Origin of the sequence: Streptomyces sp. NPDC059166 (assembly GCF_042755185.1) — a bacterium.
Lineage (GTDB): Bacteria > Actinomycetota > Actinomycetes > Streptomycetales > Streptomycetaceae > Streptomyces.
Genome location: NZ_JBHZCI010000050.1, coordinates 1 through 49,817 on the forward strand (window position 1 = coordinate 1; position 49,817 = coordinate 49,817).

Below are 49,817 nucleotides of genomic sequence, written 5' to 3' on the forward strand. Positions count from 1 at the left end.
CTCCCCAGCATCCGGGCCGCCTCTCTGTCCGCGCCGATTCCCCGTCCGGGCTCCATCCGCGCCGCTTCTCCGTCCGGGCTGTGCTCCGTCTGCGCCGCCCTTCCGTCCACCTGATCCGCGCAGAACACCGCGTACCGGCAGTAACGGCTGACCGGCGGGCCCGCCGGGGCACCTGCACGCCCTGCTGGTACCTCACGGCCCGGTCCGCCCTTCGACCTGCACACCACGGCGCCCGGATGCGCGGCCACCCGCCAGGGAGGACGCTGGAGAGCGTGCAGGACCAAGCGGCCTCGGTCGCCGCCACAGGGCCGGGCACGGAGCTGCTGGACAGCGCCGTGACCCACGTCCTGCGCGAGACCGGGGCGTCGACGGCGATGCTGTACCTGAAGCCGGAGGACGACGTCCTGCAGCTGGCGGTCCTCGCCGGCGTACCCGGCCAGCTGGCCGCGCCGTGGGTCCGGGTACCGCTGACCGCACCGATCCCGGTCTCCGACGCCGTACGCCTGCGGTGCCTGATATGGCTGGGCAGCCAGGAGGAGCTGGCGCGACGCTATCCGCGCCCCGCTCTGATCCTCCCCTACCAGTTCGCGCTCGCGGCCGCGCCCATCCGGGCGGGAGGCTCGGACCTGGGAGGGCTCGTCCTCCTGTGGCCAGGCTCGCACTCCACCGAGCTGTCCTCCGGGGAACGCGCCTCCATGGTGGGGGCGTGCCACGGCATAGGCATGCTGCTGCAACAGGCGGAGGGCAGCGGATTCCGCATCATGCCCGGGCCCCAGCCCCGCGTGGTGTTCCCTCCCGCCCCGCCGCCCCCGGATCCGGCGGAGGCAGCCGAGGCCGTCAGGTTCGTCGAGCGGCTTCCCGGCGGCAGTTGCGCGCTCGCCCTCGACGGAAGCGTCACCTACATCAGTCCCGCGGCTCTCGACCTGCTGGGGACGACAGCCGGTGAAGTGCTCGGCACGCTGCCCTGGGTCTCGCTCCCCTGGCTGAACGACCCCTCGGTCGAGGACCACTACCGGGCCGCGGTCATCGGCCGCCAGCAGACGTCCTTCACCGTGGAACGGCCTCATGACCGCTGGCTGGCCTTCCACCTCTTCCCCGACGCCACAGGCATCAGCGTCCGGATACAGCCCACCTCACGGCCCGCCTCCATCGACGCCCCGCCGCCGCAGCTGCTCCCGGCCTCGGACGTCCCCGGCCGGACGACCGCCCTCTATCACCTGATGCACCTCGCGGCGACCCTCACCGAGGCCGTGGGGACCCAGGACGTGATCGGCCTCGCCGCCGACCAGCTGATGCCGGCCTTCCGCGTCCACACGCTGATCGTGATGATGTCGGTCGAGGGGCGGCTCAGGATCGACGGCCGCAGGGGCAGCCACCCACATTTGATGGACCGCTTCGACGGCGAACCCCTGACGTCCGCCACGCCCGCCGCGCACGTGCTGACGACGGGCGTCCCCGACTTCTACCCCACCTTCAGGGACCTGGAGCGCGCCTATCCCTCGATGGGGCTGCGCGAGGCCGTGTCCGCCTGCGCCTTCCTCCCTCTGGTCGTCTCCGGGCACGCGGTCGGGTCGCTGGTCCTGGCCTACGACCGGCCGCACGACTTCGAGGCCGAGGAACGCGCACTGCTGACCTCGATCGCGGGTCTGCTGGCCCAGGCGCTGGACCGTGCCAGGCTGTACGACACCAAGGAGCGGCTGGCGCACAGCCTGCAGGCCCACCTGCTCCCGCAGACCCTGCCCTCGATCGCCGGCCTGGACGTGGCGGCCCGCTACCTTCCGTCCACGCGCGGCATGGGCATAGGCGGTGACTTCTACGACCTGATCCGGCTCGACGACAGCACGGCCGCCGCGGCGATCGGCGACGTACAGGGGCACAACGAGAACGCAGCGGCGCTCATGGGGCAGGTCCGCACCGCCGTGCACGCCTCGGCGGGCGCGCCGCCCGACGAGGTCCTGGCCCGCACCAACCGCCTGCTCACCGATCTCGACCCCGACCTGTTCACCAGCTGTCTCTACATCCACCTCGATCTCACCGGGCACACGGCGCTCATGGCCACCGCGGGCCACCCGCCGCCCCTGCTACGCCAGCCGGACGGGCAGACGGAGGTCCTGGACCTCCCGCCCGGCCTCCTGCTCGGCATCGACCCCGCGTCCCGCTATCCCACCAAGAGCGTCCCGCTGCCCCCCGGCTCGGCCCTCGCCCTGTTCACCGACGGACTGGTGGAAGCACCGGGGGTGGCCTTCGACGACGCGACCGCCGAGCTGGCCGCGCACTTCGCCCTGGCCCTGGAGCAGGACATGGAGTCGGTGGCCGACGCACTGGTGCGATACGCGAAGCAGGCCACCCCCGGCACCGACGACATCGCGCTGCTGCTCCTCAACGCGCTGCCGCCGACCCGCTGACGACGGCCCCGCAGAGCCCCGGGGCACCCAGGGTGCCCACTGCGCGCGGGGCTCCGCGGGCTGCGCACTTCGCACGCGTGGCTCTGCGGGCGGCGGCTCATCCCCCGTAGAGGTCGCCCAGACTGATGCCGGTGGTGGAGGCCGAGCCGCCGAGCCTGACCTCGTGGTCGAGGCCGACGAACTTCCCGCCCGACTGCCAGAGCGCCGGCTTCAGCACCGCGTACTTCGCCTCGTCCCACGTGGCCCAGTCGTAACCCAGCAGCCCGCCGGTGTCACCGGAGTTGGGGTTGAGGCACCAGAAGGTGTGGTGGATGCCGTTCTCCACCATCAGATCGCGCAGCGCCTTCATCCACTTCTCGTTCGGGCCGCCGTCGAGGTGGCCGCCCCATTCGCCGACGAACAGCGGCGCTGTGCCGTCCTTGTGGAGGTAGAGCCAGTTGGGGTCCCAGACGTCGCGTTCCAGCGTCGTACGGTCCCACTCGCCCTGGAACCAGGGCTGCTGGTAGACCAGTGGCCCGTAGTCGTGCGGTGAGTAGACCAGTTGGTCCTGCTGTGCTCCGAGGTCGACCGGGTGGTCCTTCGCCCCTCGCAGGTTCCCGCCCCACCACATGCCGTGGTAGTCGGACGCGGAGGTGGAGGACCAGTTCGCGCCGTCCTTGGGGTAGATCTCGATGCCCTCGCACATGACGAGGACGTCAGGGTTGATGGCGAGGATGCGCCTGCCGGCGGTCTGGCAGGTGTACTTGAAGTTGTCCTGGTCGGTGGAGTCGTCCCACTTGGCGCGAGGGCTGTCCGACTGCTTGCCGTGGGGTTCGTTCTTGACGTCCATCGCGACGAGGGTGTCGTTCGTCTTGTAGCGGGCGGTCACCCACTCCCAGGCGGAGTAGAACTGCTCCGGGGTGATCGCCCCCTTCCACCACACCGGGTAGACATGGCCGGAGTTGTCGGCCTCCGCGCTGTGGACGTCGAGCATCACCTTGATGCCGTACTTCTCGGCCACTCCGAGGAAGGCGTCGAAGACCCCCAGTGTCGTCTTCCCCTGGAGCTCGGGGTTCGCCCAGGTGTTGACGGCGCTGGACGGGGCCGCCTGACCGTTCTTCCACTCCAGCAGCAACTGGGTGGAGATCGGGACGCGGATGATGTTGATGCCGCGCTCCGCCATCTGCCGGGTGAGCGTGTCCAGGTTCGCGGACCACAGACCGTGGAAGACACGCTCGGTCGCGTTGAAGCCGAACCAGTTGACACCCGTGAGCCACACCCGGTTGCCCTGCGCGTCGACGATCCGGTTGCCTTCGGTGTGCAGCCAGTCGGTGCCCGCGGCGGAGGATCCGGTTCCCGCGGAGGACACCGTCTGCCCCGCCTCGGCGGGACCCGAGAGCGCCACCAGCAGGGCGGTCGCCGTGGCCGCCGCCGCCACCGCCCTGCCCAGCCGTCTTCTCGTCCTTGACTTCATCCGTTGTCGCCTTTCGTGGGGGTGAGGCGGGACGCACAAATGGGAGCGCTCCCATTCCGATGCCCACATGAAGCCAGGAAGACCGAAGCACTGTCAATGGACATGACAAGCTTCATTTCCTGAACGCACACCGACCGCGCCGGCCGCCCACGGCGTACGGCCGGCCACAGGGGGTTCCCGGGCGCATCCCGGCTCCGCCCTCGCAAGCGCTTCGACGGCAGAGCCGCGCCCGAGCGCCACCGCCGCCCCGGAGGGTGCAGCCCATCACGCCCTGCACGCTCACTATTCCCGCAGTTGAGTCACTTATTTGAGCGATCAGCGCGAAATCTTGCGCAGCACCGTGGACTTCTTTACTCGGGTGCTCCTAGCCTGTGGGGCGTCCGCAGAGCCCATCGAGCCGCAAGGACCACCCACACGTGACCCCACCACCGCCTGGACCACGCCTCCTCAGACGCTCCCTCTCCGCCTCCCTCGCCCTCGCGCTGACCGCCGCGGGCACCGCCGCCGCGTTCGTGCTGGCGGGCGCCCCCACCGCGCAGGCCGCGGCGGTCCCCGCGCCGTCACCCGTCGGGATATCCGGCCGGGGTGCCACCGTCCCGTTCAAGGAACAGGAGGCCGAGTACGCATCGACCAACGGCACGCTGATCGGCCCGAACCGCCTCTACGGCACCCTGCCCTCGGAGGCTTCGGGCCGGCAGGCGGTCACTCTCGACGCCGCCGGCGAGTACGTCGAGTTCACACTCACCGCCCCCGCGAACGCCATGACCTTCCGCTACTCGCTGCCGGACAACGCGGCCGGGACGGGCCGGGACGCCTCTCTCGACCTGCGGGTCAACGGATCCTCGCTCAAGAGCATCCCGGTGACCTCGAAGTACGGCTGGTACTACGGGGGTTACCCCTTCAACAACAACCCGGGGGACACCAACCCCCACCACTTCTACGACGAGACGCGGACCATGTTCGGGTCCACCCTGGCCGCCGGGACCAAGGTCCGGCTCCAGGTGACCTCCACGGCAGCATCTCCCTCGTTCACCATCGACCTGGCGGACTTCGAGCAGGTCGGGGCCCCGGTCGGCAGGCCGTCCGGGGCACTGGACGTGGTGAGCGACTTCGGTGCCGACCCGACCGGCGCCGCGGACTCCACGGCGAAGATCCAGGCCGCCGTGGACGCCGGCCGCAGCCAGGGCAAGGAGGTCTACATCCCGCAGGGCACCTTCAAGGTGCAGGACCACATCGTCGTCGACAAGGTGACCCTGCGCGGCGCGGGACCCTGGTACAGCGTCCTGACCGGACGCCATCCCACCGACCGGAGCAAGGCGGTCGGTGTCTACGGGAAGTACGCGGCGCAGGGCGGCAGCAGCAACGTCACCCTCAAGGACTTCGCGATCATCGGCGACATCCGGGAGCGCGTGGACAACGACCAGGTGAACGCCATCGGCGGGGCGATGTCCAACTCCCTCGTCGACAACGTCTGGATGCAGCACACCAAGTGCGGTGCCTGGATGGACGGTCCGATGGACAACTTCACCATCAGGAACAGCCGCATCCTGGACCAGACCGCCGACGGTGTGAACTTCCACTACGGCGTCACGAACTCCACGGTCACCAACACCTTCGTGCGCAACACCGGTGACGACGGCCTGGCCATGTGGGCGGAGAACGTCCCGAACGTGAAGAACAAGTTCACCTTCAACACGGTCGTCCTGCCGATCCTCGCCAACAACATCGTCACGTACGGCGGCAAGGACATCACCATCTCCGACAACGTCATGTCGGACACCATCACCAACGGCGGCGGCCTGCACATCGCGAACCGCTACCCCGGGGTCAACTCCGGCCAGGGCACAGCCGTCTCGGGTACTCACACCGCTGCGCGCAACACCCTCATCAGGACCGGGAACAACGACTTCAACTGGCGCTTCGGCGTGGGAGCCATCTGGTTCAGCGGACTCAACGAGCCCATCAACAACGCCACCATCAACATCACCGACAGCGAGATCCTGGACAGCTCCTACGCCGCCATCCATCTGATCGAGGGCGCGAGCAACGGGCTCCACTTCGACAACATCAAGATCGACGGCGCGGGGACGTACGCCCTCCAGATCCAGGCGCCGGGGACGGCGTCCTTCAACCGGGTCGTCGCCACCCACATCGCCCAGCCCAACCCGATCCACAACTGTGTCGGCAGCGGTTTCCAGATCACCCAGGGCACCGGGAACTCCGGCTGGTACGCGAACCCGCCGGCCTGCACAGGTGTCTGGCCCGACCCGGTGTGGACCAACGGCGGTGTTCCGGGCGGCGGTTCCACCGGTACGCCCGACCCGACGGACCCGCCGGACCCGACCGATCCGCCGCAGGAGACAGGCAACCTCGCGCAGGGCCGCCCGATCACCGAGACCTCTCACGCCGACGTCTACGGGGCGGGGAACGCGGTCGACGGCAACGCCAACTCCTACTGGGAGAGCCGCAACAACGCCTTCCCGCAGTCCGTCACCGTTGACCTCGGTGCCGCGAAGGCCGTGAAGAGACTGGTCCTGAAGCTGCCCCCGTCCGCGGCCTGGGCCACCCGGAGCCAGACGATCGGCGTCACCGGGAGCACCGACAACAACACCTTCGGCACCCTGAAGGCACCGGCGGGTTACACCTTCAACCCGTCGAGCGGAAACACCGCCACGGTGACACTCACCGGGACTCCCGTCCGGTACCTGCGCCTCACCTTCACCGCCAACACGGGCTGGCCCGCCGGCCAGTTGTCCGAACTGGAGGCCTACACCAGCTGACCGACGCCCACGAGGACGGGCCCGGCCTCACGGCCGGGCCCGTCCTTGTGCGGGGTGCGATCAGGGCTTGAGCGAGAAGGACTCGGCGGCCGGGGCCACCTCCGCCGGGCGGACCACCTTGAGGCCACCGGGGCTCTTGGCGTCCGGCTTCATCACCACGGTCTGCCGGGTGGAGGGCGCGGCCGGGTCGGTGAAGTCGTGCGAGATGCCGAAGTCGGCGCCGAAGTCCTTGACGGTCAGCAGGGCCTTGTCGACGCCCTCACGGGTGAGGTCCTTCGAGTCGCACGCCTTCTTCAGTGTCTCTCCGAAGACGGCCGCCGCGTTGTATCCGGCGATGACCCCGTTGTCGAGGGCGTCCTTCGGGTACTCGGCCTTGTAGGCCGCCGCGAGCTTCGAGGGTCCTTCCGCCGCGTCGCCGATGGGCAGGGTGGAGGCTCCGATGTAGTAGTCCTTCTGAAGTGCCGCGCCCGCCTGGGTCGCGAGCAGTTGCGGCGCGTACGCCGAGTTGTTGCCGACGACCGGGACGTCGAATCCGGTGGCCGCGGCGACACCGACCAGCGAGGCGGCCTGACGCGGACCGGCGCTGATGACGACGGCCTTCACCCCGGCCTGCTTCAGGGCGGACACCTGGGCCGTCATGTCGTTGTCGGTCGGCTTGATCTTCTGCTCGACGACGGTGAGGCCGGCTTCCTGGGCGGCGTGCTTCGAGCCGGCCAGGGCGTTCTCGCCGTAGTCGCCCTCGAAGTAGACGTGACCGATCTTGTCGCCCTTGGCGATGCGCTTCTCGTCGAGCAGGAAGTCGATCAGGTTGATCGTCTCGACGTCGTACGTGGCGCCGATGACGCGGACGTACTTGGAGCCGAGCAGGTTCGCCGACCATGCCTGGGGCAGGACGATGCCCTTGTCCTTGCCGTCGATGCGGGACTCGACGGCGGAGACGAACGGGGACCCGATGAACTGGGTGAAGCCGAGGACGTCCGGCTCCAGTTCGGTGTAGGCGCCGATGGCCTTCTGCGGGTCGTACGCGTGGTCGCGGACGGTGAGTTCGATCTGGCGGTCGCAGATTCCGCCTGCCTTGTTCGTCTCCTTCACCCAGAGTTGCTGAGCCTGGGTGACACTCTTGCCCAGCGAGGCGTAGACACCGGTCATGTCGGTGAGGGCGCCGAGGGTGATCTTCGAGTCGGTCACACCCTGCCCGCTCTTGACACCGTTCTGGTCGGCGGCGCCGTCGTCCGACGACTTCGCCTTCTCGCTGCATCCCGCGAGGGTGAGGGTGAGAGCCGCCACGACGGCTCCGACAACACGTAGCTTCATTTCTTCTTCTCCCCTGGATTCTTCAGACGCGCAATGCCGCCGGGCAGGAACAGGACGACCGCGACGACCGCGGCGCCGTACAGATAGCGGGACGCCTCCCCGGGTGCGATGCCGCCGGTACCGGGGGCGGACACCAGGGGAAGGGAGTCGCTGTAGTGGGTGAGCACCTGAGGGAGCAGCGACACGAACGCGGCGCCGATGACGGCTCCCGCGACGCTGCCCAGCCCGCCGATGACGATCATGGCGAGGTATTCGAGGGACAGGATCATGCCGAAGTACTCGGGCACGGTCCGCTGGAAGACCAGCGCGAGCAGGACGCCCGCGAGGCCCGCGTACATGGAGGACAGGACGAACACGCCGGCCCGGTACCTGGCCACCGGTACGCCCATCACGCCGGCCGCGATCCGGTGGTCCCGGATGGCGTTGAGGGCGCGGCCCGGCCTGCCCCGCAGCACCCCCCGGGCGAACAGGGCGCTGACCAGGAGGGCTGCCAGCGCGAGGTACCAGAGCTTCTCCGACGACTGGAAGGGAACCGCGGCGACGACCACCTCGGTGTCGTCGAAGGTGAAGCCGAACAGCGAGAGCGGAGGCACCGGGCGGCCGTTGAAACCGCCCGTGAGTGATTCCGCGTTGAACAGCACGTGCTGGCCTATGAAGATCAGCGCGAGGGTGGCGATCCCGAGATAGGCGCCGCTCAGCCGTCCGGCGATGGGACTGAAGAGGCCGCCGGCGGCGCCCGCGAGGAGCACGGCCAGCAGGGCCGCGAGCCAGGTGGGGAGGCCGAGACCGCTGATGGCGTGCCCGTTCTCCGTGCTGCTCTCTCCCGCGAGGACGCAGTAGCCGTACGCGCCCACGGCGAGGAAGAAGGCGTGGCCCATGGAGAGCTGGCCGGTCGAGCCGGTGAGCAGGTTGAGTCCGATCGCCCCGATCGCGGCCGCCATCGCGAAGAGACCGGCCTGGAGCCAGAAGCGGTCCAGGTAGAACGGGAGGAGGAGCAGCAGCACGGAGCCGGCGAGCCAGAGGTAGGGAGCGGGGCTGCGCAGCCGTCCGGCGAACGGTGTCCCGCTGGCGGGCACGGCTGTGGTGGCGGCGGGCGCGGTGGCGTCCTTGGTGGCTTCAGACACGGGACAGCTCCTTCGTACCGAAGAGCCCCGCCGGCCGGATGAGCAGGACGACCACCATCACCAGGTACGGGGCGAGGTCGCCGATGCCGCGTCCGAGGAAGGAGAGGTCGCTCTGGTAGCCCGTGGCGAGTGATTCGGTGACGCCGACGAGGAGGCCTCCGACGAGGGCCCCCGTGGTCGAGTCGAGGCCGCCGAGGATCGCGGCGGGGAACGCCTTGAGGGCGGCGAGTGAGGTGGCCCGTTCGAGGCCGGGGGTGGGGAAGACGGTGAGGAACAGCGCCGCGACGGCGGCGAGTGCTCCGGCAACCGCCCAGGCGGACAGGGAGACCCGGCCGAGGCGGATGCCCATCAGGGCGGCCGTCTGCGGGTTCTCGGCCGCCGCCCGCATGGAGACGCCCCACGAGGTGAAGCGGAAGGCGAGCAGGAAGGCGGTGATGAGCAGCCCGGCGACGAGGAACGCGGCGATGCGCGTCTCGGCGAGGGTGACGCCCCCGATGGTGACGACGTCGTCGCCCCACGGGTCGCCGAGCGACATCACGTCGGTGCCCATGCGGCGGACGAGTTCGGTGGTGAGGAGGATGTCGACGCCGATGGTGACGATCGCCAGGACGCTCTGGTCGCTGCCCCGGTAGCGGCGCATCACGAAGAACTCGACCGCCGAGCCGACGACCGCCGCTCCGGCGATGCCGACGCCGAGGGCGGGCCAGAATCCGATGTCGTCGTGGAGGACCGCGGTGACGTATCCGCCTGCCAGCAGGAGCGAGGCATGGGCGAAGTTGACGACCTCGGTCGCCTTGAAGATGACGACGAAGCCCAGGGCGATCAGGGCGTAGACCGAGCCGATGGACAGGCCGCCGAGGAGGAGTTCGATGAAGGTGGTCATTCCTGTGCTCCCAGGTAGGCCTGCACGACGGCCGGGTCGTTCTGCACCTCGGCGGGCGTGCCTCCCGCGATCCTGCGTCCGAAGTCGAGTACGGTCACGGCGTCCGCGAGCCGCATCACCACCCCCATGTCGTGTTCGACCATGACGATCGAGATGCCGAGGCTGTCCCGTACGCCGGCGACGACCGCGGCGGTGCGCCGGCGTTCGTCGGCGGTCATGCCCGCGATGGGCTCGTCCAGGAGGAGGACCTCGGGCTCCATGCACAGGGCGCGGCCGAGCTCGACGAGCTTCTGCTTGCCGTACGGCAGCGCGCCCGCGGGGAAGTCGAGTTCCTTGTCGAGCCCGATGAACTCGGCTATCTCACGCACCCGTTCGAGGTGCCGGTGTGCTTCACGGGTGGCCGAGGGCAGCCTCAGTCCGGCGGCCACGAAGCCGGCCCGGGTGAGCCGGTGCCTGCCGAGCATGAGGCTTTCGGCGACGGTCGCGTGCGGCGGCAGGGCCAGGTTCTGGAAGGTGCGGGCCACCCCCAGGTCGGCGATCCGGTGCGGGGCGAGACCGGTGAGCTCGGTGGAGCCGAGGTGGACGCTGCCCGACGTGGCCCGGTAGACGCCGGAGAGCACGTTGAACGTGGTCGACTTGCCGGCACCGTTCGGGCCGATGACGGCGTGGACGCTGCCCGGTTCGACGGTGAAGGAGACCGCGTCGAGGGCGGTGAGTCCGGCGAAACGCACCGTCACCTCACGTACGGTGAGGGGCGCCGGGGTGGTCGTCGTCACGCGGACCACCTGCTCAGGGTGCGGGTGACGCCTTCCGCGTCCGCGGCGTCGGCCGCGGCCGTCTCGTCGACGACGCCGAGGTAGCGGCGGCGCACCTCGTCGGAGGCGGCGAGTTCGTCGGCGGGGCCGTCGAGGGCGACCTCGCCGACGTCGAGGACGTACGCCGTGGAGGCCAGCCGCAGGGCGATGGCCGCGTTCTGCTCGACGAGCATGACGGAGGTGCCGCCCGCGTTGATCTCCTGGATCGTCTCGGCGATCCTCGCCGCCATCAGCGGGGCGAGCCCGAGTGAGGGTTCGTCCAGCAGCAGCAGCCGCGGTCCGGCCATCAGGGCGCGGCCCATGGCCAGCATCTGCTGTTCGCCGCCGGACAGCAGTCCGGCCCGCTGGTGTGCGCGCTGGGCGAGCACCGGGAACAGTTCGTGTACGCGCCGCAGGGCGTCGGCCGCTGCCCTGCGCCCGCCGCGAGCCCCGAGGGCCCCCGCCCGCAGATTGTCCGCCACCGTCATCCGGGCGAACACCTGCCGCCCTTCCGGCACCTGGATCACTCCTGCCGCCACCACCTGGGCGGGGCGCAGCCCGTCCAGGGGGACGCCGTCGAAGCGGATGGTGCCCGTGCCCGTCCCGCGGTGGAAGCCGAGGGTCCGCGATACGGCCCGCAGCAGCGTGGTCTTACCGGCGCCGTTGCCACCGAGAACGGCGGTGATCGCGCCGGCCGGCACGTCGACGGAGACGTCGCGCAGTGCCCGTACCGGGCCGTAGCCCACGGACAGTTCGCGGATCTCGAGCGTTGCCATGCGTCCTCCTCCTTCCGACTGGTCGTTGTGGTGCCACAGACCAGCAGCGGGGCGCGGGACGCGTCCACGGCACGGGGCCCACTCGCTGCGGGTGACCAGTGTTCGCAGGGCCCGGTTGTGCGCGCGCACAGAGGAGGGGCCGGCGCCGGGGCGGCCGGGGCGGCCGGTGGCATTGTCACCAGCCATGAGCGGCTCGGCTCCGGGACGGAGCGAACACACGCGGCGGCGCCGTGACGAGCGGGGCACTGCCCTGCTCGACGCCCTGCTGGAGGACCGGCCGGAGCCGGATCTCGTGGCGCGCGCGGCCGGCTGTCTGGGCGTGCCGGAGCGGGGGCGTTACGCGGTGGCGGTCCTGCGGGAGGGCGGGGGTGATCAGGTCGGCGCCGTCATGGAGGCGGAGGGCCTGCGGTGCTTCCGCCGTGCCCGGGCGGACCGGGAGGTCGTCGTCGCCACCCTGGGTGACCGGGATCCCGCGGTGTTCTGCGCGCTGCTCGCGCGGTGCTGCCGTGGACCCGGCGGGGTCGGCCCGGTCGCCGACGGGCTGGCCCGGCTGGGGGCGGCGCGCGGGCTGGCCGAGGTCGCGCTGCTGACCTGCCTGCCCGGTGCGACGGAGATCGTGCGGTTGGAGGACCGGCTTCCGGCGGCTCTCGTGGTGAGTCAGCCGGAGCTGTCGGCCCGGCTGGTCGCGGACGTCTTCGGCCCGCTGCTGGCCCTGGATCCGGCCGACCGCGGTCTGCTGGTTCGGACGCTCGAGACGTGGCTGGAGTGCGGAGGGTCCGCGGGCCGGGCTGCCGGGAGCCTGTACTGCCACCGCAATACGGTGCTCAACAGGCTGCGACGGCTGGAGAGGCTGACCTCGCGATCGCTCACCCGGCCGCGCGAACTGGTCGAGATGATGCTGGCCCTGGACGCGCTCAGACTGACGGCGCCGCAGGCCTGAACCGGCCGTGGAGGGCTCCCGGTCCGGCGCGGCCGAGGGGGCCGTGAGGGGCCGGGCCGCGTCTCCGGAGCGGCGTCGTTCGGCCGGAGGCCGGGCCGGGCGGCGTCCGGTGCGTGCGATCGCGAGGCGGAGGATCGCCCTCGTACTGGGCGCACGAGGGCGATTCCGGCAACGCGGCGAGCGTGCGTACCAGGCATCGCCCGGCAGACGGCACTCCGAGGGCACGGCCTGGTTCCGCGCCCCTCACGGCGAGGTGTCAGGACAGGAAATCGCGGGCGATCGCCTGGGCCGTGCGTTCCAGCAGGGGTCCCGCCTGCGCCATGCAGACGGCGGGGTCGGACTCCAGGTCCGTCAGCGCGTAGGCCCGGCGGATGCCCGCCTTGCCCAGGGCCTCGGCGGGCAGGGCGAGCCGTCCGCACACGGCGACGACCTCCACGCCCTCGGCGCGTGCCGCCGCGGCGACCCCTGCCGGGGCCTTGCCGTGCAGGGTCTGCTCGTCGAGCGAGCCCTCGCCGGTGACGACGAGGGTGGCCCGGGCGAGCGCCGGGGCGAAGCCCAGCACGTCGAGCATGACCTCGATGCCGGGGCGGAACCGCGCGCCCAGGGCGACCAGGGCCCCGTAGCCGATGCCTCCCGCGGCACCCGCTCCCGGGAGCTCGGCGGTCTCGGGTCCGAGGAGCGACGCGTAGTGGACGAGCGCCGCGTCCAGGACCGCGATGTCCTCCTCGGTGGCGCCCTTCTGCCGGCCGTACACCTCGGGGGCGCCCTTCGGGCCGGTCAGCGGGTTGTCCACGTCGCTGGCCAGGATCAGGTCGATGCCCGTGAGCCTGGGGTCGAGCCCCGACAGGTCGGCCTCGGCCAGCCCGGCGAGTGCCGCGCCGCCCGGGCCGACGGGCTTGCCGTCACCGTCGAGGAAGCGGGCGCCCAGGGCGGCGAGCATGCCCGCGCCGCCGTCCGTCGTGGCGCTGCCGCCCACGCCGAACACGATCGTCCTGGCACCGGCGTCGAGCGCCGCGGCCAGCAGCTCTCCGGAGCCGTAGGTGGTGGCCGTCAGCGGGGCGAACTCCCCCGCCGGCAGGTGCTGGAGGCCCGAGGCCTCGGCCATCTCCACCACCGCGGTGGTGTCACGCACCGCGTACGCGGCGGTGACCGGCGTCCCGAGGGGACCCGTCACCCGCGCCTCGCGGCGCTCGAACCCGGCGGCCACCGCCGCCGCGACCGTGCCGTCGCCGCCGTCCGCGACGGGCAGGGTCTCGACCCGCAGCCCGGGGACGACATGCCGGAGTCCGGCTGTCACCCGCTCAGCGACCTGCACGGCCGTGAGCGAGCCCTTGAACTTGTCCGCCGCCACGAGCACGTGGGGGGTCTCCATCACTGCTCCGTCCGTCACCTTGCATCCCTTTGCTTTCGAACAGGCAGTCGCGCCGCCCCGACCCTATCCGGAGCACCCCTGATCTGCCCATGGGTGTCCGAAACCGTCTGTCCTCACCCCACGGGGCCGTCGTCGGCGGGCCGCACCCCGAGGAGCCGCGAAGGCCTGCCCCGTGTGCCGCGCTCCTGCCGGTGGGCCGGGGGCAGCCCTTACGCTGCCTCCGTGACCACAGCTGACTACGCGACGTACATCGCAGGACTCCCCCGGGTGCTCGTGGGGGCGGCCACGCTCTTCAGGGACGAGCGCGGGCGGGTGCTGCTCGTCGAGCCGAACTACCGCGCGGGCTGGGCGTTGCCCGGCGGTTAGGCAAAGCATCCACGGATGTCTCAGCCCGCCAGCTCGGCAGCTACCTTTCTGCTGGAGAGTCGTTAGCCACATGGTCATCTCGTTGTCTCAAGAGGAGCCATGGACTACTTCTTCACGTCACGCGTCACCGCACGGCGCCACTACGAAGCACCTTCCGGGGTAATCCTGGACGGGACGCAGTACACAAGGCGGAGCAAGGCCCTCAAGGACGGAACCCCCTTCTTCCTCGGCTCTGACATGCGGCCGCTGGAGCCCCACTGCTCGTTCTTCTACGAGCTCGCCAAGACCCTTGAGGCCAAGTCGCTACGTGACTACACGTACGACTTCCTCGACCTGGACGACTTCCTCTCAAGCCTCGATCCCCCGACCGACCTGCTGTCTGCCACCGAGGACGACCTGATCGCCTACCGCGATCACTGCATCGAGTACCGCGACGAGCCGATGGCGCCGGCCACGTGGAAGCGCCGCAGGGCCACGATCAACAGGTTCTACGACTGGGCGGTCGATGAGGCGAGGCTTCTGGACCGGCGCCCGTACTACCGCAAGAAGAACGGCCGCGACATCCTCAACTGGGGAACGACCAGCGAGCTCGACGTACGTCACCTGACGTTCGAGCAGTGGTGGTTTCTGGACCGGGTCGGCCTGCGTGGGCTGCTGCCCGACGGCAAGGCGGATCCCACCTTCCGCTCCGGCCATGCTCTGCGGGACAGCTGCGGCGGGAATCTCTCCATCACGACGGGCCTGCGGCTGCGGGAGTTCAGCACGTTGCTCGACATCGAAGTCGGCGCCCCTCGTCGGGACGGTTCGACCAAGGAAGTCGAACTGCAGGCGATCGCGAAGTTCGGCCTGCCCAGAACCACCGAGATCCAGGACGCCACGCTGTGTGAACTGGACTGGTACCGAAGGACCGAGCGTGCAGGTTCCCTTCGCAAGGCCGCGAAGAACCTGTACCGGCAGCGCGATGAGTTGTTCGTCGTCGACGACGTCGACATGCGCACGATGAAGGTCAGCGGCATCAAGGACGGCCGGCGACGCACCTACAGGATCAAGGCGATGAAGGCGCCGCTGCGGCGGATCACAGTCGTTGAGGGCGACCAGGGGCTGGAGTCGATGGCACTCTTCGTCGGGCGCAATGGGCGGATGATCAGCAGCCAGCGCTGGGAGCAGATCTTCGCCGACGCGCACGCGAGAGCGGTGCGGATCGCGGCCGAGCACAACCTGCCGTTGGAGATGCCGGGGCAGGTCCGGATTCATGACCTTCGCCATACTTTCGCCGTATACATGCTGGAGCAGTTGACCGATTTGGTCCGCGCCCAGGACGAGGAGCAGCAACGCCTCACCGGCCGTGCGCCCGCCTATGCGGCGGACCACGTGTCCCGCAACCCGTTCCTGACCGTCATGCGGCTCCTCGGGCATCGCCGTCCCGAATCGACCATGCGATACCTGACCTACAAGAGAAAGACGAACCTGCTCGTCGCCCGGGCAGTGAAGGACTGGAACGATCAGGACCGCACCTACGCAGACCTGGCCGCTCGCCAGGCCGGAGGGTGGGCCGTCTGATGCCGCGCCGAGGAGAACGCCGATCCCGGTCCGCGACACTACCGCCGCGCCTGCCCGCTCCACGCACCGTCGACCACGTCGGAGTGCGGGAGCTGACTCAGGTGAAGCGTGGCCGCACCACGACCAGCCGAATCGATCCGGGAGAGTACACATGCCGGGCGTTGGTCTCTCAACTCGCCGACGTGTGGATCGAATACCACCACAAAGCAGCGCTGAAGAACAGTGACAGGTACCTGGGAGCGATTCGCTCGTTCGCGAAGTTCCTCGGCCCTTATCTGACCGCTCTGGGCCTGAACCCCGCGGACGCACGCCTCGACACCGACCACATCGACCTCGCCGAAGCCATCTACGCGTGGGAGAACGACCTCCTCACGCAGTTCCCGGAGAACTCGTCGCAACCTTGGCAACTGTCACGCTCGATGCTCGCGTTGGTTCACCACTGGGCTGAGCGCGATGCACGCGTGCCGGAGAAGCTGCGTAGGCGCGCGGGGGCGCCGCCGACCCTGCGCAAGGCCACCGGGGAACCGCTGGACGAGTTCTCCAATTCCGAACGTCTCGCGCTCAAAGGCGCTGCCCAGGACGATCTGAGAACTCTTGAGAAGCGTCTTACCCGGGGAAACGAGCTCTTGGAGGCCGGAAGAGATCCGCGCGAGTTCGGATGGAGGGAACTGCCGAATCTGGTCTGGGCCGCCCGACACCGTCTGCTGACCATGGATGAACTCCGTGTTCACCTCCCTGCACATGCCAAGCACTGGCCCCAGGAGCTACGGGAAGCACGGCCGACCGACAGTGGTGCGCTTGGCGGCTTCTACGGCCTCTTACGGGGAGTGCATGCCTTGCTCTTTCCGCAGGAGCTGGATCTGCACCCGTTTCGGGTCCTGCTGTTGCTGGCCATGCTCGACTGCACCACCGAGGAACTGCACGCGCTACGGGTTCCAGACCTTGAATTCAGCGATCAGGGCGTCCGTATCGTCCAGACCAAGAACCGCGCGGATCGCGTTCGGGCCGACTACCACGTAGTCGATCAGTTGGAGAAGGGCGAGGTACCTGGGGAGCTCGCCTACGAGGGCCGAGGCGCTTGGGACGTTCCTGGTCTGCTGCGACGCCTCATGGCGGCCACCGCGCTGACGCGCGAGGTGTTCGGCGGCGAGCCATGGCTGTTCACCGCGGTCGAATATGACAAGAACCGCAGCACCATGGATGCTCGGTTCGCTCGCTTCGTCGATCCGGGTCGCCGCTTCACGCACTGGATCGCCTCGCACGTCGACGCGGCCGGAGAGCCTGTCCTGGCCATCTCCGAACCGCACGCGGCACCCCGGCTGCGCAAGACCGCGAAGACCACGCGCGTCGTCGCCCTGGGAGGCACCTTGTCCGACATGGCGGGGGATGATCACAGCATCCAGGTGTTCCAGGGCCACTACGCCCACGGCACCACCGCGCGGGTCCTGGCCGGAGCGGCGATGAACCGCGCCCAGACGCTCGTGTTCGACCGACTCGCCGCCAAGCCGGTTCTGGTCGACCCCGATGTGCAGTCCCGCCTCGGCGAACCGGAGGTCGCCCAGGCCCTGGGGGTGAGCCCTGAACTGGGTGCCGCCCTGAGCGCCGGTGAGCTCGACATGGGCGTCACCAACTGCAAGAACCCGCACGACTCACCGCACAGCACCCCCGGCAAGCTCTGCCATGTCGCCCCGGCCATGTGCATGATCTGCACCAACGCCGTGGTGTTCGTCTCACAACTGCCGCAGCAGCTGCTGCTCTCCGACCACATCGAGCGGATGCGACTGACACAGCCGCCGAGGGTCTGGGATGCAGTATGGGGACGCCAGGCCAAGGCGCTGGCCGAAGTGTTCGAGGAATGCGCTGAGCACCTTCCCGCCGCGCGCCGGGCCATCGAAGACCAGGACATCCGTCTGAATCTGTCGTTGGGCATGCGAACGGAGTACGACCGATGACCGTCCTCGCCGCAACGGACAGGCCGGTATCCCGGACCTTCGCCGACGACGAACCCGTATACAGCAATATGCCTGGGCAACTCCCCGACGTCCGCGGTCCGGTCTTCGGGCGCATCGACGAGTGGCCCTGCGACTGCCTCAGACGGCCGGCGAACAAGAGCCCAGCACAGTGGAAATGCGTGTTCCCGCTCGACCCGGTCTGGAACTTGCGCGCACGAGAAGTCGCGTTCAGCATGCTCAACCCCAACCACCAGGCCCTGAGGAGCGCGGGCATCTTCCTCCCCAGGAAGAAATGGGCCCCCGCCACGGTCATCAAGGTCTGCTTCAGCATGTCTCAGCTCGGTACCTGGGCGCTTCACGAAGGGATGCCGGACAACCTGCACTTCTGGTCGGTTGAGGACTGGCAGGGCTACATCGACCACTGCGCATCAAGCACGAAACCGGAGTCGGTACGGAGTGCGGTGGGAGCCGTCCGCCACTTGGTCCGCTTCTCCTCCATCCTGACGGGCACCGACTCTCTGGAAGACCCCTGGCCAGGACAGACAGACAGCGACGTCGCCAAGGTCGCCACCCGTGACGAGCTGGCCACGCCCTCGATCCCGCCGGAAGTCTGGTGGCCGCTCCTCCGGGCTGCATGGTCCTATATCGACCGATTCTCCGCGAGCATCCTGGACCAACGCGATCGCGAAGCAGAGCGGGCCGCAACAGCGCCGACGGAACCAGCCACCCTCAGCGCTGAAGGCATCAACCGCCAGCTGGAGTTGTGGCTGACCAACCCGGCCAATCTGGTACCCGTCAGCGACCGCGACGCCAGGTTCAACCCGAAGGGAACCCCCATCTGGAGCTCCTTGAGCCGAGCGGTGACAACAGGGGCCAGCTCCACGGCCTTCGCGACCAAGAACAACAGGCAAGGCATGGAACGTCGGCAGAAGGTCCTGCGGATGATCGAGGAGACAGGCCGGATCCGGCCTGTCCGTCCCGCCGAGGCCAAGCAGTTCGAGTCGGCCTACGCCGACTACGGGACCCGCCGTCGCTCGTCCGAGGCTATGGACGCCATGCTCCAGGATTGGCTCGGCGATCCAGCGAACCTCATCCCCGTCCATGCCGAAACGAGCCGGCTGGCTCCCGGGGAGCCGGTGTGGTCCGCACTGGAGGGCCTGCTTTACGACACCTCGGAACGGGTGGATGTCTTCGGCACCGGAAGCAAACAAGGTCGGCGCCGACGCGATCTGGTGCTGCAAGCCGCAGTCGGAGAGCGCCGGATCGTCTACTGGGACAAGCAACTGGCCAGAGACCTGCGGATGCTTCGGGCATCCTGCTACATCTTCGTTGCAGCGCTGAGTGCGATGCGGGACAGCGAGATCCAGGAAATCCAGCGCGGCGCGCTCACCCAGCACTACGGGTCTCCGGCGATCAGCTCCCGCAAATCGAAGGGGGATTCCTCCAGGCCGCAGGCCAACTGGTGGGTCATCGAACCGGTCGCACAGGCCCTGGCGGTGGCCGAGCGATTGTCCTGGCACGAGACCCATGTCTTCGCCACGATGACACCGCCGAGCGAGGGCGGATCTGCCGGACGAGGACGAGCGGGTATTTCCGCCGCCGACGACATCGACTTCTTCATCGAGACGGTGAACGCCACCAGGCACCTCACTGGCGTGGAGGAGATCCCTCCCGGGCGGGTACGTCCGCACATGTTCCGAAAGACCATGTCGATCATCGCCAGCCAGCAACCGGACGGCGAGATCGCCCTGGGGATCCAGCTCAAGCACGCCGCGCGCAGGGCACTGGCCAATCGTCTCACCGGCGCCTACGGCAAACCCGATGCCAAGTGGGCGAAGGAGTTCGACACCGATCTGCAGACCGCGGCAGCGCAAAAGCTGGTGCGGCTGCTCCAAGCCCGCCGGTCCGGCGCCACCATCGCGGTCGGACCAGGTGCAACCCGCTTCCACGCCGGGCTCGACAAGGTCAACGCCGCAATCGAAGCGAACCCGACGCTGCGGGCCCACATCGCAGACGAGCGGCTGGAGATCACCCTCCTGCGGGACGAGTTCGCGAACCTCCACCTGGGCACGGTCAACCACTGCCTGTGGAACGCGCCCACGGCAGAGTGCCAGAACCAACTCCCACCTGCTCAGCGCGGCCAGGGCCCACTGCTGGGTGCCTGCCAACCGTCCCGATGCCGCAATTCAGTCCTCACCTTGTCGCACGAGCGGATCTGGCGCATGGAGGAGGCCGACCTGGTGGAGCTTTTGAAGAAGAAGCTCTCCAAGCCGCTACGAGAACAGGCCCAGACGCGGCTCGCCGAAGTCCGCTCTGCCACCTCGCAGATCGACAAGCTGAAGGAGAACATCTGATGCCTGTGTCCGCAGTCACCACCGCGAAACTCAGGGAAGCCATGACCCGGCTGCTGGCCGGAGCGCCCCTGTACAGCGACGGCGCGCTCACCAAGGAGAATCTGGCCCGCGAGGCCCAGGTCAGCCACGCCACCGTCCACCGAGCCGAGGACATCCTCGCCGAGTGGAACGCCCGCATCCCGCAACCAGTCCTCCGTACGCCCGGCGAGGTCCAGCGCGACGAATCCATCGCCGAGCTGAAGGGAAAACTCAGAAAAGCCAGCCAGAAGGTCACCGAGCTGCAGAGCAAGCTCGACGCCCTGGCCACGGTGACGGCCAACCTCTACCACGAGAACATCGAGCTGAAGAAGAAGCAGAACACTCGGCAGCAGGGTCGCCTCGCCGCCCTCACCAGCGAGATCGATTCTCACCGTTGACCCCTCGCGCCTGGCATTCCAGCTGACCAGTCGCCCCCGGGGCGGGGACGGGGTTGAGATTTACTGGTAGGCGATCGTATACAACTGTCGTCAGCTCCCCGCGGAGCGCAGTCCGGGAGCATCAGTGATCTCGGCCGGCAGCGGGGCGCCCCTTGGGACCAGAGCCAGCACATGCTCGGATCTGGAATTAAGCAATCGCCCGCACGTCGATGGCTCCCGTAAGGTATGCGGGTTGTCGTGGTGAAGAGGCGGTTCGGGACGTGGCACCCAGGGCAGTAACGCGGGAGCAGTTGGCGAGTGCGGCGCGGGTCGCGCTGGGCGGCGGACGGCGGCTGGAGGCGGTCGAGCGGATCGCGGGCGGCAGCAAGAAGGGCGTGTACCGCCTGGTGATGGACGATGCGACAACGGCGGTCGCCTACCTGTGGGACGACGCCGAGAACTACTGGCCGGCGGCCGAGGGCGACGACGACCTCACCGACCCGTTCTCGCCCGGTCTCGGGCTCGATCTGTTCGAGGCTGCGCACGCGCGGCTGTACGCACTCGGTGTCCTCGTTCCGGCGATCCGTCTCGTCGATCGCGACGGCGCTCACTGCCCAGCCGACCTTGCCATCGTCGAGGACCTCACGGGCGAAAGCCTGGAGGAGTTGCTCGCCCGCGACCGGCACGCGGCTGCTCCGGTCATGGCCCGGCTCGCGGAATCGCTGGAGGCGATGCGAAGCCACCGGGCACCGGCGTACGGGAAGGTGGCCGTGGTCGACGGAGGAGGAACGTCGCGCGGTACGTCGTGCGAGGGGGTAGTCCTCGACCGTGCGCTGCGGGACCTCGCCGAGGCAGCCTCGCGCGAGCCACGGATCGCGAGCGCCCGCGACCGACTGGAAGAGCGGCTGCTGGGCCTGGCGGCGGCGGTGCGGCCGCGCGCGGAGTACGCGGCCGTGCACGGTGAACTGGGACCCGACCACGTGCTGGTGGACGCGGACGGGAATCCCGTGGCGATCGACATCGAGGGATTGATGTACTTCGATGTCGAGTGGGAGCACGTGTTCCTGCAGATCCGCCTGCACGATGCCTACCGGCCGCTGGCGGTGGCCGGATTGGACGAGGACCGGCTCGCGCTCTACATGCTGGCACAGCGGCTCTCGCTGACGGCGGGACCGCTGCGGTTGCTCGACGGGGACTTCCCCGACCGGGCCTTCATGGCAGGCATTGCCGAGTACAACCTGAAGCAGGCGCTGGAACTGGTCCACGCCTGATTTTCCGGGTGTCTCAATGCTGGGACTTTGACGCTCTGCGGCGCTGAGACACCCAGGCTCCCCTGCAGTGGCTGTGCCTTGTTCCTTGAAGCGCCGCGATGAGACATCTGAGGCATTGAGACATGCGAACTGTTCATAACGGCGGCACGGTCGAGTCGGACGACGGGGAGAGCCCGCGGCAGGGCGCCCGCAGGGAGACCCTGGAGGAGATCGGGCTGGACCTCGCGCCGGGCAGGCTGCTCGCCGTCGACTGGGCGCGAGGGGCGGGGCGTCCGCCGATCGTCGCCTACCTGTACGACGGCGGGGTGCTGACCGGGGAGGCGTTCGACGCGATCCGGCTCCAGGAGGAGGAACTCGTCTCCTGGCGCCTGGTGGAACGCGAGGACCTTCCTGCACACCTGCTGGGCAGCCTGGGGCTCCGTGTGGCAGCGGCGTTGGAGGTGCTGGACTCCGGGGCGGGCCCGGCCGAACTCGAGGACGGGGTGCCGGTCTCCGGCTGAGGTGAGGCGCCGGGGCCGGACGCCTGGGCAAATCCCCTCGCGTCGGCCCGGGGCCTTTCGTAGGCTCGGGCCATGACTCTCGTCGCGATCCTCAGCGGAGCCGGAATCTCCACCGATTCCGGCATTCCCGACTATCGCGGCCCGCAGGGCCTGTGGCGTCAGGACCCGGAGGCGGAGAAGCTCGTCACGTACGACTTCTACATGGCCGATCCGGAGATCCGGCGACGCTCCTGGCAGATGCGGCGCACCAGCGCGGCCTGGAACGCCGAACCGAACAAGGCGCATCACGCGGTGGCCGCCCTGGAGCGTTCCGGTGTTCCCGTCCGGGTGATCACCCAGAACGTCGACGGTCTGCACCAAGCGGCCGGACTGCCCGCCCGGAAGGTCCTCGAACTGCACGGCACCGCACGGCGGGTGGTCTGCACCCGGTGCCATGCCAGGTCGTCGATGGAGGACGCGCTGGCACGGGTCGACGCCGGTGACGCGGACCCGTCGTGCACCGCCTGCGGCGGGATCCTGAAGTCGGCGACGGTGATGTTCGGCGAGCGGCTGGACCCGGAGGTACTCGCCCAGGCGATGTCGATCGCCAAGGCGAGCGAGGTGTTCGTCGCCGTGGGAACGACGCTCCAGGTGCAGCCGGCGGCCTCGCTCGCGGGGATCGCCGTGGAGCACGGAGCCCGCCTGATCGTGGTGAACGCCGAGCCGACGCCGTACGACGAACTCGCGGAGGAGACCGTCCGCGAGCCGATCGGGACGGCGCTTCCCGCGCTGCTCGAACGGCTCGCGGCGGAGCACGGCGGCGCCTAGGGATCTCCGGCGCCCCCGCTCACCGTGGCGGTGCCGTCAGTGCTGGATCAGGCCGCCGGTCGGCACGGGATCGACGTGCCCGGTCGGCGGCCGTGTCCGCGCCAGGGCGAGGCCGATGTCGACGAGGGAGGACCTGCGGAGCCCCACGACGTCGTCCATCGGCGTCCAGACCACGGCATCGGTCTCTCCGTTCGGCTCCGGCCGGAGCCGGCCGCCCGTGATCCTGGCCCGGTAGAAGACTCCGACGTTCTGGTGCTCGGGGCCGCCGGGTACGGTGCGCTCGGCCGAGGGGACCACCCGGGAGTCCACGCCGAGCAGTTCCTCGACCACCGCTTCGTAGCCGGTCTCCTCGGTGATCTCCCTGGTCACCGCGTGGAAGGGGTCCTCGGCGTGCTCCACCTTCCCGCCCGGCAGCGACCACAGCGGCTCCCCCGCGGCGGGTACGGCGCGCACCAGGAGGACCCGTCCGTCCCGGACGCAGACGGCGTAGGCCGCCAGCCGGAAGCTCATCCCGCGCCTCTCCCCCTCGCCCGTCAGGGCCCGCTCGTGGCCTCAGCCCTCCAGGCCCGGCCTGACGCGCCGGGAGGGGCTGAAAGCGTACAGGGCCGGGCTCTCCGGCGGGTCCGGGACACCGGGGCCGTCCGGCGGCGCCCGGGCGCCGCCGGCCCCTGAAGGCGCTCCCCCGGAGCTGTGGCCGGTCTTCGCCGGACTCCGGCCGGGAGGGCCGCCGCAGATCCCGTGGGGTAGTGTTGAGGGCTGCGAAGGGGAGTAGCCCTGCAAACCGGTCGTCGACACACTGGAACCCCCGGGTTCCCGGTGGCCGGGCCCGAGGATCGTCACGGGCGGGCGAGACCTTCGGTCAGGTATGACACGCCCGCACCCCCGCGGGCGCTGCGGTCATGCCGGGCCGAGTGGTCCTCCGGACAGCCCGAGCGGCTCTTCGCGGAACGCCCGGGCCCGGCCCACACAGAAAGCCACCCGGAATGCATCTCGACCCCCTGGCGATCCTCACCGCCTTCGGGCTGATCTTCCTCGCGGAGCTCCCCGACAAGACGATGTTCGCCTCACTGGCCATGGGCACGCGCATGCGGCCCCTCTACGTCTGGTTCGGCACGTCCTCCGCGTTCATCGTGCACGTCGCCATCGCGGTCGGGGCGGGCGGGCTGCTGGGCCTGCTGCCCGGCTGGATCGTCAAGCTGGTCTCGGCCGCCCTCTTCGCCTTCGGCGCGTTCATGCTGCTGCGTGGAGGCGGCGGGGACGAGGACGAGGACCAGGAGGTCAAGACGGTCACCGGCTTCTGGCCGGTCTACTCAACCGCCTTCATGGCGGTCTTCATCAGCGAGTGGGGCGACCTCACCCAGATCACCACCGCGAACCTCGCCGCGAGCAACGGCACCTGGTCGACGGCGATCGGGTCCGCGGCGGCACTGATGTCGGTCTCCGCACTGGCCTTGCTGGCCGGGCGGTTCATCGCCAAGCGTGTCCCGCTCAAGACGGTGCAGCGCGTCGGCGGACTCTGCATGCTGGCCCTGGCGATCTGGTCGGTCATCGAGATCTTCACCGGCTGAGCCGGGTTCGGGGCCCGAGGGCCCGTCCGGACCGGCCCGGTCCGGCGGTGAGGGCCTCCGGCCCACCCGCTCCACGGGCCGGGGCGGCTCCCTGCGCACTGCGCCGTGGCGGTGGGATCGTGCCCGCCGTACGGCGGGCGCACCGCCGTGGCCGGACCGGGCGCCGGGCACGGGGACGGTGCCTCCACGGCGGGCCCCACGGTCAGAACAGGGCGGGCGTCCCGTTCCCCGCCCCCTTCTCGAACTCGAGCAGCCGCTGCTTGCGGTCCAGCCCGCCGCCGTACCCCGTCAGACCCCCGGAGGCTCCGACCACGCGGTGGCAGGGGACGATGATCCCCACCGGGTTCCTCCCGTTGGCCAGACCCACCGCCCGGGAGGCGCCCGGTCTGCCCAGGCGGTCGGCCAGTTCGCCGTAGGACCGGGTCTCCCCGTACGGGATCCGTACGAGCTCCGCCCAGACGGCACGCTGGAATTCGGTGCCGCGAAGGCTCATCGGCAGGTCGAACTCCGTCAGCTCCCCCGCGAAGTACGCGGCGAGCTGGCGGACGGTCTCACCGAACGGCCGCGGATCCGGATCGCCGAAGGTCTCCTCGGGCGGGCGGTGCCTCTGGCCGGTCATGTACAGGCCGGACAGCACACCGTCGGTCGCCACGAGGGTGAGCGCCCCGTACGGGCTGTCGACGACCGTGTGCCGTCTGGTTGTCGTGTCTGTGCTGGTCATGGTGCGTTCCTCAGGCGGGGAGATGGTTGATGGGGTGGCCGTCCACGGTCCACAGGTACTGCACGGCGTACGCGCGCCAGGGGCGCCATCCGGCCGCGCGCGCGGTCAGCGCGGCCGGGGTCGCGGGGAGCCCGAGCCGTTCTGCGGCCCGTCGGATCCCCAGATCGGTCGGCAGGAAGGCGTCCGGGTCGCCGAGGGCGCGCATGGCGATGACCTCGACCGTCCAGGGCCCGAAGCCGGGCAGCTCGGTGAGCTGCGCGCGTGCCCTGTCCCAGTCGGTGCCCTCGTCCAGGCGCAGCGAGCCGTTCGCGAGGGCGGTCACCAGGGTGGTCAGCGTGGCACGCCTGCTCCGCGGCAGGGCGAGCGCCTCCGGATCCAGTCCCGCCAGTGCGGCGGGCGTCGGGAAGAGATGGGTCAGCCCGCCCTCGGGGTCCTCGACCGGCAGCCCGTGCGCGCGGACCAGGCGCGCCGCGTGGGTGCGGGCGGCCGCCGTGGACACCTGCTGCCCGAGTACCGCGCGCACGGCGAACTCGGCCGCGTCGACGGTGCGCGGCACCCGCCGGCCGGGCGCGGAGTCGACCAGCGCCGCCAGCTGGGGATCGGAGCGGAGCTCCCCGTCCACGGCGACCGGGTCGGCGTCCAGGTCGAGGAGTCTGCGGCAGCGGCTGATGGCCTGGGTGAGATCCCGGGGGTCGGTGAGGGAGAGCCTGCAGTCGATGTGGCCGGCGCCCGGGGAGAGCGCCACGATGCCGTGGCCGTGCGGGAGGGTGAGCGTGCGGCGATAGGCGCCCTCGCGCCATTCCTCGACCCCCGGGACGGCGGTCGCGGCGAGGTGCCCGAAGAGGTTGCCGGGGGTGAGCGGGGCCCGGTACGGAAGCCGAAGCGCGATGACTCCCGGGGTGACGGGGGCCCGGCTCCCGCGAGCGGCCCGGGTCCGCAGCTCGCCCGGGGCGAGGGCGAAGACCTCCCGCACGGTGTCGTTGAAGGTCCGGACGGACGAGAACCCGGCCGCGAACGCGATCTCGGCCATGGGAAGCCCGGTCGTCTCGATGAGCACCCTGGCGGTCTGGGCGCGCTGGGATCTGGCCAGCGCGAGCGGCCCCGCACCGAGTTCCGCGAGGAGCTGGCGTTCGATCTGCCGGGCCGAGTAGCCGAGCCGGGCGGCCAGCCCGGTCACGCCCTCCCGGTCGACCACCCCGTCCTGGATGAGGCGCATCGCCCGGGCGACGGAGTCGGCCCGGGCGTTCCACTCCGGGGAGCCGGGAGTCGTGTCCGGGCGGCACCGCTTGCACGCCCTGAAGCCGGCCTGCTGACAGGCGGCGGCACTCGGGTAGAAGGTCATGTTGCCGGCCTTCGGCGCCACCACGGGGCAGCTGGGCCTGCAGTAGATCCCGGTGGTCAGGACCGCCGTGAAGAACCAGCCGTCGAAGCGGGCGTCCTTCGACCGGACGGCCCGGACACAGCGGGCGGTATCGGTGTGCATGGTTCAAGCATCACCCGGCGGGGTCCTCGAGGCTGGCGGAAATCCGACATCCACCTCGCGGGCGACGACTCCGTGACGGACACCTGCGGGCCCTCCCCGAACACGCGCCGACGCCGCCCGAGCTCAGGGGCGCGACAGGTGTACCCAGCCATACATCGTTCATATTGGTGAACATCAATCACGTACACATGTATTGACGCGACCACGACACGGGCCTACGGTCCAAGAAAGCGCTTGCCCCCCACGTGATCCTGTACCACTCGTACCTTCTGTTCACACACCCGAACAGGGAGTCGAGTCTTCGCACACAGCACACAGCAGCTCGTTCCACGACGGGACACCCCCGTCGCACCCGGCCCGCCGGCCAGGTCCGCCCCTACCGGACCGCTCCGGCGACGCAGGGAGTTCTCCCGGATCCGCCGCTCCGGCCCCCCACTGGTCACCTTCCCCCCAACCTGGAGACGAACGATGCAGAAGAAGAAGCCCGTCATCGCCTGCGTCGGCCTGCTGGCCGGCTCACTCGTAGCGCTGTCCGGCGCGATGGCGCAGGCGACCTCCGCGCCCGAGGCCGTGAACACGGGCACCCGGACGGTCGGCTCCGCCGCCGCTGTCGCCGCGGACGCCCTGTACGTGGCCCCGGACGGCAGCGCCGACGCGGCGGGGACCGAGTCCGACCCCACGACCCTGGCCGCGGCGATCGGCAAGGTCGCCTCCGGCGGGACGATCTACCTGCGCGGCGGCACGTACGCCTACTCCGAGACGGTCACCATCCCCCCGGGCAACGACGGTTCCGCGAGCGCCCGTACGACACTGGCCGCCTACCCCGGGGAGACCCCGGTCCTGAACTTCTCCGCCATGAGCGAGGACCCCGCCAACCGCGGGCTCGCCGTGAACGGCGCGTACTGGCACATCGACGGTGTCGTCGTCGAGCACGCCGGTGACAACGGGATCTTCGTCGGCGGCAGCAACAACGTCATCGAGCACGTCGTGACGCGCTTCAACCACGACTCGGGCCTCCAGATCTCGCGCATCGCCTCCGACACCCCCGACGACGAGTGGCCGGCGAACAACCTGATCCTCAGCTCGGAGTCCCACGACAACGCCGACTCGGACGGCGAGGACGCCGACGGCTTCGCCTCGAAGCTCACCTCGGGCCCCGGCAACGTGTTCCGGTACACGGTGTCCCACAACAACATCGACGACGGCTGGGACCTCTACACCAAGACGGAGACCGGTCCCATCGGCCCGGTGACCATCGAGGACTCCCTCTCCTACAGCAACGGCACCCTCTCCGACGGGACCGTGAACGAGGACGGCGACCGCAACGGCTTCAAGCTCGGCGGCGACGACATCGAGGTGGACCACATCGTCCGGCGCAACATCGCCTACGACAACGGCCACCACGGGTTCACCTACAACAGCAACCCGGGCTCGATGACGGTGTCGGACAACGTCGGCATCGACAACGCCGAGCGCAACTTCAGCTTCGACAAGGGCACTTCGGTGTTCCGCAACAACGTCTCCTGCCGCAAGGACGACGGCTCGAACGACAAGACCGTGGGTGACGCCGACAGTTCGAACCAGTTCTGGACCGGATCCAACGGTTCGGACTGCTCCGCCTACAGCGGCGCGATGGACTGGTCCTTCGCCGAGGACGGCCACCTCGTGGTGACCTTCGGAGGCAAGGAAGTGACCCCGTAGTCCCGCTCTCCCACCGCCGCCCGTCGGCATGCGGCACCACGACCCGCTGACGGACGACGGCACGAGGTCAAGTCAAGGCGAAGCACATCCGGCCGAGGCCGGCGGGTCCCCCTACGCCCCGCCGGCCTCGGCGCGTAGGAGCTGAGGCCGGGGCCCGTGCCACCGGCCCGGGGTTCACCGCCTCAGGTAGTGGCGGCGCAGGTCCCGGGTCACCGTGCTCCAGAAGTGGGGACCGTCCACATCGTCGGGGAATGCCTCGACGAAGGCATCGACCTCGTCGAGAGCCGCCGTCAGCGCCGTCTCACGCGCCCCGGGGTCCAGGCGGTCGAGGAGCTCCAGCTCCCGGACGACGGCGGCGAGGAGGGAGACGGCGGCCCCCGCATGGCCGTCGGACGGGAAGTCTCCGGAGGACGCCATACCCGAAGCGCTGTCCCAGCCACCGGGGTTGTACACCGCGATCTCGCCGGTGGACATCTCCATCATCTGCTGGTCGAGCCCGTACGAGGCGATGCAGACGCACTCCTCGGGGATCTCCTCGTCCTCGTCGTAACAGCCGGTGAAGATCTCGGCGGGCTCGGCCACCCAGCCGACGCCCTTGCCCTTGAACCTGGCTTGAGGGATGTCGATGGCAGGGAAGAACGTCGCGGTCTCACCGGTGCAGCTCTCCACCCAGGCGAGGGACGGCGTGCGAAGCCGGGTGACGACGGCAGAGGGATCCTTCAGGATCGAGAGGGGCATGAGGACTCCGCTTCGGCTCGGTGCGGTGAGGACTCCGTGCGGTCGGAGATCATATCGGTGGGACGACAGACCGCTCCTCGCGGGCTCGTGGCTCGCACCGCGCCGGGTGGACGTCCCGCGGCCGCACGGTCGTCGCCGCGGGCTCTGCCGTCGGGCTCCGGCCGTCCCCTGGACCACCCGGTGACCGCCGCGTGTGAGGATTCCGTCACCTTCACGCAATGAAACATGCCGGAAACGTCGCGGCGCCCTCCACGAAACGAGCGCCCGCCACCCTCTTCGGGCCGGACCCCACGCCGCCCCGAGGAGGGACTCTCTCTTGACCCCCGCGACCCTGGCCTCGGCAGGCCTCGACACGGGCGACACCGCCTGGCTCCTGGCGGCGACGGCCCTCGTCCTGCTGATGACCCCGGGACTGGCGCTCTTCTACGGCGGAATGGTCCGCACGAAGAGCGTGCTCAACATGCTGATGATGAGCTTCGTCTCGATCGCACTGGTCACCGTGGTGTGGCTGGTCGCGGGGTACTCGCTCGCCTTCGGCGACGACACCTTCGCCGGACTCCTCGGCGGCCCGGACCACCTGGGCATGGTGGGGATCGGTCCCGCCGAACTCACCGGCAGCGTACCGACCTTGCTGTTCAGCACCTTCCAGCTCACCTTCGCGATCCTCACGGCCGCGCTGGTCAGCGGGGCGATCGCCGACCGCATGAAGTTCGCGGCTTGGCTCGCGTTCGTACCGGTGTGGACCCTGCTCGTATACGTTCCGGTCGCCCACTGGGTGTGGGGTCCCGGCGGCTGGATCACTGATTCGCTCGGCGCCCTGGACTTCGCCGGCGGTCTGGTCGTGGAGATCACCTGCGGGGCCTCGGGTCTCGCCCTGGCGCTGGTCGTCGGACCGCGCATCGGCTTCAGGAAGGACGCCATGCGGCCGCACAACCTGCCGATGGTGGTGCTCGGCGCGGGACTTCTCTGGTTCGGCTGGCTCGGCTTCAACGGCGGATCGGCGCTCGGGGCCAACGGCCTGGCCGCCGCCTCGGTCCTGAACACCCTGGTCGCGGGATGCACCGGCCTGCTCGGCTGGCTGTTCGTCGAGCAGAAGCGGGACGGCCACCCGACGACCTTCGGCGCGGCCTCCGGCGCGGTCGCGGGGCTGGTGGCGATCACCCCGGCGTGCGGGACCGTGGGCGTCCTCGGTGCCGCCGCCGTCGGACTCGTCGCCGGTGTGGTCTGTTCGTACGCGGTGGCCTGGAAGTTCCGGTTCGACTACGACGACTCCCTCGACGTCGTCGGCGTGCACTTCGTGGGCGGGGTCGTCGGCACCCTGCTCGTGGGGCTGTTCGCCACGGCCTCGATGACCGGCGGCGCGGAGGGCCTTCTCTACGGCGGTGGGGCGGGCCAGCTCGCCCGGCAGGCCGTGGCCGTGGTGGCGGTCGCCGCGTACACCTTCCTCATGACCTACGCGATCGGCAAGGGGATCGACCGGCTCATGGGCCTTCGGGCCTCCGAGGACGAGGAGCTCACGGGACTCGACCAGACGGTGCACGCCGAGAGCGCCTACGATCACGGCGGCCTCGGTCATGCGGCCTCGCAGACCCCGGGCCGGCCCGAACGCCGTACCCAGGACAGGAGTCCAGCTCGATGATGCTCATCACCGCGGTCGTGAAGCCGCACCGTCTCGACGAGGTGAAGACCGCCCTGCAGGACCTCGGTGTGAACGGCCTGACGGTCACCGAGGCCAGTGGATACGGGCGCCAGCACGGACACACCGAGGTGTACCGGGGGGCCGAGTACCGCGTGGACCTGGTGCCGAAGGTCCGGATAGAGGTCCTCGTCGAGGACGCCGAGGCGGAACCGGTGATCGACGCCGTCGTCCGGGCGGCCCGCACGGGCAAGATCGGTGACGGGAAGGTGTGGGCGCTGCCGGTGGAGACCGTCGTCCGGGTCCGCACGGGCGAGCGAGGCCCCGAGGCGCTCTGAGGAGGCGGGACGGGCTTCCGGTCGGGGGCGCCTCGGCACCGGCGGACGCTCCGCGGAGTGCGCGTCAGGAGGGCTCCGGACGGGTTCGGGAGATCTTCTCGCCCCCGGTGGGGGTGTGACCACCGTGATGCCTGTCATTCTTTGCTCCGACAGATCGTCGATCACCGAGAGGCATCACCACTCATGCGTATGACTCGTCGCGCCACCGCCGTCCTGGTCGCCGCACTCGGCCTGGCCGGTGCGCTGGCCACCGCCCCGGGAGCCGGGGCCGCGGCCCAGGCCGGATGCCGGTACAAGGTCGTCTGGCCGACCGCCGGAGTGTACGAGAACCCGAACCCGGCCAGTGCGGTCGTCAAGACCAAGCAGGCCGGTGACATAGTCGGCGCCTCCACCTGTGAGGGCGCGTCCTACAACGAGTACGGCTATGTGCTGGTCACCACCGACGCGGCGTCGGACGGCCGGGGCTGGATGCGCGAGGATGCGGTGGTCCCCGTCTGACCGTCGCCCGTACCCGTCCGACCGCCGCCCGTCCGCACGGTCCGGGCCACGGGGGCCGGCAGGAGCCTGCTGCGCTCCCGTCGGTCCCTTCCCGTACTTGTTCCGGCTCCATCGGCCGTACCCCGCCGGGCCGGGGAGGTGACGGGCCCCGCCCGGCGGGGCGCCCGGTCACACGCACCGCCTCGCTGACCCCCGAGGTGCCGGGACGGCGCGTGAGGGCTGCCTCCCGGATCTCCGGGAGGCAGACGCGGAACGGAGCCAGGCGTCCGGGGTGCCGTGTGCGGCGGGGTCACTCCGAACGGAGGCGCCGCCACACCGCCTTGGCCGCGTGATGGCCGGACATGCCGTGGACACCGGGTCCGGGCGGGGTGGCCGACGAGCAGAGGAAGACGGCCGGGTGTGCGGTGGCGTACGGCACGCGGGCGAGTTTGGGCCGCAGCACGGTCTGCAGCCCGTCGAACGCCCCGGTGGCGATGTCCCCGCCGACGTAGTTGGCGTTGCGGAGGGCGAGTTGCGGTGGGCCCGCGATCGCACGGGCGAGGACGAGGTCCCTGAAACCCGGTGCGAAGCGCTCCAGTTGACGCTCGATCACCTCCGTGGCATCGCCCTCCCAGCCCGCCGGTACGTGCCCGTAGGCCCAGAAGACGTGGTGCCCCTCGGGCGCACGGCTCGGGTCGACGACACTGGGCTGGGCGGTGATGAGGAAGGGCACGCCCGGGTCCCGTCCCGTCACCGCGGCCCTCAGGGACGCGTCGATCTCCGTGGCGGTGGGGCCGACGTGGACCGTACCCGCCCGCCGGGCCTCCTCCGCGGTCCACGGCACGGGACCGGAGAGCGCGTAGTCGATCTTGAAGCAGGAAGCACCGTAGCGGTAGCGGTCGTAGGCGCCGCCGAGCCCGGCGATCCGGGCGACCGCGGCCGGTGAGGTGTCGAAGACGTACGCGCGGGCGGGCGGGAGTTCGTCGAGGCGTTTGACCTCGGTCCCCGTACGGATCACACCGCCCTGCTCGCGGACGTAGGAGGCGAGTGCGTCCGAGATGGCCTGCGAGCCACCGTCCGGAACCGGCCAGCCGTTCTCATGTGCCGCGAGGGCGAAGAGCAGCGCGATTCCCCCGGTCGCGAAACCGCTGGTGGGCGCGATGGCGTGGGCGGCGAGACCGGCGATCAGACCGCGCGCCTTCTCCCCGCGGAAGCGGCGGGCGAGCAGGGCGGCCGGCTGGACCGCGTCCAGGCCGAACCGCGCCCAGCGGTACGGGTCCCTGGGCAGGCCGTCCCACGGGGTGCGCAGGAAGTCCGCGGCGAGGGCGTCCCAGTGGCCGGTGTACGGGGCGACCAGCCTGCGGTAGGCGCCCGCGTCGACCGGGCCCAGCGACATGGCGCTCTCCCCGATGGACCGGGTGAGGACGGCGGCGGTGCCGTCGGGGAACGGGTGGGCGAGCGACAGCGGCGCCTGGAGCCAGCGCAGGCCGTGCCGGGCGAGCGGCATCGCCCGGAAGGCGGGGGACCCGATCCCCAGGGGGTGGACCGCGGAGCACGGGTCGTGGCGGTAGCCGGGCAGGGTCAGCTCCTCGGTACGCGCGCCGCCGCCGACGGTCTCCCCCGCCTCGAACACCTCCACGGAGAAGCCCCGGCGGGCCAGTTCGGCGGCGGCCGTCAGCCCGTTGGGGCCCGCTCCCACGACGACGGCGTCCAGCATCGATGGCACCTTGGGACTCCTTTGTCAGCCGGCGGCCTGGCGTCCAGGATATTCACGCGCGCCCACGGGAGGACGCCGGGTAGTCTCCCGGTCCGTGAACGGTCGACCCGCGGACCCGCCCCCCGTCGTCGCCATGGCCGCCGGGCTCGTCCAGGTGGCCGGCGTCGAGGCCGTCGCCCTCGGCGGGAGCCGGGCCCGCGGTACCCACCGCCCCGGTTCCGACTGGGACCTGGGTGTCTACTACCGGGGTTCCCTCGACGTCGCGGCCCTCACCGCCCTCGCCTCGCGGACCCAGGGATCCCCCGTCGAGGTCGCGGGGCCCGGGGGCTGGGGCCCCTGGGTGAACGGCGGAGCCTGGCTGACGGTGGACGGCGTCGCCGTCGACTGGATCCTGCGGGACCTCGACCGGGTGGAGTCCGTGTGGTCCCACTGCCGTGCGGGCCGCTACGAGGTGGGGATCCAGCCGGGCCATCCGCTGGGTTTCTGGTCCCCGTGCTACGCGGGCGAGGTGGCGCTCTGCCGGGTCCTGCGGGATCCGGGCGGCTCGCTGACCGCCCTCCGGGAGGCGGCCCGCACCTACCCCGAGCCGCTGCGCCGCGCACTGACCGGTGCGGTGTGGGAGGCGGACTTCTCGGTGGCCGCCGCGCGCAAGGCGGCCCCGGCCGGTGACACCCTCTACGTCGCCCTGTGCCTGTCGAAGGCATTCGGCGTCCTGGCCCAGGCCCTGCACGCGCATCACCGGCGGTGGTGCCTCAACGAGAAGGGCGCGCTCGCCGCCGCGGCGGCTCTTCCGGACACCCCGTCCGGCTTCGCGGACCGGGTCGCCGAGGCACTGCGTGCCCTGGATCCGGCCGCCGTGGAGACGGCGGCCGGTGTGGTGCGCGAGGTGCGGGCCGTCCTGGAGGCCGGCTGATCAGCCGGCCCCGGGGGTGTCGCCCCGCGTGCCGGCGCGCAGCGCCCCGAGGATCCGCCGGGCCGTGGCCTCGTCCCTGGCCGCGGTGAAGGGCAGGTCGTTGCCCCCGGTGATGCGGTACGGGGCGCCGGAGAGGGTGGCCTCGGTGCCTCCCGCCTCCGTCACGAGGAGGAGGCCCGCCGCGTGGTCCCAGGCGAATTCCCAGTTGAACGCGACGGCGTCGGACGCGCCGCAGGCCACGGCGAGGTACTCCAGTCCCGCCGAGCCGCAGGCGCGTGCGTCGATGCCCTCGGTGCGCAGGCCGAGCAGCGCCCGCTTCTGGGCGTCGGAGGTGTAGTCGGGGTGGGACATGGCCACCTTGAGCACGGCGCCGGGGGCGGGTGAACCGCTGTGCAGCGCAATCCCGTTGAGCGTCGCGCCCTTGCCCCGGACCGCGACGGCCATCTCGTCGAGCACGGGGGCGTACGTCCACGAGGCGTACACCCGGCCGTGGCGGGCGAGGGCGACCAGGGTGCAGAAGCCCGGTTCGCCGTGCACGAACTGGCGGGTGCCGTCGACCGGGTCCACGATCCAGACCGGGGCGTCGCCGCCGAGCGCGTCGTAGACCGCGGGGTCCGCGTGGACGGCCTCCTCGCCGACGACCACCGAGCCGGGCAGCAGGCGGGTCAGGGAGGCGGTCAGATGTGCCTCGGCCAGCCGGTCCGCCGCCGTGACCAGGTCGTGCGGGCCGCTTTTCTCGACGATCTCGTGGGCGGCGAGCTGCCGGTAGCGGGGCAGGATCTCGGCGGCGACCGCCTCCCGGACCAGGTTCTCCACCTCGGACGTCGCTCCGGTGGCCCCGTACAGAAAGTCATCGATCATGACTCCAGCTAAGCACGGTCCGCCGCCGGTACCCCGGCCAGGGCGCCGCCCTCCGCCCCTGTCCCGCCCTGCCGGGCCGGAGGTGTACGGGGACGCGGGCACCGGCCGGGGTACCGGCGGTCAGGGGCGGGCGGACCGGGCCCCGGCCCGCGGCGCGGTGCCGGTCACTTGACGGCGCCGGCCGTCAGGCCCGCCACCAGATAGCGCTGGAGCAGCAGGAATCCTGCGACCACCGGAATGCTCACGACCAGCGAGGCGGCCATGATCTGGTTCCAGTAGACGTCGTTCTGGGTGGAGTAGCCCTGGAGGCCGACGGCGAGGGTACGGGTCGTCTCGTTGGTCATGACCGACGCGAACAGCACCTCGCCCCAGGCCGTCATGAAGGCGTAGACCGCCACCGCGACGATGCCGGGGACCGCGGCGGGCACCACCACCCGGAACAGCGCCATGACCGGCCCGCACCCGTCCACCATGGCGGCCTCGTCGAGCTCCCGCGGCACGGATTCGAAGTATCCGATGAGCATCCAGATCGAGAACGGCAGCGAGAAGGTGAGGTAGGTGAGGATCAGTCCTCCCCGCGAGCCGAACAGGGCGATTCCGGTGGCCTCGCCGAGGTTCACGTAGATGAGGAAGAGCGGCAGCAGGAAGAGGATGCCGGGGAACATCTGCGTGGACAGCACCGTGATGGTGAAGACCCGCTTGCCGCGGAAGGTGTACCGGCTGACGGCGTACGCCGCGAACACGGCGATGACGACCGAGAGGACGGTCGCCGCCCCGGCCACGATCAGCGAGTTCACGAAGTACCGGCTCAGGGGCACGGTCTCCCAGATGTCGAAGTACGGACGGATCGTCAGCCCGCTGGGAATCCACTGGAACTTGCCCGACACGTCCTCCAGCGGCTTGAGCGAGCTGGAGATCATGACGTACACGGGCAGCAGGACGAACGCCGCGAGCACGGTCAGGAAGATCCTGCGCGCCCAGGCGAAGGAGCGCGGTGACGCCATCGGCGAGCGTGGGGGGCGGCCGCCGGACACGGTGGTGCTAGCCATCTGAGGCCTTCCTTCCCCGGGAGGTGAAGAACAGGTAGACCGCCGTCACCAGGAGCAGGAACAGCAGCAGCAGGACCGACATCGCCGCCCCGGTACCGAAGTTCCAGGTGGCGAAGGACGACTGGTAGATGTGGACGGATATGAGGTCCGCGGACTCCGGGGCCGACTTGCCGAACAGCACGAAGGGCGTGTTGAAGTCGTTGAACGTCCACAGGAACAGGACCAGGACCAGGACCTGGTTGACCGGCCGGAGCGACGGCAGGGTGATCCGGCGGATCTGCTGCCACATGCCCGCACCGTCCAGGGCGGCGGCCTCGTAGAGCTCCTTGGGGATGTTCTGCAGTCCGGCGGTCACGATCAGGAAGGCGAACGGCCAGCCCTTCCAGACGGAGACGATCAGCAGCGTGACGAAGGCGTTGTCGCCGATCAGCCAGAAGGGCAGGTCGTCGGTCAGGCCGAGCTGGTCGTGAAGCACGTGGTTGACCAGGCCGTTGTCCCGCTGGAACATGAACGCCCAGGTGATGACGGCCGCGTACACCGGCAGCGCGTAGGGCACCAGGAACAGGGCCCTGAGCACGCCCCGGCCCGAGAACGCCTCCTGCATGAAGATGCTCGTCGCGACGCCGAGCAGCCAGCACAGCGCCACCGCCAGCACGGTGAAGAGGCAGGTGACCCAGAACGAGCGCAGCAGCGCCTGTCCCACGGGGGCGTCGAAGTCGACGGCGACGGAGAAGTTCTCCAGGCCGCGCCAGGGGGCGGCGGACCAGTCGCGGAGGTAGAACTGCGTCAGCTCCTTGAAGGCCATGACGAAGCCGAATCCGATCGGCACGAGATGGACCAGGAGTTCCAGCAGTACCGCGGGAAGCAGCAGCAGGTAGGGAAGACCGATGCGGCGGATCCGCCCGGGGCGGCGCTGCTTGCGCGGCGCCGCCACGGGTGTGTCCTGATGCACCGTCGGGCTGCCCGCTTCGGGGTTCACGATGGTGGTCATGGACACATCGCTCACTGTGCGGCCATCTGCTGCTCAGCCTTGGTGAGCTCGGCCTTGACGTCCGCGGTGGAGATGGCCGCGCCTCCGGCGGCCTTGGCGAAGAGCGCCTTGACCGCGTTGCCCACGGACGTCTCGAACTGCGACTCGTTCGGGACCTGCGGCAGCGCCGCGGCGCTGGTCGCCAGCGTCTGGCTCAGGACCTTCAGCTCCGGCCTGTCGAACGCGGGGTCGCTCTGGGCGGCTTTGACCGGCGGGACGGATCCGTAGGCCTTGCAGAGGACCTTCTGCTCCTCGTCGCTCGTCATGAAGTTGACGAACTCGGTGGCGCCGTCGAGGTTCTTGCTGTTCTTGAAGACGGCGATGTTGATGCCGGCCACCATCGAGTTGACCTGCTCGCCCTGACCCGGTGTCCCGGACTGGACGGGTACGGGGGCGACGCCCCATTCGGAGTCGTCCATGCCCTGGGACTTGAAGGTGGTGGCGGCGGCCTGCCAGAGGACCATCGCCGTCTTGTCCTTGGAGAAGTCGCTGAGGGACTGGTTCTGGGCGTACTCGGCGTTTCCGGGGGCGACGATCTTGTCCTTGGCCATCATGTCGACGTACTGCTTGACGGCCGCGACGGTTCCGTCGCTGGTGAAGGTCGGCTTGCCGGAGGCGTCGAAGAAGTCGGCGCCGTGCTGCTTCGCCAGCACGAAGACCTGGTGGATGTTGTTGGAGAGGTTCGAACCCTCGGCGCCCAGACCCCACTTGCCGTCCTTGGACAGCTTCTTGCCGGCCTCGGCCACCTCCGCCCAGGTGGCCGGCGGCTTCTCGATGCCGGCTTCCTGGAACATCGCCTTGTTGTAGTAGAGCGCGTACGCCATCGAGTACAGCGGGAGCGCGGCGGGGTCCTTGCCCTCGGCACCGGTGGAGCCGAGCGCCGACTCGACGAACCGGTCGCGGCCGCCGACCTTCTCGAAGTTCTTGTCGTCCCACGGCAGCAGTGCGCCGGTCGCCTGGAGCGAGGAGGACCAGGTGTTGCCGATGTTCAGCACGTCGGGCCCCTGGCCCGAGGTCGTGGCCGTGAGGATGCGGGTGAGCAGGTCCGACCAGGGCACCACCTCCAGCTTGACCTTGATGCCGGTCTTCTTCTCGAACTTCTTCAGCTCGGGCGTGAGGATCTTCTTGTCGGCCTCGAGGCTGGGGCCCTGGTTGGAAGCCCAGTAGGTGAGCGTCTTGGGTGATGCGGACCCACCGTCCGTGGATGTCCCGCCGCCGCAAGCCGTCGCGGCAGCGAGCAGGGAGATGACGGCCGCGCTGCCGGCCACTGTCCGGATTCTTCGCATGGCTCCAGGTGTCCCTTTCCTGAGGAGCGTTCAAGCCAGAAGTGCTGAGCCCACCGCCGGAAGTGCGGCATGCGGATCCCACGGCTCACATGGCTTAATTTATGATGTGAGTTAAGCCTCGGGGAAAGGTCGCGTCAAGTGTCTGAGCCGGGGTAGCGTGCTGTTCAGGCGAGTCATGAAGGAGCCCAGATGCCCCAGCGGACCAGGCGTACGGTGCATGACCTGCGCAGAGACAGCCGTTCGGCCGTATTGCAACGGTTGTATTTCGATGGCCCGATGAGTCGCCAGGAGCTGGGGCCGGCCACCGGCCTCAGCTCCGGTTCGGTCAGCAACGTCGTGGCGGAGCTCGTCGCGGAGGGGCTCGTGGAGGAGGCCGGCAGTGTGGAATCGGACGGCGGCCGCCCCCGCACCCTCCTGCGGGTCAGTCCGCGGCGCGGTCATCTGATCGGGATCGACGTCGGGGAGACCCGGGTACGCATCGAGGCCTTCGACTTCACGCTCCGCGAACTCGCGCGTACGGAACGCCCGTTGGTCGATGATCACTACGACCCGGATGTGATCGCGGATCACATCCGCGGCGGGATAGAGGAGGTACTGGCCGGCACCGGCCTACCGGTGGAGGGCCTGCTCGGGGTCGGGATCGGCGTCCCCGGGGTCATCGAGCGCGACCCCGTCCGGGGCGCCGTGGTGCACGGGCAGACCATCGGCTGGGACGCGGTGCCGCTGGAGGCCCTGCTGCGCGGCTCCGGTGGAGTGCCCGACACCACCCCCTGCTTCATCGACAACGGGGCGAAGACCCTGGGCCAGGCGGAGATGTGGTTCGGGGCGGGCCGGGGAGCGCGCAGCGCCGTGGCCATCCTGTTCGGCTCCGGCGTGGGCGCCTGCCTCTTCGCCGAGGACGCGCCCCAGGGCCAAGCGCTCGAGTGGGGCCATCTGACGGTGCAGGTCGGCGGCCGGAGGTGCCGGTGCGGCTCACCGGGGTGCCTGGAGGCATACGCGGGGGCGGAAGCCGTGCTCCAGCGGTGGCAGGAGGCGGGCGGGCGACCGCCGGAGGGGGTCGACGAGGAGACCCGGCTCACCGCGCTCCTGACGTCCGCCGATCCCGCGGACGGGAGCGAGCCAGACCCGACCGCACGCACGGTGGTCAAGGAGACCGCCGAGTACCTCGGCGCGGGCCTGGCGGGACTCATCAACCTGCTGCAGCCGGAGCGCATCCTCGTCGGCGGCTGGGCAGGGCTGCAGTTCGGGCCCCGCTTCCTCGAGGACGTCCGGCTGCACGCCGTCGCGTACTCCCTGTCCCATCCGGCCGCCGGAGTCACCGTGGAGCTGGGCAGACTCGGCCCCGACGCGGTCACGGTGGGTGCGGCGACGCTTCCCCTCGCCGACTTCCTGGGCAGGGGCGGCAGGGTGACCGCCCCCGCGCAGGAGGCGACTCCCCCGGCGTGGCGGACCGCCCTCGAGGACCGCGTGCTCGGCTGAGCCCGCCCGTACCGGCGTCACCATCTCGACGACGGGCGGGAGGCCTGCCCGGTGCCGGACACCGCCGAACTCGCGCAGCACCCGCACGGGTGGAGGAGCGGGCGCTCGCCGGGGCGAGTGCCCGCTCCTTTCCGGACCGTCTCGGCCGGGCACGGGACCCGGGTGCCCGGGCCCCGCCACCGTCAGCGGCCGACGGCGTACCCCTGCATCCCGCGCGGATTGGCGGCGGCGGAGAGCACACCCGTCTCCGGGTCCCTGGCGACGGCGCACATCCGGCCCTCCGACCAGGGCTCACCGACCGTCACATCATGTCCGCGACGGCGCAGTTCCTCGATCACCCCGGGGTCCATGCGCTCCTCGACGGTGACGCTTCCCGGCCGCATCCCACGCGGGAAGAACGATCCTGGGAAGGAGTCGTTGTGCCAGTTCGGGGCGTCGATGGCGCCCTGGAGGTCAAGTCCGCCGCGGACCCGGCCACGGAGCGCGACGGCCAGGAAGAAGTGCAGCTGCCACTGGTCCTGCTGGTCGCCACCCGGGGTTCCGAACGCCATGACCGGCACCCCGTCGCGCAGCGCGAGGGAGGGCGTGAGGGTGGTACGCGGACGACGGCCCGGGGTGAGGGTGTTGGGCAGGCCCTCGTCGAGCCAGGCCATCTGGAGGCGGGTGCCGAGCGGGAAGCCCAGTTCGGGGACGACGGGGTTGGACTGGAGCCAGCCGCCGCTGGGGGTGGCGGCGACCATGTTGCCCCAGCGGTCGACGATGTCCAGGTGACAGGTGTCGCCTCGGGTGCCGCCGTCCTTGGCCACGGTCGGCTCGCCCGCACCCGCCGACGGGATGCCCATGGCGTCGAAGCCGGACTCGCCGGAGGCGACGGCGTGCGCGTGCGCGCTGAGGACCGGGGTGCGGCCGTCGGGGCTGCCGGGGCGCAGCTCCAGGGAGGCGGTGTCCTTGATCAGGGCGCGCCGCTCTTCGTTGTACGCGGCGGAGAGCAGGGTCTCCACGGGCACCTCGTCGGCGTCGCCGTACCAGGCCTCTCGGTCCGCCATCGCGAGCTTGCAGCCCTCGATGAGCAGGTGGACGTATTCGGCGGATCCGTAGGCCGGGAGTTCGGCGGGGAGGACCGCGAGCTGCTGGAGGAACGCGGGGCCCTGGCTCCAGCCGCCGGCCTTGGCGAGGGTCCAGCCGTTCCACTCGTAGGTGGCGGGCTCCTCGTAGGACGCGGAGAAGTCCGCCAGGTCCGCGGCGGTCAGGGTGCCGGTGTGGCGGCTGCCGCTGGTGTCCTTCGTCGGTACGGCGGCCTGGCGCACCAGGGCCTCGGCGATGAATCCGGTACGCCAGATGTCCCGGGCGGCGTCGATCTGCGCGATCCGGTCCTCGCCGCCCTTCGCCTCGGCCTCCGCGATGACGCGGCGCCAGGTGGCGGCCAGGGCGGGATTGCGGAACAGGGTGCCGGGCTCGGGCGACCTGCCGCCGGGGAGGTAGACCTCGGCGGAGGACGGCCACTCGGTCTCGAAGAGCTCCCGGACGGTCTCCACGGTCTGGCCGACGCGCTCGACGGGGGCGTGGCCGTCCTCGGCATAGCCGACGGCGTACCGCAGGACCTGGGCCAGGGTCCTGGTCCCGTGGTCGCGCAGCAGCAGCATCCAGGCGTCGAAGGCGCCGGGGACGGCGGCGGCGAGCGGGCCGGTGCCGGGGACCAGGTCCAGGCCGAGGGAGCGGTAGTGCGCCGCGGTGGCACCCGCCGGGGCCGGGCCCTGGCCGCACAGCACCCGCACGTCGCCGTCCTTCGGAGCGAGGATCATCGGCACCTCACCGGCGGGGCCGTTGAGGTGCGGTTCGACGACGTGCAGGACGAATCCGGCGGCCACGGCCGCGTCGTAGGCGTTGCCGCCGTCCTCCAGGACGGCCATCGCGGACTGCGAGGCGAGCCAGTGGGTGGAGGACACCATTCCGAAGGTGCCCTGGAGGGTGGGGCGGGTGGTGAACACGGGGTTCGGCTCCTTGCTGCGGAGTGCTGGATCGGTGGTCGAGTGCTGCGTTCGCGGATGGTACGTACGGGAGGCCGGGCCCGTACAGGCAGGTCAGGCCGCCGCGTCGGGGGCGCTGCCGTCGTCGGTGACGAGGTGGCAGGAGACCTGCCGTCCGCCGGGGATCTCCCGCAGTGCGGGCACCTCGGTGCGGCACCGGTCGACGGCGAGCGGGCAGCGGGTGTGGAAGCGGCAGCCGGGCGGGGGGTCGAGCGGGCTGGGGAGTTCGCCCTGGAGCACGATGCGCTCGCGGGAGCGCTGGGCGACCGGGTCGGGGACGGGGGCCGCCGAGAGGAGCGCCTGGGTGTAGGGATGCTTGGGCGAGGCGAACAGCTCCGCGGTCGGGGCCTGTTCGACGATCTGCCCGAGGTACATCACGGCGATCCGGTCGGCGAGGAACTCGACGGCGGCCAGGTCGTGGGTGATGAACAGGCAGCCGAAGCCCCGGTCCCGCTGGAGGTCGGCCAGCAGGTTCAGGACGGACGCCTGCACCGAGACGTCCAGTGCGGAGGTGGGTTCGTCGGCGACCACGAGGTCGGGTTCGCAGGACAGGGCGCGGGCGATCGAGATGCGCTGGCGCTGGCCGCCGGAGAGTTCGTGCGGGTGCCGGTCGGCGTGTTCCGGGCGGAGCCCGACCAGGCCGAGCAGCTCCTCGACGCGTTCCCGTACGGCCGCTCCGCGGGCTCGGCGGTGCAGCCGGATGGGCTCGGCGATGATCTGGCCGACGGTCATCCGGGGGTCGAGCGAGGACGAGGGGTCCTGGAAGACCAGGTGGAAGTCCTTGCGCAGGGGGCGCAGCGCGCGGCGCGAGAGGTGGCTGACGTCGGTGCCGTTGATGTGGACGCTGCCCCCGGTGGGTTCGTCCAGGCGCACGGCGCACCGGCCGACGGTGGACTTGCCGCTCCCGGACTCGCCGACGAGGCCGACGACCTCGCCGCGGCCGATGGTGATCGAGACGCCGTCCACGGCCCTCACCGTGCCGCCGCCCGAAGCGCCGAAGTGCCGCTCCATGGCGTTGATCTCAAGCACCGGGGGGTGCGCGGTTGTGCCGTCCCGGGGCGCGGGGACGGTCTGTGCGGTGGTCACTTTCCGGCCTCCTGGTCGGGGCTGCGCTCGGTCTTCTCGTCGGCGCTCACGGGGGTTTCGGGGGTGGCCTGGGCCGTTTCCCGCTCGACGGCGGCGTCTTCGTGGGGGTGCCAGCAGGCGGCGCGGTGCGGTGCGTCCGTACCTGCCCCGGGGTCGATGGCGCGGAAGCCGGGGCGGCTGCCGGTGCAGGTGGCGTCGGCGCGGGAGCAGCGGGGCGCGAAGGTGCAGGCGTCGGGCTGGCTGTCCAGGCTCGGCACCAGGCCGGGGATCTCCGGGAGGCGGCGCTTGCCCTCGCCTCCGGGCCGCAGCACTGCGCCGAGCAGGCCCCGGGTGTAGGGGTGGCGGCCGGAGGCGAACAGCTCGTGCACCGGGGCCTGTTCGACGGCCCGGCCCGCGTACATCACGAGGACCCGGTCGGCGGCGTCGGCGACGACCCCGAGGTCGTGGGTGACCAGGACGATCGCCGTGCCGAGACGCTCGCGCAGGGACTGGAGCACCTCGAGGATGCCCGCCTGCACGGTGACGTCCAGCGCCGTGGTCGGTTCGTCGGCGATCAGGACGGCCGGGTCGCAGGCCACCGCGATGGCGATCATGACGCGCTGGCGCATACCGCCGGACAGCTGGTGGGGGTACTCGTCGATCCGGCGTGCCGGGGCGGGGATGCCGACGAGTTCGAGGAGTTCGACGGCGCGCGCCCTGGCCTCCTTGCGGTTGAGCCCCTGATGCCTGCGGACCACCTCGCCGATCTGCCGGCCGATGGTGAGGACCGGGTTCAGGGAGGTCATCGGCTCCTGGAAGATCATCGCGATGTCCTTGCCGCGGATCTTCTGGAGTTCCTTCTCGGGAGCCCCCACGAGCTCCTTCCCGGCGAGCCTGATGGAGCCGCCGATCCGGGCGGTCGGCGGGAGCAGGCCCATCGTCGCCATGGAGGTGACGGACTTCCCGCAGCCCGACTCGCCCACGACGGCGAGGACTTCGCCGGGTGCCAGGTCGTAGGAGACCCCGTCCACGGCGTGCACGGTGCGGGTGTCGGAGTGGAAGGAGACCGAGAGGTCGCGCACGCTGAGGGCGGGCAGGGTCTGCTTCTTCGCCGCCGGTTCGGACATGGTCTCGGTCATCGGGTCCCTCCTCGGGGGTCCAGGACGTCGCGCAGCCCGTCGCCGAGCAGGTTGAAGGCCAGCGTCGCCGCGACGATCGCGAGCCCGGGGAAGACCGCGAGCCAGGGGGCCGGCGCCAGGAACGACTGGGCTCCGGAGAGCATCACGCCCAGTGAGGGGTCCGGCGGCTGGACCCCGAGGCCGAGGAAGCTCAGCAGCGCCTCTCCGATGATCGCCGCGGGGATTCCGACGGTCGCCTGGACGATCAGGGCGGAGGTGGCGTTGGGCAGGATGTGCCGGAAGAGGACCGTGCCGTCGCCGCCCCCGTTGGCGACCGCGGCGGCGACGTAGTCGACGTGCTTGAGCCGCAGGGTCTCGGCGCGGGTGATCCGGATGACGGCGGGGATCTGCGAGATGCCGATGGCGATGGTCGCGTTGGTGAGCGACGGACCGAGGATCGCGGCGAGCCCGACGGCGAGCACCAGGAACGGGAACGCCAGCATGGTGTCGGTGAGCCGGGACACCGCGGTGTCCGCGAACTTTCCGTAGTAGCCGGCGAGCAGCCCCAGCGGGACGCCGACGAGGAAGGCCAGCACCACGGCCAGGAGTCCGACCTGCATGGACGCGCGGGCGCCGTAGAGGATGCGGGAGAGCTGGTCGCGGCCCAGGTCGTCCGTCCCCAGCCAGTGTGCGGCGCCCGGCTCGGCGAGCACGTTGCCGAAGTCCGGCTGCGCGGGGTCGTAGGGGGCGATGAGCGGGGCCAGCAGGGCGGCGAGGACGAACACCGCGGCGATGATCCCGCCGGTGAGCGCGAGCCGGTTGCGGGTCAGGGCGCGCAGCTTGCCGCCGCCGGGCTTCCGGCGGGGCGCCTCGGCCGCCTTGGGGAGCGCTGTGGTCGCGGTGGTCACCGGGCACCTCCGAGCCGGATGCGCGGGTCGATGACCGAATAGACCACGTCGACCAGCAGGTTGATGAGGATGTACGCGGCGGAGGTGCAGAGCACCACGGCCTGGAGTGTCGCGTAGTCGCGGGTGAAGACGGCGTCGATGGTGAGCTTGCCGAAGCCGGGCAGGACGAAGATCTGCTCGGTGACGACGGCGCCCGATATGAGGTGTCCCAGTTGGAGCCCGAGCACGGTCACCACGGTGACCAGCGAGTTGCGCAGCGCGTGCCCGCCGACGACGGCTCCCCGGGACAGTCCCTTGGCGCGGGCCGTCCGCACGTAGTCCGCCGAGAGGGAGTCGAGCATCGCGGCCCGGGTCTGCCGCATCACGACTGCTGCGAGACCGGAGCCGAGGACGATCGCCGGCAGCACCATGCGGCGCAGGTTGTCGACGGGGTCGGTGCCGAAGGGGACGTATCCGGATGCGGCGAACACCGGGACGGCGATGGCGAATCCGAGGACGAGCACGATACCGAGCCAGAAGGTCGGGATGGACAGGCCGACCAGAGCGATGGCGTTGGCCAGCCACTCCTCGGGCTTTCCACGCCGTACGGCGGCGACGACTCCGGCGCCGATGCCGACGACGACCGCCAGGAGCAGCGAGAGCGCCGCCAGTTCCAGCGTGACGGGCAGGGCCTGCGCGATCGCGTCGGCGACGGGGAGGCCCGTACGGGAGGAGGTGCCGAGGTCGCCGGTGAGGGCGTGGCCGATGAACCGCCCGTACTGGATGACGACGTTGTCGTTCAGGCCGTAGCTCTCGCGGATGGCGGCGAGCGCCTCCGGGCTGCGTTCCTCGCCGGCCAGGGCGAGCGCCGGGTCACCGGGCAGCGCCCGGATGCCGGCGAAGACGACGACGCTGACGAGGAAGAGCGTGATGAGGGACTGGCGCAGGCGCGTCAGCAGGTACTTCGTCATCGGGTGTACCCCGCATTCTTGACCCGGACGAGGCCGTCGCCGTAGACGTGGATGCCTGCCACGTCCTTGCCGGCGACGACGTAGTTCTTCTGCCGGTAGAGGTAGATCATGGCGTGGGCGTCCTGGACGCGCCGGGTGAGCTCGTCGTAGACCGCGGTGCGCCTCGCGGGGTCCGCGACGCTGCGGCCCTGGGCGATCAGCTTGTCGATCTGCGGGTCGCCGATCCCGTAGGCGTTCATCGCGCCGGCGGTCTTGAGGAAGTTGGAGACGTTGCCGTCCGGGTCGAGCCTGCCGGACCAGCCGCTGGTGAAGACGTCGTAGTCACCGGCGTCGGTCTCCGCGAGCATGGTGGCGTACTCGGTGGGGCGCAGCGACAGTTCGAAGCCCGCCTCCTTGACCATGGCCTGGAGCACCTGGCCGACGCGTCCTTGCTCGGGGGTGGTGGAGGTCTTCAGTTCGATCTTGACCGGGGTCTTCACCCCGGCTTCCTTCAGGAGCTTGCGCGCCCGCTCGACGTCGCGCCGGGGGCAGTCCTCGGGCGCGGGCCCGGGGGCGATGGCCGACTGCGGGGATATGGGGCCGCAGGCAGGCTCGTACATGCCCTGGAAGACGACCTTGTTGATCAGGTCGCGGTCGATGGCCAGCTCGAACGCCTCACGGACGCGGACGTCCCGGGCGAGCGGGGAGTCGATCTTCCCGGGCGGCTGTCCGAGGCCCTTCACGTTGCCGACGTTGACCCCGATGCCCTGGTATCCGAGGGAGGGCGAGTTGAACAGCTGCAGCTTCGGCTCGGTCAGGGCGCTCTGTACGTCGACCGGGGCCATCTGGTCGCCGACCTGGAGGTCGCCGGAGCGCAGGTTGGCGAGCCGGACGTTGCCGTCGGGGATCGGCTTGTAGACGACGCCGTCCAGGTGCACCTGGTCGGCGTCGTAGTAGTTCGGGTCCTTCTTCAGCACGATCCGGTCCCCGCCGACGCGCTCGACGAAGCGGAAGGGGCCGACGCAGGAGGGGTGGTTGGTGAAGTTCTTCCCGTACTTCTTCAGCGCGGTCGGTGACATCACCATCCCGGCCCGGTCGGCGAGCACGCCGGTGAGCGGCACGTACGCGTGGTCGAGTGTGAGGCTGACCGTGAGCGGTCCGGTGGCCTCGGCCTTGCGGACGGGCGCCAGTTCGGTGCCTCGTGCCGAACCAGGCAGGTCGCGGTGGCGCAGCAGCGAGGTGACGACTGCCCGCGCGTCCAGCCGGGTGCCGTCACTGAACCGCAGCCCCGGCCGGATCTTGATGGTGACCGTGCGGCCGTCGGCCGAGGTGGTGGGGAGCGACGCGGCGAGCTGGGGCACCAGGGTGCCGTCCTCGTCGATGTCGAAGAGCTTCTCGCACATGCCCGCGAAGACCGTACGGCCCACGAGGGTCTGGGCGAGGCTGGGGTCCAGTTTGTCCGGGTCCGACGCCAGGGCGACGGTGAGCGTCCCGCCGTCGCGCACGGACCGGTCGTCGGTCATGCGTACACCGCCGACCTCGGTCGCCGAGGACTGCAGCGACGCGCAGCCCGAGGTGAGGGACACCAACAGAACCGCCACCAGGGCAACCGCTTTTCGGCGCACGGGGGCCTACCTCCCGCCAGGGGTGATCAAGGAATATCGCAGACCGTATTTCGCATACAGTCCGCAAGGCAAGGCTTCCGCCCACATGGCGGACAGGATTTACCTGACGACCTGACACGCGGAAGCCCGCCCTCCGGGCCGCGACACCGCAACAGCCTTTGCCCGCTACGGGATCCGAGGGCACCGCCGGCCCGCACCGGCCTCGACCCCGCCGCCCCGAGGCCGTATACCGAAACGGACTCGGTCACCCCTCGCGCACGTCCGGTGACACCTCCTGTCGCGGCCGGAAGCCCGAAACGACCCCTTCGCGCCCCTTCGCACCGGAAAAGCGAAGAAGCTCACCGGTCGGTCCCGGACTTCTCACCTCCCGCACCACCGGACACCCGCCGATCAAGGGCCTTCACCCGGGGCGGCCCCGCACAGCACACCGGCTTCCGGGGGAAGTGCCGCCCCCGGCGCGCCCCGAGACCTCGCGGCGCCGCCTTCCGCCCGGCGGAGGTCGGCCAGGGAGAGTCGGGCGCGACGCGGCCGCCACCCGCACGAGGGCAGCGGGAGTCGCGGCCCACCGGCCTCGACCGCCCCTGGGGACGGCCCCTCCGGTCGCACCACGCAGGCCACCCGGCCCGCCGTCAGTCCTCGGCCGGCGCCGTGAGCCGGCGGGTGATCCGGTCGAACAGTTCCGTCAGCGGCTCGCCGACGTCACGGCCGAACCCGGTCAGCCCGTAGGTGACCTGGGGCGGCGACGTCGGCTCCACCCTGCGCCAGACCAGATCGTCCTGGACCAGCACACGCAGGGTCTGGGCGAGCATCTTCTCGCTGACACCCCGGATGCTCTCCCGCAACTCGTAGAACCGCAGGTCGCCATCCCGCAGGGCGATCAGCACCCAGATCCCCCACCTGCTGGTGACGTGGTCGACCACGTCACTCGCGGGGCACTCGGTGTGAAACACGTCATACCGCTCCCCCGTCCCGGCCTGTCTGCCCTGCACACCTTCGCTCACACCAGGAGCTTACCTCCAGGTATGCCCTTACAAAAAGTTAGCCCTTGCTCCTAGCGTGTGGATCTCGGAGCACACATGAAGGAGCTGACCATGATCGTGGTGACCGGAGCCACCGGAAACATCGGACGCCCGCTGACGCGCATGCTGGCCGAGTCGGGAGAGCAGGTGACGGCGGTGTCACGCCGTGCGGCCGCGGTACCGGACGGTGTCCGGCACGTCGTGGCGGACCTCGCCGCGCCGGCCGGCCTCGCACCCGCGCTGGCCGGCGCGAAGTCGCTCTTCCTGCTGCTGTCCGGCGACCTGCACGCCACGGGCGCCGACCCCGCCGACATCATCGGCGCCGCGGCGGACAGCGGTGTCCGCCGCGTCGTCCTGCTGTCCTCGCTCGGGGTGGTGACCAGGCCCTTCGGCACCACTCGGATCGCCATGCGCGCCCTGGAGGACACCTTGCGCGAATCCGGGCTCGAATGGGCCGTCCTGCGGCCGGGCGGATTCGCCTCGAACGCCCTGTGGTGGGCGGAGTCCGTCCGCACGCGTCGGGTCGTCGCCGCGCCGTTCGGCGATGTGGGAGTGCCGCTCGTCGACCCCGCGGACATCGCCGCGGTCGCGGCCGCCTGCCTCCTGGAGGACCGGCACAACGGGGGCACCTACGAGCTGACGGGCCCGGAGGTGATCACTCCGCGCAGGCAGACAGATGCCGTCGCCGAAGCGCTGGGCGAACCGGTCAGGTACCAGGAACTCACCCGCGAGGAGGCCAGGTCCGGCATGACCCGCAGCATGCCGGCGGAGCTCGCCGACGACACCCTGGACATCCTGGAGTCCCCGAACCCGGCCGAGCTGCGGGTCATGCCGGACGTCCAGCGGATCCTCGGCCGCGCCCCTCACACCTTCGCCGACTGGGCCGCACGCCACATCGCGGCGTTTCGCTGAGGGCGGGCGGGCACCGCTGCGGCCGTAGACCGGCGTGGTCTCGCGGTTCCCCGAGGCGGCACGCCTCGGCCGCCCCCGGGGACCCCCGGGCGCCGCACCCCGCGCACCGCCCCCCCCCACGTAGCGTACCCCCCCCCGGGGGTTATAAACAAAAGACGGGGCCGGCCCGTG

At 70.6% G+C, this 49,817-nt stretch carries 40 protein-coding genes and 2 pseudogenes; 19 read left to right on the top strand and 23 right to left on the bottom strand.

The annotated features are described in order from the left end of the window. Positions 1-272: 272 nt before the first annotated feature. Positions 273-2,405: a SpoIIE family protein phosphatase gene (locus tag ACFXOA_RS28525; protein WP_385034413.1), complete on the top strand. Its 2,133-nt coding sequence runs from the start codon at positions 273-275 to the stop codon at positions 2,403-2,405. Between the two features lie 97 nt (positions 2,406-2,502). On the opposite strand, the gene ACFXOA_RS28530 is transcribed toward ACFXOA_RS28525, so the two are convergent. Next, entirely contained in the window at positions 2,503-3,858 is a 1,356-nt protein-coding gene (locus ACFXOA_RS28530) for a glycoside hydrolase family 5 protein (protein WP_385034415.1), read from the bottom strand. Between the two features lie 416 nt (positions 3,859-4,274). Between ACFXOA_RS28530 and ACFXOA_RS28535 the strand changes: the two genes are divergently transcribed. Continuing rightward, positions 4,275-6,638 (top strand): discoidin domain-containing protein, encoded by a 2,364-nt coding sequence (locus ACFXOA_RS28535; protein ID WP_385034417.1) that lies wholly within the window; start codon positions 4,275-4,277, stop codon positions 6,636-6,638. Positions 6,639-6,698: 60 nt separating this feature from the next. Here the strand turns inward: ACFXOA_RS28535 and ACFXOA_RS28540 are convergent, their stop codons facing one another. The 5 genes from ACFXOA_RS28540 to ACFXOA_RS28560 are packed head-to-tail and all read right to left on the bottom strand — an operon-like array spanning position 6,699 to position 11,529. Next, positions 6,699-7,952 carry an ABC transporter substrate-binding protein gene (locus tag ACFXOA_RS28540; protein WP_385034419.1) on the bottom strand — a complete coding sequence of 418 codons (1,254 nt, stop codon included), beginning with the start codon at positions 7,950-7,952 and terminating at the stop codon, positions 6,699-6,701. Next, the gene (locus ACFXOA_RS28545) at positions 7,949-9,076 is read right to left on the bottom strand and encodes a branched-chain amino acid ABC transporter permease (RefSeq protein WP_385034420.1); all 1,128 of its coding nucleotides are present in this window, start codon (positions 9,074-9,076) and stop codon (positions 7,949-7,951) included. Before ACFXOA_RS28545 ends, ACFXOA_RS28540 begins: the two co-directional genes overlap by 4 nt. Beyond that, on the bottom strand, positions 9,069-9,959 hold the full coding sequence (locus tag ACFXOA_RS28550) for a branched-chain amino acid ABC transporter permease (protein WP_385034422.1): 891 nt from the start codon (positions 9,957-9,959) through the stop codon (positions 9,069-9,071). Before ACFXOA_RS28550 ends, ACFXOA_RS28545 begins: the two co-directional genes overlap by 8 nt. Beyond that, on the bottom strand, positions 9,956-10,735 hold the full coding sequence (locus ACFXOA_RS28555; protein WP_385034424.1) for an ABC transporter ATP-binding protein: 780 nt from the start codon (positions 10,733-10,735) through the stop codon (positions 9,956-9,958). The genes ACFXOA_RS28550 and ACFXOA_RS28555 overlap by 4 nt, the downstream gene beginning before the upstream one ends. Then, the gene (locus ACFXOA_RS28560) at positions 10,732-11,529 is read right to left on the bottom strand and encodes an ABC transporter ATP-binding protein (RefSeq protein ID WP_385034426.1); all 798 of its coding nucleotides are present in this window, start codon (positions 11,527-11,529) and stop codon (positions 10,732-10,734) included. The genes ACFXOA_RS28555 and ACFXOA_RS28560 overlap by 4 nt, the downstream gene beginning before the upstream one ends. Positions 11,530-11,713: 184 nt before the next feature. On the opposite strand from ACFXOA_RS28560, the gene ACFXOA_RS28565 reads away from it, so the two are divergent. Continuing rightward, positions 11,714-12,469, top strand: a complete 756-nt coding sequence (locus tag ACFXOA_RS28565) for a PucR family transcriptional regulator (protein ID WP_385034428.1) — start codon at positions 11,714-11,716, stop codon at positions 12,467-12,469. A gap of 256 nt (positions 12,470-12,725) precedes the next feature. Here the strand turns inward: ACFXOA_RS28565 and ACFXOA_RS28570 are convergent, their stop codons facing one another. Next, entirely contained in the window at positions 12,726-13,841 is a 1,116-nt protein-coding gene (locus tag ACFXOA_RS28570; RefSeq protein ID WP_385034430.1) for a glycerate kinase, read from the bottom strand. Positions 13,842-14,063: 222 nt separating this feature from the next. Here ACFXOA_RS28570 and ACFXOA_RS28575 point away from each other — a divergent pair. From ACFXOA_RS28575 to ACFXOA_RS28610, 8 genes and pseudogenes are all read left to right on the top strand, one after another. Beyond that, positions 14,064-14,204, top strand: a pseudogene (locus ACFXOA_RS28575) (NUDIX hydrolase); the annotation flags it as partial. A 102-nt stretch (positions 14,205-14,306) separates the two neighbouring features. Beyond that, the gene (locus tag ACFXOA_RS28580; protein WP_385034432.1) at positions 14,307-15,767 is read left to right on the top strand and encodes a tyrosine-type recombinase/integrase; all 1,461 of its coding nucleotides are present in this window, start codon (positions 14,307-14,309) and stop codon (positions 15,765-15,767) included. 101 nt (positions 15,768-15,868) lie between these two features. Next, a complete protein-coding gene (locus tag ACFXOA_RS28585; RefSeq protein ID WP_385034434.1) occupies positions 15,869-17,719 on the top strand; it encodes a hypothetical protein in 1,851 nt (616 codons plus the stop codon). Next, complete coding sequence (locus tag ACFXOA_RS28590; protein WP_385034435.1) at positions 17,716-20,073, top strand: hypothetical protein; 2,358 nt, start codon at positions 17,716-17,718, stop codon at positions 20,071-20,073. Before ACFXOA_RS28585 ends, ACFXOA_RS28590 begins: the two co-directional genes overlap by 4 nt. Next, entirely contained in the window at positions 20,073-20,489 is a 417-nt protein-coding gene (locus ACFXOA_RS28595; RefSeq protein ID WP_385034437.1) for a hypothetical protein, read from the top strand. Before ACFXOA_RS28590 ends, ACFXOA_RS28595 begins: the two co-directional genes overlap by 1 nt. A gap of 260 nt (positions 20,490-20,749) precedes the next feature. Then, a complete protein-coding gene (locus tag ACFXOA_RS28600; protein ID WP_385034439.1) occupies positions 20,750-21,739 on the top strand; it encodes a phosphotransferase family protein in 990 nt (329 codons plus the stop codon). 140 nt (positions 21,740-21,879) lie between these two features. Further along, a pseudogene (locus ACFXOA_RS28605) lies at positions 21,880-22,239 on the top strand (NUDIX domain-containing protein); the annotation flags it as partial. 72 nt (positions 22,240-22,311) lie between these two features. Next, positions 22,312-23,046: an NAD-dependent deacetylase gene (locus tag ACFXOA_RS28610; protein ID WP_385034441.1), complete on the top strand. Its 735-nt coding sequence runs from the start codon at positions 22,312-22,314 to the stop codon at positions 23,044-23,046. 36 nt (positions 23,047-23,082) lie between these two features. Here the strand turns inward: ACFXOA_RS28610 and ACFXOA_RS28615 are convergent, their stop codons facing one another. After that, on the bottom strand, positions 23,083-23,556 hold the full coding sequence (locus tag ACFXOA_RS28615) for an NUDIX hydrolase (protein ID WP_385034443.1): 474 nt from the start codon (positions 23,554-23,556) through the stop codon (positions 23,083-23,085). 473 nt (positions 23,557-24,029) lie between these two features. Between ACFXOA_RS28615 and ACFXOA_RS28620 the strand changes: the two genes are divergently transcribed. Next, complete coding sequence (locus tag ACFXOA_RS28620; protein ID WP_385034445.1) at positions 24,030-24,614, top strand: TMEM165/GDT1 family protein; 585 nt, start codon at positions 24,030-24,032, stop codon at positions 24,612-24,614. A gap of 202 nt (positions 24,615-24,816) precedes the next feature. Here the strand turns inward: ACFXOA_RS28620 and ACFXOA_RS28625 are convergent, their stop codons facing one another. Then, positions 24,817-25,335: a methylated-DNA--[protein]-cysteine S-methyltransferase gene (locus tag ACFXOA_RS28625; RefSeq protein ID WP_385034447.1), complete on the bottom strand. Its 519-nt coding sequence runs from the start codon at positions 25,333-25,335 to the stop codon at positions 24,817-24,819. 10 nt (positions 25,336-25,345) lie between these two features. After that, positions 25,346-26,818: an AlkA N-terminal domain-containing protein gene (locus ACFXOA_RS28630; RefSeq protein WP_385034449.1), complete on the bottom strand. Its 1,473-nt coding sequence runs from the start codon at positions 26,816-26,818 to the stop codon at positions 25,346-25,348. A 468-nt stretch (positions 26,819-27,286) separates the two neighbouring features. Between ACFXOA_RS28630 and ACFXOA_RS28635 the strand changes: the two genes are divergently transcribed. Beyond that, entirely contained in the window at positions 27,287-28,519 is a 1,233-nt protein-coding gene (locus ACFXOA_RS28635) for a right-handed parallel beta-helix repeat-containing protein (protein WP_385034451.1), read from the top strand. Positions 28,520-28,693: 174 nt separating this feature from the next. On the opposite strand, the gene ACFXOA_RS28640 is transcribed toward ACFXOA_RS28635, so the two are convergent. After that, positions 28,694-29,257, bottom strand: coding sequence for a hypothetical protein (locus ACFXOA_RS28640; RefSeq protein WP_385034452.1), 564 nt, complete (start codon positions 29,255-29,257; stop codon positions 28,694-28,696). Between the two features lie 316 nt (positions 29,258-29,573). Between ACFXOA_RS28640 and ACFXOA_RS28645 the strand changes: the two genes are divergently transcribed. The 3 genes from ACFXOA_RS28645 to ACFXOA_RS28655 all read left to right on the top strand — a co-directional run bounded on the left by ACFXOA_RS28645 (position 29,574) and on the right by ACFXOA_RS28655 (position 31,729). Continuing rightward, positions 29,574-30,896: an ammonium transporter gene (locus tag ACFXOA_RS28645; RefSeq protein WP_385034454.1), complete on the top strand. Its 1,323-nt coding sequence runs from the start codon at positions 29,574-29,576 to the stop codon at positions 30,894-30,896. Then, the gene (locus ACFXOA_RS28650) at positions 30,893-31,231 is read left to right on the top strand and encodes a P-II family nitrogen regulator (protein WP_385034456.1); all 339 of its coding nucleotides are present in this window, start codon (positions 30,893-30,895) and stop codon (positions 31,229-31,231) included. Before ACFXOA_RS28645 ends, ACFXOA_RS28650 begins: the two co-directional genes overlap by 4 nt. Positions 31,232-31,420: 189 nt before the next feature. Next, positions 31,421-31,729: a glycosyltransferase gene (locus ACFXOA_RS28655; RefSeq protein ID WP_385034458.1), complete on the top strand. Its 309-nt coding sequence runs from the start codon at positions 31,421-31,423 to the stop codon at positions 31,727-31,729. A 289-nt stretch (positions 31,730-32,018) separates the two neighbouring features. Here the strand turns inward: ACFXOA_RS28655 and ACFXOA_RS28660 are convergent, their stop codons facing one another. Beyond that, positions 32,019-33,434 carry a phytoene desaturase family protein gene (locus ACFXOA_RS28660; RefSeq protein ID WP_385034460.1) on the bottom strand — a complete coding sequence of 472 codons (1,416 nt, stop codon included), beginning with the start codon at positions 33,432-33,434 and terminating at the stop codon, positions 32,019-32,021. A gap of 124 nt (positions 33,435-33,558) precedes the next feature. Between ACFXOA_RS28660 and ACFXOA_RS28665 the strand changes: the two genes are divergently transcribed. Continuing rightward, positions 33,559-34,338, top strand: coding sequence for a nucleotidyltransferase domain-containing protein (locus tag ACFXOA_RS28665; protein WP_385034484.1), 780 nt, complete (start codon positions 33,559-33,561; stop codon positions 34,336-34,338). On the opposite strand, the gene ACFXOA_RS28670 is transcribed toward ACFXOA_RS28665, so the two are convergent. From ACFXOA_RS28670 to ACFXOA_RS28685, 4 genes are all read right to left on the bottom strand, one after another. Then, entirely contained in the window at positions 34,339-35,199 is an 861-nt protein-coding gene (locus ACFXOA_RS28670; RefSeq protein WP_385034462.1) for an inositol monophosphatase family protein, read from the bottom strand. It lies immediately after the preceding gene. A gap of 164 nt (positions 35,200-35,363) precedes the next feature. Next, positions 35,364-36,248: a carbohydrate ABC transporter permease gene (locus tag ACFXOA_RS28675; protein ID WP_385034464.1), complete on the bottom strand. Its 885-nt coding sequence runs from the start codon at positions 36,246-36,248 to the stop codon at positions 35,364-35,366. Beyond that, positions 36,241-37,239, bottom strand: coding sequence for a carbohydrate ABC transporter permease (locus ACFXOA_RS28680; protein WP_385034466.1), 999 nt, complete (start codon positions 37,237-37,239; stop codon positions 36,241-36,243). The genes ACFXOA_RS28675 and ACFXOA_RS28680 overlap by 8 nt, the downstream gene beginning before the upstream one ends. An 11-nt stretch (positions 37,240-37,250) precedes the next feature. Next, entirely contained in the window at positions 37,251-38,564 is a 1,314-nt protein-coding gene (locus ACFXOA_RS28685; protein ID WP_385034468.1) for an ABC transporter substrate-binding protein, read from the bottom strand. A 189-nt stretch (positions 38,565-38,753) separates the two neighbouring features. Between ACFXOA_RS28685 and ACFXOA_RS28690 the strand changes: the two genes are divergently transcribed. After that, entirely contained in the window at positions 38,754-40,043 is a 1,290-nt protein-coding gene (locus ACFXOA_RS28690) for an ROK family protein (RefSeq protein WP_385034470.1), read from the top strand. Positions 40,044-40,225: 182 nt separating this feature from the next. Here the strand turns inward: ACFXOA_RS28690 and ACFXOA_RS28695 are convergent, their stop codons facing one another. The 7 genes from ACFXOA_RS28695 to ACFXOA_RS28725 form a co-directional block, all read right to left on the bottom strand. After that, entirely contained in the window at positions 40,226-42,031 is a 1,806-nt protein-coding gene (locus ACFXOA_RS28695) for a gamma-glutamyltransferase family protein (RefSeq protein ID WP_385034472.1), read from the bottom strand. A 93-nt stretch (positions 42,032-42,124) separates the two neighbouring features. Further along, a complete protein-coding gene (locus ACFXOA_RS28700) occupies positions 42,125-43,081 on the bottom strand; it encodes an ABC transporter ATP-binding protein (protein WP_385034485.1) in 957 nt (318 codons plus the stop codon). A gap of 71 nt (positions 43,082-43,152) precedes the next feature. Continuing rightward, a complete protein-coding gene (locus ACFXOA_RS28705; RefSeq protein WP_385034474.1) occupies positions 43,153-44,274 on the bottom strand; it encodes an ABC transporter ATP-binding protein in 1,122 nt (373 codons plus the stop codon). Then, positions 44,271-45,161 carry an ABC transporter permease gene (locus tag ACFXOA_RS28710; RefSeq protein ID WP_385034476.1) on the bottom strand — a complete coding sequence of 297 codons (891 nt, stop codon included), beginning with the start codon at positions 45,159-45,161 and terminating at the stop codon, positions 44,271-44,273. Before ACFXOA_RS28710 ends, ACFXOA_RS28705 begins: the two co-directional genes overlap by 4 nt. Continuing rightward, positions 45,158-46,111 carry an ABC transporter permease gene (locus ACFXOA_RS28715; RefSeq protein WP_385034478.1) on the bottom strand — a complete coding sequence of 318 codons (954 nt, stop codon included), beginning with the start codon at positions 46,109-46,111 and terminating at the stop codon, positions 45,158-45,160. The genes ACFXOA_RS28710 and ACFXOA_RS28715 overlap by 4 nt, the downstream gene beginning before the upstream one ends. Beyond that, positions 46,108-47,691, bottom strand: coding sequence for an ABC transporter substrate-binding protein (locus tag ACFXOA_RS28720; RefSeq protein ID WP_385034480.1), 1,584 nt, complete (start codon positions 47,689-47,691; stop codon positions 46,108-46,110). Before ACFXOA_RS28720 ends, ACFXOA_RS28715 begins: the two co-directional genes overlap by 4 nt. A 653-nt stretch (positions 47,692-48,344) precedes the next feature. Then, positions 48,345-48,716 carry a winged helix-turn-helix transcriptional regulator gene (locus ACFXOA_RS28725; protein ID WP_385034482.1) on the bottom strand — a complete coding sequence of 124 codons (372 nt, stop codon included), beginning with the start codon at positions 48,714-48,716 and terminating at the stop codon, positions 48,345-48,347. Positions 48,717-48,806: 90 nt separating this feature from the next. Here ACFXOA_RS28725 and ACFXOA_RS28730 point away from each other — a divergent pair, with 90 nt between their 5' ends. Then, on the top strand, positions 48,807-49,646 hold the full coding sequence (locus ACFXOA_RS28730) for an NAD(P)H-binding protein (RefSeq protein WP_385034487.1): 840 nt from the start codon (positions 48,807-48,809) through the stop codon (positions 49,644-49,646). Positions 49,647-49,817: the final 171 nt, after the last annotated feature.

Excerpts from the sequence above, each read along its gene's own strand:
- ACFXOA_RS28635 (WP_385034451.1), top strand. The coding sequence starts at position 27,287 with ATGCAGAAGAAGAAGCCCGTCATCGCCTGCGTCGGCCTGCTGGCCGGC.
- ACFXOA_RS28655 (WP_385034458.1), top strand. The coding sequence starts at position 31,421 with ATGACTCGTCGCGCCACCGCCGTCCTGGTCGCCGCACTCGGCCTGGCC.
- ACFXOA_RS28550 (WP_385034422.1), bottom strand. The coding sequence starts at position 9,959 with ATGACCACCTTCATCGAACTCCTCCTCGGCGGCCTGTCCATCGGCTCG.
- ACFXOA_RS28630 (WP_385034449.1), bottom strand. The coding sequence starts at position 26,818 with ATGCACACCGATACCGCCCGCTGTGTCCGGGCCGTCCGGTCGAAGGAC.
- ACFXOA_RS28665 (WP_385034484.1), top strand. The coding sequence starts at position 33,559 with ATGGCCGCCGGGCTCGTCCAGGTGGCCGGCGTCGAGGCCGTCGCCCTC.
- ACFXOA_RS28570 (WP_385034430.1), bottom strand. The coding sequence starts at position 13,841 with ATGGAGACCCCCCACGTGCTCGTGGCGGCGGACAAGTTCAAGGGCTCG.
- ACFXOA_RS28565 (WP_385034428.1), top strand. The coding sequence starts at position 11,714 with ATGAGCGGCTCGGCTCCGGGACGGAGCGAACACACGCGGCGGCGCCGT.
- ACFXOA_RS28615 (WP_385034443.1), bottom strand. The coding sequence starts at position 23,556 with ATGAGCTTCCGGCTGGCGGCCTACGCCGTCTGCGTCCGGGACGGACGG.
- ACFXOA_RS28650 (WP_385034456.1), top strand. The coding sequence starts at position 30,893 with ATGATGCTCATCACCGCGGTCGTGAAGCCGCACCGTCTCGACGAGGTG.
- ACFXOA_RS28590 (WP_385034435.1), top strand. The coding sequence starts at position 17,716 with ATGACCGTCCTCGCCGCAACGGACAGGCCGGTATCCCGGACCTTCGCC.
- ACFXOA_RS28580 (WP_385034432.1), top strand. The coding sequence starts at position 14,307 with ATGGACTACTTCTTCACGTCACGCGTCACCGCACGGCGCCACTACGAA.
- ACFXOA_RS28625 (WP_385034447.1), bottom strand. The coding sequence starts at position 25,335 with ATGACCAGCACAGACACGACAACCAGACGGCACACGGTCGTCGACAGC.
- ACFXOA_RS28685 (WP_385034468.1), bottom strand. The coding sequence starts at position 38,564 with ATGCGAAGAATCCGGACAGTGGCCGGCAGCGCGGCCGTCATCTCCCTG.
- ACFXOA_RS28595 (WP_385034437.1), top strand. The coding sequence starts at position 20,073 with ATGCCTGTGTCCGCAGTCACCACCGCGAAACTCAGGGAAGCCATGACC.
- ACFXOA_RS28715 (WP_385034478.1), bottom strand. The coding sequence starts at position 46,111 with ATGACGAAGTACCTGCTGACGCGCCTGCGCCAGTCCCTCATCACGCTC.
- ACFXOA_RS28670 (WP_385034462.1), bottom strand. The coding sequence starts at position 35,199 with ATGATCGATGACTTTCTGTACGGGGCCACCGGAGCGACGTCCGAGGTG.
- ACFXOA_RS28530 (WP_385034415.1), bottom strand. The coding sequence starts at position 3,858 with ATGAAGTCAAGGACGAGAAGACGGCTGGGCAGGGCGGTGGCGGCGGCG.
- ACFXOA_RS28675 (WP_385034464.1), bottom strand. The coding sequence starts at position 36,248 with ATGGCTAGCACCACCGTGTCCGGCGGCCGCCCCCCACGCTCGCCGATG.
- ACFXOA_RS28560 (WP_385034426.1), bottom strand. The coding sequence starts at position 11,529 with ATGGCAACGCTCGAGATCCGCGAACTGTCCGTGGGCTACGGCCCGGTA.
- ACFXOA_RS28610 (WP_385034441.1), top strand. The coding sequence starts at position 22,312 with ATGACTCTCGTCGCGATCCTCAGCGGAGCCGGAATCTCCACCGATTCC.
- ACFXOA_RS28700 (WP_385034485.1), bottom strand. The coding sequence starts at position 43,081 with ATGGAGCGGCACTTCGGCGCTTCGGGCGGCGGCACGGTGAGGGCCGTG.
- ACFXOA_RS28620 (WP_385034445.1), top strand. The coding sequence starts at position 24,030 with ATGCATCTCGACCCCCTGGCGATCCTCACCGCCTTCGGGCTGATCTTC.
- ACFXOA_RS28705 (WP_385034474.1), bottom strand. The coding sequence starts at position 44,274 with ATGACCGAGACCATGTCCGAACCGGCGGCGAAGAAGCAGACCCTGCCC.
- ACFXOA_RS28730 (WP_385034487.1), top strand. The coding sequence starts at position 48,807 with ATGATCGTGGTGACCGGAGCCACCGGAAACATCGGACGCCCGCTGACG.
- ACFXOA_RS28640 (WP_385034452.1), bottom strand. The coding sequence starts at position 29,257 with ATGCCCCTCTCGATCCTGAAGGATCCCTCTGCCGTCGTCACCCGGCTT.
- ACFXOA_RS28690 (WP_385034470.1), top strand. The coding sequence starts at position 38,754 with ATGCCCCAGCGGACCAGGCGTACGGTGCATGACCTGCGCAGAGACAGC.
- ACFXOA_RS28540 (WP_385034419.1), bottom strand. The coding sequence starts at position 7,952 with ATGAAGCTACGTGTTGTCGGAGCCGTCGTGGCGGCTCTCACCCTCACC.
- ACFXOA_RS28680 (WP_385034466.1), bottom strand. The coding sequence starts at position 37,239 with ATGACCACCATCGTGAACCCCGAAGCGGGCAGCCCGACGGTGCATCAG.